Source organism: Streptomyces sp. NPDC049585, assembly GCF_040675615.1.
GTDB classification, from domain to species: domain Bacteria; phylum Actinomycetota; class Actinomycetes; order Streptomycetales; family Streptomycetaceae; genus Streptomyces; species Streptomyces luteosporeus.
In genome coordinates, this window is the sequence record NZ_JBFAPE010000038.1 from 1 (window position 1) to 49751 (window position 49751).

The 49751-nt window shown below is 73.4% G+C and carries 41 protein-coding genes; 14 read left to right on the forward strand and 27 right to left on the reverse strand.

Features of this window, described 5'->3' with window-relative positions:
- From AB0K17_RS26985 to ahcY, 3 genes are all read right to left on the reverse strand, one after another.
- Positions 1-181 (reverse strand): hypothetical protein (locus tag AB0K17_RS26985; protein ID WP_365984572.1); only part of this gene is annotated, 181 nt, incomplete at its 3' end.
- A gap of 125 nt (positions 182-306) precedes the next feature.
- Entirely contained in the window at positions 307-936 is a 630-nt protein-coding gene (locus AB0K17_RS26990; protein WP_365984573.1) for a hypothetical protein, read from the reverse strand.
- A 102-nt stretch (positions 937-1038) separates the two neighbouring features.
- Positions 1039-2493 carry an adenosylhomocysteinase gene (ahcY, locus tag AB0K17_RS26995; RefSeq protein ID WP_365984574.1) on the reverse strand — a complete coding sequence of 485 codons (1455 nt, stop codon included), beginning with the start codon at positions 2491-2493 and terminating at the stop codon, positions 1039-1041.
- A gap of 334 nt (positions 2494-2827) precedes the next feature.
- Between ahcY and AB0K17_RS27000 the strand changes: the two genes are divergently transcribed.
- Positions 2828-4780, forward strand: coding sequence for a fructose-specific PTS transporter subunit EIIC (locus AB0K17_RS27000; RefSeq protein WP_365984575.1), 1953 nt, complete (start codon positions 2828-2830; stop codon positions 4778-4780).
- A 229-nt stretch (positions 4781-5009) separates the two neighbouring features.
- Here AB0K17_RS27000 and AB0K17_RS27005 read toward each other — a convergent pair whose 3' ends face one another.
- The 6 genes from AB0K17_RS27005 to AB0K17_RS27030 form a co-directional block, all read right to left on the reverse strand.
- Entirely contained in the window at positions 5010-5981 is a 972-nt protein-coding gene (locus AB0K17_RS27005) for a cation diffusion facilitator family transporter (RefSeq protein WP_365984576.1), read from the reverse strand.
- A gap of 79 nt (positions 5982-6060) precedes the next feature.
- On the reverse strand, positions 6061-7269 hold the full coding sequence (gene manA / locus AB0K17_RS27010) for a mannose-6-phosphate isomerase, class I (RefSeq protein WP_365984577.1): 1209 nt from the start codon (positions 7267-7269) through the stop codon (positions 6061-6063).
- 148 nt (positions 7270-7417) lie between these two features.
- Positions 7418-8572, reverse strand: coding sequence for an SIS domain-containing protein (locus AB0K17_RS27015; RefSeq protein WP_365965926.1), 1155 nt, complete (start codon positions 8570-8572; stop codon positions 7418-7420).
- A gap of 73 nt (positions 8573-8645) precedes the next feature.
- Positions 8646-8831 carry a Trm112 family protein gene (locus AB0K17_RS27020; RefSeq protein WP_344437863.1) on the reverse strand — a complete coding sequence of 62 codons (186 nt, stop codon included), beginning with the start codon at positions 8829-8831 and terminating at the stop codon, positions 8646-8648.
- A gap of 120 nt (positions 8832-8951) precedes the next feature.
- The gene (locus AB0K17_RS27025; RefSeq protein ID WP_365965927.1) at positions 8952-10310 is read right to left on the reverse strand and encodes a phosphomannomutase/phosphoglucomutase; all 1359 of its coding nucleotides are present in this window, start codon (positions 10308-10310) and stop codon (positions 8952-8954) included.
- A gap of 98 nt (positions 10311-10408) precedes the next feature.
- Entirely contained in the window at positions 10409-10855 is a 447-nt protein-coding gene (locus AB0K17_RS27030) for a DUF3499 domain-containing protein (RefSeq protein WP_365965928.1), read from the reverse strand.
- Between the two features lie 279 nt (positions 10856-11134).
- Here AB0K17_RS27030 and AB0K17_RS27035 point away from each other — a divergent pair, with 279 nt between their 5' ends.
- Positions 11135-11626 (forward strand): metallopeptidase family protein, encoded by a 492-nt coding sequence (locus AB0K17_RS27035; RefSeq protein WP_365965929.1) that lies wholly within the window; start codon positions 11135-11137, stop codon positions 11624-11626.
- Between the two features lie 23 nt (positions 11627-11649).
- Here AB0K17_RS27035 and AB0K17_RS27040 read toward each other — a convergent pair whose 3' ends face one another.
- The 3 genes from AB0K17_RS27040 to AB0K17_RS27050 form a co-directional block, all read right to left on the reverse strand.
- Entirely contained in the window at positions 11650-13233 is a 1584-nt protein-coding gene (locus tag AB0K17_RS27040; protein WP_365984578.1) for a DUF5719 family protein, read from the reverse strand.
- Positions 13230-16835 carry a glycosyltransferase family 2 protein gene (locus tag AB0K17_RS27045; RefSeq protein ID WP_365984579.1) on the reverse strand — a complete coding sequence of 1202 codons (3606 nt, stop codon included), beginning with the start codon at positions 16833-16835 and terminating at the stop codon, positions 13230-13232. The genes AB0K17_RS27040 and AB0K17_RS27045 overlap by 4 nt, the downstream gene beginning before the upstream one ends.
- A 317-nt stretch (positions 16836-17152) precedes the next feature.
- Entirely contained in the window at positions 17153-17416 is a 264-nt protein-coding gene (locus AB0K17_RS27050) for a WhiB family transcriptional regulator (RefSeq protein ID WP_004952403.1), read from the reverse strand.
- A gap of 699 nt (positions 17417-18115) precedes the next feature.
- On the opposite strand from AB0K17_RS27050, the gene AB0K17_RS27055 reads away from it, so the two are divergent.
- The 3 genes from AB0K17_RS27055 to AB0K17_RS27065 are packed head-to-tail and all read left to right on the forward strand — an operon-like array spanning position 18116 to position 20977.
- Positions 18116-18634 carry a cysteine dioxygenase family protein gene (locus tag AB0K17_RS27055; RefSeq protein WP_365965933.1) on the forward strand — a complete coding sequence of 173 codons (519 nt, stop codon included), beginning with the start codon at positions 18116-18118 and terminating at the stop codon, positions 18632-18634.
- Positions 18635-18680: 46 nt separating this feature from the next.
- Complete coding sequence (gene cofD, locus AB0K17_RS27060; RefSeq protein WP_365965934.1) at positions 18681-19652, forward strand: 2-phospho-L-lactate transferase; 972 nt, start codon at positions 18681-18683, stop codon at positions 19650-19652.
- The gene (locus tag AB0K17_RS27065; protein ID WP_365984580.1) at positions 19649-20977 is read left to right on the forward strand and encodes a coenzyme F420-0:L-glutamate ligase; all 1329 of its coding nucleotides are present in this window, start codon (positions 19649-19651) and stop codon (positions 20975-20977) included. The genes cofD and AB0K17_RS27065 overlap by 4 nt, the downstream gene beginning before the upstream one ends.
- Positions 20978-21178: 201 nt before the next feature.
- Here the strand turns inward: AB0K17_RS27065 and AB0K17_RS27070 are convergent, their stop codons facing one another.
- A complete protein-coding gene (locus AB0K17_RS27070) occupies positions 21179-22519 on the reverse strand; it encodes a UDP-glucose/GDP-mannose dehydrogenase family protein (protein ID WP_365965936.1) in 1341 nt (446 codons plus the stop codon).
- A gap of 185 nt (positions 22520-22704) precedes the next feature.
- On the opposite strand from AB0K17_RS27070, the gene AB0K17_RS27075 reads away from it, so the two are divergent.
- Positions 22705-23877 (forward strand): acyl-CoA dehydrogenase, encoded by a 1173-nt coding sequence (locus AB0K17_RS27075; RefSeq protein ID WP_365965937.1) that lies wholly within the window; start codon positions 22705-22707, stop codon positions 23875-23877.
- A gap of 100 nt (positions 23878-23977) precedes the next feature.
- Positions 23978-24772 (forward strand): VOC family protein, encoded by a 795-nt coding sequence (locus tag AB0K17_RS27080; protein WP_365984581.1) that lies wholly within the window; start codon positions 23978-23980, stop codon positions 24770-24772.
- 3 nt (positions 24773-24775) lie between these two features.
- Here AB0K17_RS27080 and AB0K17_RS27085 read toward each other — a convergent pair whose 3' ends face one another.
- A complete protein-coding gene (locus AB0K17_RS27085) occupies positions 24776-25978 on the reverse strand; it encodes an LCP family protein (RefSeq protein WP_365984582.1) in 1203 nt (400 codons plus the stop codon).
- 121 nt (positions 25979-26099) lie between these two features.
- Between AB0K17_RS27085 and AB0K17_RS27090 the strand changes: the two genes are divergently transcribed.
- Positions 26100-26648: an acyl-CoA thioesterase gene (locus AB0K17_RS27090; protein WP_365965953.1), complete on the forward strand. Its 549-nt coding sequence runs from the start codon at positions 26100-26102 to the stop codon at positions 26646-26648.
- A gap of 12 nt (positions 26649-26660) precedes the next feature.
- Here the strand turns inward: AB0K17_RS27090 and AB0K17_RS27095 are convergent, their stop codons facing one another.
- Entirely contained in the window at positions 26661-28157 is a 1497-nt protein-coding gene (locus tag AB0K17_RS27095; protein ID WP_365984583.1) for an LCP family protein, read from the reverse strand.
- 194 nt (positions 28158-28351) lie between these two features.
- Between AB0K17_RS27095 and AB0K17_RS27100 the strand changes: the two genes are divergently transcribed.
- A complete protein-coding gene (locus AB0K17_RS27100) occupies positions 28352-29362 on the forward strand; it encodes a glycosyltransferase family 2 protein (RefSeq protein ID WP_344437833.1) in 1011 nt (336 codons plus the stop codon).
- A 36-nt stretch (positions 29363-29398) separates the two neighbouring features.
- Here AB0K17_RS27100 and AB0K17_RS27105 read toward each other — a convergent pair whose 3' ends face one another.
- The 4 genes from AB0K17_RS27105 to AB0K17_RS27120 all read right to left on the reverse strand — a co-directional run bounded on the left by AB0K17_RS27105 (position 29399) and on the right by AB0K17_RS27120 (position 35417).
- Complete coding sequence (locus AB0K17_RS27105) at positions 29399-31165, reverse strand: LCP family protein (RefSeq protein ID WP_365984584.1); 1767 nt, start codon at positions 31163-31165, stop codon at positions 29399-29401.
- 100 nt (positions 31166-31265) lie between these two features.
- Complete coding sequence (locus tag AB0K17_RS27110) at positions 31266-33011, reverse strand: LCP family protein (RefSeq protein WP_365965956.1); 1746 nt, start codon at positions 33009-33011, stop codon at positions 31266-31268.
- Between the two features lie 276 nt (positions 33012-33287).
- Positions 33288-34562, reverse strand: a complete 1275-nt coding sequence (locus AB0K17_RS27115) for an LCP family protein (RefSeq protein ID WP_365965958.1) — start codon at positions 34560-34562, stop codon at positions 33288-33290.
- A gap of 102 nt (positions 34563-34664) precedes the next feature.
- The gene (locus tag AB0K17_RS27120; protein WP_365984585.1) at positions 34665-35417 is read right to left on the reverse strand and encodes a TIGR03089 family protein; all 753 of its coding nucleotides are present in this window, start codon (positions 35415-35417) and stop codon (positions 34665-34667) included.
- Positions 35418-35545: 128 nt separating this feature from the next.
- Between AB0K17_RS27120 and AB0K17_RS27125 the strand changes: the two genes are divergently transcribed.
- The 3 genes from AB0K17_RS27125 (at position 35546) to AB0K17_RS27135 (ending at position 39286) form a co-directional block, all read left to right on the forward strand.
- On the forward strand, positions 35546-37123 hold the full coding sequence (locus tag AB0K17_RS27125) for an N-acetylmuramoyl-L-alanine amidase (protein WP_365984586.1): 1578 nt from the start codon (positions 35546-35548) through the stop codon (positions 37121-37123).
- Between the two features lie 125 nt (positions 37124-37248).
- Positions 37249-38340, forward strand: coding sequence for an NDP-sugar synthase (locus AB0K17_RS27130; protein ID WP_365966074.1), 1092 nt, complete (start codon positions 37249-37251; stop codon positions 38338-38340).
- 43 nt (positions 38341-38383) lie between these two features.
- Positions 38384-39286: a DNA-3-methyladenine glycosylase 2 family protein gene (locus AB0K17_RS27135; protein ID WP_365965961.1), complete on the forward strand. Its 903-nt coding sequence runs from the start codon at positions 38384-38386 to the stop codon at positions 39284-39286.
- Here AB0K17_RS27135 and AB0K17_RS27140 read toward each other — a convergent pair.
- From AB0K17_RS27140 to AB0K17_RS27150, 3 genes are read right to left on the reverse strand one after another with little or no spacing between them, the layout of a single operon-like run.
- Positions 39283-40473 carry a dipeptidase gene (locus AB0K17_RS27140; RefSeq protein WP_365984587.1) on the reverse strand — a complete coding sequence of 397 codons (1191 nt, stop codon included), beginning with the start codon at positions 40471-40473 and terminating at the stop codon, positions 39283-39285. The genes AB0K17_RS27135 and AB0K17_RS27140 overlap by 4 nt on opposite strands.
- Before the next feature lie 5 nt (positions 40474-40478).
- Positions 40479-41009, reverse strand: coding sequence for a 5-(carboxyamino)imidazole ribonucleotide mutase (gene purE / locus AB0K17_RS27145; RefSeq protein ID WP_365965963.1), 531 nt, complete (start codon positions 41007-41009; stop codon positions 40479-40481).
- A complete protein-coding gene (locus AB0K17_RS27150) occupies positions 41006-42145 on the reverse strand; it encodes a 5-(carboxyamino)imidazole ribonucleotide synthase (protein WP_365965964.1) in 1140 nt (379 codons plus the stop codon). Before AB0K17_RS27150 ends, purE begins: the two co-directional genes overlap by 4 nt.
- Positions 42146-42283: 138 nt before the next feature.
- On the opposite strand from AB0K17_RS27150, the gene AB0K17_RS27155 reads away from it, so the two are divergent.
- Positions 42284-42790: a GtrA family protein gene (locus tag AB0K17_RS27155; RefSeq protein ID WP_365984588.1), complete on the forward strand. Its 507-nt coding sequence runs from the start codon at positions 42284-42286 to the stop codon at positions 42788-42790.
- A 35-nt stretch (positions 42791-42825) separates the two neighbouring features.
- Here the strand turns inward: AB0K17_RS27155 and AB0K17_RS27160 are convergent, their stop codons facing one another.
- Together AB0K17_RS27160 and AB0K17_RS27165 are read right to left on the reverse strand one after the other, a co-directional pair.
- Positions 42826-44070 carry an ATP-binding protein gene (locus tag AB0K17_RS27160; RefSeq protein WP_365984589.1) on the reverse strand — a complete coding sequence of 415 codons (1245 nt, stop codon included), beginning with the start codon at positions 44068-44070 and terminating at the stop codon, positions 42826-42828.
- 19 nt (positions 44071-44089) lie between these two features.
- The gene (locus AB0K17_RS27165) at positions 44090-44770 is read right to left on the reverse strand and encodes a response regulator transcription factor (RefSeq protein ID WP_365965967.1); all 681 of its coding nucleotides are present in this window, start codon (positions 44768-44770) and stop codon (positions 44090-44092) included.
- Positions 44771-45239: 469 nt separating this feature from the next.
- On the opposite strand from AB0K17_RS27165, the gene AB0K17_RS27170 reads away from it, so the two are divergent.
- Positions 45240-46775: an oligopeptide:H+ symporter gene (locus AB0K17_RS27170; RefSeq protein ID WP_365965969.1), complete on the forward strand. Its 1536-nt coding sequence runs from the start codon at positions 45240-45242 to the stop codon at positions 46773-46775.
- A gap of 83 nt (positions 46776-46858) precedes the next feature.
- Here AB0K17_RS27170 and AB0K17_RS27175 read toward each other — a convergent pair whose 3' ends face one another.
- From AB0K17_RS27175 to AB0K17_RS27185, 3 genes are read right to left on the reverse strand one after another with little or no spacing between them, the layout of a single operon-like run.
- Positions 46859-47809, reverse strand: coding sequence for a hypothetical protein (locus AB0K17_RS27175; RefSeq protein WP_365984590.1), 951 nt, complete (start codon positions 47807-47809; stop codon positions 46859-46861).
- Positions 47806-48645 (reverse strand): hypothetical protein, encoded by an 840-nt coding sequence (locus tag AB0K17_RS27180; RefSeq protein WP_365984592.1) that lies wholly within the window; start codon positions 48643-48645, stop codon positions 47806-47808. Before AB0K17_RS27180 ends, AB0K17_RS27175 begins: the two co-directional genes overlap by 4 nt.
- A gap of 28 nt (positions 48646-48673) precedes the next feature.
- Positions 48674-49501, reverse strand: coding sequence for a peptidase (locus AB0K17_RS27185; protein WP_365984593.1), 828 nt, complete (start codon positions 49499-49501; stop codon positions 48674-48676).
- Between the last annotated feature and the right edge of the window lie 250 nt (positions 49502-49751).

Genomic DNA, 49751 nt, shown 5'->3' on the forward strand with positions numbered 1-49751 from the left:
CGGTGTTTCCAACCTTACCAGATCCGTTTTCCGTTCCGTTTCCGGTTCGGAATTCGTTTCCGGCCCCCTGTTGGAGCGGGGTTCCGACTTTATCAGAAGTTTTCGGCGCGACATTCGTCGGCTTCTTCTTTCCGAAAGAGTCGGGGTGCTTCGCTATGAACCGATATTCATCGATGTTCACTGGCCGAAGCTGGTCAGATACTAACCGTTGCGGAGCCCCTGGTCCAAACCAGGTTCCCCTCGCAACCGTTCGAATCTACCTCCCCCCACGGCCCGTGTCAACGGGTTTGCGGGGAGAAGAGAAGACTACCAGGTCTCGCGGGTGTCGAAGACCGACGGCGGGTTCTCCAGCTCCTCCAGTTCCACGCCCGGGGCCGACAGGACGACGTCGCCGGCGAGGTGGACGGTGTGCCGCTCCCCCGTGTCGAGGGCGCTGACCTGGTACTCGTCCACGTCCAGGGTCCCGTTGTCGGTGGGGTGTGCTGTCCTGGCGACCAGGGCCCACGACTGGTCGACGGTGAGGGGGGCGAGCACGGGGGGTGTGAAGCCGACGAGCCGGACGCGTACGGGGGTGTCGCCGGGTGCCAGGCGCAGGAGGCGGGCGACGGCGACGTAGAAGGCGGGGGACGCGCCGGTGAAGGCGTGGGCGCGGACGTTGCCCTCGGTGGCGTGTTCGCCGGTCGGGTCGGTGCGGACCCAGGTCACGCCGTCGAGGGCGGCACCGCGCACCTGCCAGTCCCCGGCCTTGAGCTGCAGGCGGATGGGGCGGCCGAGATCGTCGATGGCGAGGTCCACGGCGCCGGCGGGAGCGCCGGAGGGGGTGGTCAGCTGCGAGACGTAGCGCCAGCCGGTGGGGCCGGTCGCGCACTGGAAGTGCTCGTCACCGAGGGGGGAGTGATCGTGGGTGTCGTACAGGGAGTAGCGGCCGCGGGGCATAGGGGGGTCCTTGGGGCGAACGGCGCAGGCCCCCGCCGGGAGGACGGGGGCCTGGCCTTCGGATCATTCGTTGTCTACCGGCTGCTGCTCCTGCTGTGGAGCTCAGTAGCGGTAGTGGTCCGGCTTGTACGGGCCCTCGACCTTGACGCCGATGTACGCCGCCTGCTCCGGGCGGAGCGTCGTGAGCTTGACGCCGAGGGCGTCGAGGTGGAGGCGGGCGACCTTCTCGTCCAGGTGCTTGGGCAGGACGTAGACGTCGGTCGGGTAGGACTCGGGCTTGGTGAAGAGCTCGATCTGGGCCAGGGTCTGGTCCGCGAAGGAGTTGGACATCACGAAGGACGGGTGGCCGGTGGCGTTGCCCAGGTTCAGTAGGCGGCCCTCGGACAGGACGATGAGGGTCTTGCCGTCGGGGAAGGTCCAGGTGTGGACCTGGGGCTTGACCTCGTCCTTGACGATGCCGGGGATCTTGGCGAGGCCGGCCATGTCGATCTCGTTGTCGAAGTGGCCGATGTTGCCGACGATGGCCTGGTGCTTCATCTTGGCCATGTCCGAGGCCATGATGATGTCCTTGTTGCCGGTCGTGGTGATGAAGATGTCGGCGGTCTCGACGACCTCGTCCAGGGTCGTGACCTGGTAGCCGTCCATGGCGGCCTGCAGGGCGCAGATCGGGTCGATCTCGGTGACGACGACGCGGGCGCCCTGGCCGCGCAGGGACTCGGCGCAGCCCTTGCCGACGTCGCCGTAGCCGCAGACGACCGCGACCTTGCCGCCGATCAGGACGTCGGTGGCGCGGTTGATGCCGTCGACGAGGGAGTGGCGGCAGCCGTACTTGTTGTCGAACTTCGACTTGGTGACCGCGTCGTTGACGTTGATCGCGGGGAAGAGCAGGGTGCCGGCCTGGTGCATCTCGTACAGGCGGTGGACACCCGTCGTGGTCTCCTCGGTGACGCCGCGGATCTCGGACGCCAGCTGCGTCCACTTCTGCGGGTTCTCGGAGAGGGTGCGGCGCAGCAGCGTGAGGATCTGGGCGTACTCCTCGCTGTCGGCGGAGGCCGGGTCCGGCACGGCGCCGCCCTTTTCGAACTCGACGCCCTTGTGGACGAGCAGGGTGGCGTCACCGCCGTCGTCGAGGATCATGTTGGGGCCGCCGGTGGCGGCGTCCGGCCAGGTCAGCGCCTGCTCGGTGCACCACCAGTACTCCTCCAGCGTCTCGCCCTTCCAGGCGAAGACGGGCACGCCCTGCGGGTCCTCGGGGGTGCCGTTCGGGCCGACGGCGACGGCGGCGGCCGCGTGGTCCTGGGTGGAGAAGATGTTGCAGGACGCCCAGCGCACGCGGGCGCCGAGGGCGACGAGGGTCTCGATGAGGACGGCCGTCTGCACGGTCATGTGCAGCGAACCGGTGATGCGGGCGCCCCTGAGGGGCTGCGCCGCCGCGTACTCCTTGCGGATCGCCATCAGGCCGGGCATCTCGTGCTCGGCGAGGGTGATCTCCTTGCGACCGAAAGCCGCCAGCGACAGGTCGGCGACCTTGAAGTCCTGGCCGGTGGTCGTAGTCATACGGCTGCTCCTCCTGAGGGGCGAGCGGAGTGGGTACGTACGGCTGTGCATGCGGTCGCTCAGCACGGTAACGACACCCGTGCTGTCACCCGGCCGCAGCCCAGTCCGTCGGAGGCCCTCTCTCCCTCGGCCGGTCCGGCGTACGGACCGCCCGACCGCCATCAGCAGCGACGTCTGGCTCTGGCACGAATCTACACCGGGACCCCTGCCGGGCCCCAGCCCCTTCGGGGCGGCTTCCGGACGCGCGCGACGACTGCCTCCCTTGATGCGGCCGGGTGTTGCAGGATGCGGGGAGCGAGGAGCGGAGTGAGGAGATCCAGGTGAGGAGATCCACGTGACGTCACCGGGGCGGCGGCTGCGGCTGATCGCCGTGACCGCGTGTCCGACGGGCATCGCCCACACGTACATGGCGGCCGAGAAGCTGGTCCAGGCGGCGGAGGCGCTCGGCCACGAGATGAAGGTGGAGACGCAGGGCTCGATCGGGGCCGAGAACGTCCTGTCGGACAACGATGTCAGGCGCGCGGACGGCGTCATCATCGCGGCCGACAAGGACGTGGACCCCGCCCGGTTCGCCGGCAAGCGGGTGCTGACGGTCGGGGTGGCGGAGGGCATCCACCACCCCGAGCAGCTGATCGAGCGTGTCCTGGACGCCCCGGTGTACGCGCCCGCGGGCGGGGGCGGGGCGGTCCGGGGGGCCGAGCAGGCGCCGGGCCGGGGCGGGCGGGCTCGGGCGGTGGTCTACCGGGCGCTGATGAACGGCGTCTCGTACATGATCCCGTTCGTCGTCGTCGGCGGTCTGCTGATCGCGGTGTCGCTGGCGCTGGGCGGGCAGCCGCGGCCCGACGGCGGACTGGTGATCCCCGCCGATTCCTTCTGGAAGCACGTCAACGACATCGGGGCCATCGGTTTCACCCTGATGGTGCCGGTGCTCTCCGGCTACATCGCGTACGCCATCGCCGACCGCCCGGCCCTGGCGCCCGGCATGGTCGGCGGCTGGATCGCCAACACCGGCGCCCTGTACGGGTCGAAGTCGGGGGCCGGTTTCATCGGGGCGATCGTGACGGGCTTCCTCGCCGGCTACCTGGTCCTGTGGATCAAGAAGATCAGGGTGCCGAGGTTCGTCCGTCCCATCATGCCGATCATCGTGATCCCGGTGGTGGCGACGTCCGCCCTCGGACTGTTCTTCGTCTATGTGCTCGGCCGTCCCATCGCCTGGCTCTTCGAGCACCTGACCGCCTGGCTGGGCGGGCTGACCGGGACGAGCGCCGCCCTGCTCGGCGCCGTGCTGGGCCTGATGATCGCCTTCGACATGGGCGGTCCCGTCAACAAGACGGCCTTCCTCTTCGGCGCCGGGCTGGTCTCCACCAATCCCCACGTCATGGGCATGTGCGCGGCCGCGATCCCGGTGCCGCCGCTGGGGCAGGGGCTCGCGACGCTGCTGCGGCGCGGGTTCTACACCGGGCAGGAGCGGGAGGCGGGGCTCGCCGCGCTGTTCATGGGCTTCTTCGGCATCACCGAGGGCGCGATCCCCTTCGCCGCGGCCCGCCCGGCCCGGGTGATCCCGGCCAACATGGCGGGCGGCGCGGTGGCCGGGGCCGTGGCGGGGCTGGCGTCGGTGGCGGACCGGGTGCCGCACGGCGGCCCGATCGTTGCGCTGCTCGGCGCGGTCGACGCAGTGGCGATGTTCTTCGTGGCGATCGGCGTCGGCGCGGTGGCGACGGCGATCGTCACCGTCATGCTGCTGGGCGTGGGCGGGGCGCGCCCGGTCGGGCGGGGGCCTGCGCGGCCGGCGACAGCACCGGTGACGAGGCGGGGTCCATCCGCGCCGCCCGAGGTCCTCTCCGGCCATCTCACCGAACGCACCGTGCGCCCCGAGCTCGCCGCGGGCAGCAAGGAGGACGCCATCCGCGAACTCGCCGGGCTGCTCGCGGCGAGCGGCGCGGTGCGCGACACCGAGGAGCTGATCCGTGCGGTGCGGGCCCGCGAGGAGGTCGGCACGACGGGCCTGGGCGAGGAGATCGCCGTCCCGCATGCGAAGACCTCGGCGGTGACCGCGCCGGTCGTCGCCTTCGGGCGCTCCCCGCAGGGCATCGAATGGGGCTCGATGGACGGCACCCGGGCCCGCCTCGTCTTCATGATCGCGGTACCCGACGGGGACGCGGCGGACGAGCACCTGCGCATCCTGGCGAAACTCGCACAGCGCCTGCTGGACCCCGACTTCCGCGAGCGGCTGCTGGCGGCTGCGGACGTCGAGGCGATCCTGCGCGTCCTGACCGAGGTCCACTGACGGCCCGGCGGTCGCGGGGGGCCGGTGACCGGCCGGCCGCCGCGGTACGGGCGGCGGCTCCCGTCCCCGTTCCGGCGCGGTACGGCCCGCGGCGGTGCGGCTTCGGCCACGACGGCGCCCCGTAGGGGCGTGGGGAACTGCGCGACAAGCCACGACGCGCCCGCAGGTCCCGGGGGGCGCCCGTCGAAACTGCGGTCCGTCGTGGCCGATCGCGCAGTTCCCCGCGCCCCTACGGGGCGTGGCCCGGGCCTCCCGGGGTTGCTGCCGGGTCCTCGCCTGCCGCTGCCGCGGTCTCGCTGTAGATGTCGGGTTCCAGGTAGATGACCCGGGCGATGGGTACGGCCTCGCGGATGCGGGCCTCGGCCGCGTCGATGGCCCGGGCCACCTGGGCTGCCGTGTCCTCCGCCCGGACGGCGATCTTGGCGGCGACCAGGAGTTCCTCGGGGCCCAGGTGGAGGGTGCGCATGTGGATGACGCGGGTGACGGTCGTGCCGTCGACGGCGGCGGCGCGGATCCGGGCGACCTGGTCGGGGCCTGCGGCCTCGCCCAGCAGCAGGGACTTCGTCTCCGCGGCCAGGACCAGCGCGATCAGGACCAGCAGGGTTCCGATGCACAGGGTGCCGATGCCGTCCCAGACGCTGTCGCCGGTGGCGATCGTCAGGCAGACGCCGCCGAGGGCGAGCACGAGGCCGACGAGGGCGCCGAAGTCCTCCAGGAGGACCACGGGCAGCTCGGGGGCCTTGGCGGTGCGGACGAAGGAGCGCCAGGACTGCTTGCCGCGCAGTGCGTTCGACTCCTTGATCGCCGTGCGGAAGGAGAAGCCCTCGGCGACGACGGCGAAGAGCAGCACGCCCACGGGCCAGTACCAGTGCTCGAGCGGGTGCGGTTCCTTGATCTTCTCGTACCCCTCGTACAGCGCGAAGACGCCGCCGATGGTGAAGAGCACGATGGAGACGAGGAAGCCGTAGATGTAGCGCTCGCGCCCGTAGCCGAAGGGGTGCTCCTCGCTGGCCTTGCGGCGCGCCTTGCGGCCGCCGACCAGCAGCAGTGCCTGGTTGCCGGAGTCGGCGACCGAGTGCACGCCCTCGGCGAGCATCGACGAGGACCCGCTGAAGGCGAAGGCGACGAACTTCGCGACCGCGATGGCCAGGTTCGCGCCCAGCGCAGCCACGATGGCCCTGGTTCCGCCCGATGCGCTCATGGGTGTGCTTCGTACCTTTCGATGGTGAGATCCGTGAGATCCCTGAGATCCGTGAGATCCGTCCGACGTACCGTGCGGCTCAGGCCGCCCGGCCCACCGCGGCGCGGAAGACGATTCCGTCGCCGCCGAGTTCCACGCGCTCACTGGCCCGTACGTAGGCCGACTGGCCGCGGACGAGGGTCAGCTCGCCACCGTCCGGGGCGCGCAGGAAGGCTGTGCCCGCCGTGCAGAGCAGGATCTGCGGGCCGCCGGTGCCGGCCAGGGGGCGCGGGGCGGCGTCCGGGGCCAGGGCGTGGCGGCACAGGGCGAACTCCCCGGCGGGCGTCACGTACTCCTCCGTCCCGTCGGCGTCGGCCTCGGGCCGCAGGATGCCGGGCGCGCCGGCCTCGAACCGGACCACGCGCAGCAGCTCGGGCACGTCCACGTGCTTGGGGGTCAGGCCGCAGCGCAGGACGTTGTCGGAGCTGGCCATGATCTCCACGCCGACGCCCTTGATGTAGGCGTGCGGGACGCCGGCGTCCAGGTAGAGGGCCTCGCCTGGCTGCAGGACGACGTGGTTGAGGAGCATGGCGGCGATCACGCCGGGGTCGCCGGGGAAGTGCCGGGCGACAGAGGCGTAGGCCGCGTAGACGCCGCGGTGCGGGCCGCTGTGCCCGGCGAGCCGCTCGGCGGCGGCCGCCGCCTGGTGCACGGTGTCGGCCATGGCCGCGCGGTCGGCGCGCAGTACCGCCGTGAGGACCTCGCGCAGAGCGGCCTCCTCGGGGTGGGCGTGCAGCAGGTCGACGTACGGCTTGAGGGGGTCGACCTCCAGGGCGGCCAGCAGCTCGGCGGTGGCGTCCGGGGTGCGGAAGCCGCACAGGCCCTCGAAGGGGGTGAGGGCGCAGATGAGCTCGGGCTTGTGGTGGGCGTCCTTGTAGTTGCGGTGCGGGGCGTCGACGGGGATGCCGAGGGCCTCCTCCTCGGCGTGCCCGGCCCGGGCCTGCGCGGGGTTCGGATGCACCTGCAGGGAGAGCGGGTCGGCTGCTGCCAGCACCTTCATCAGGAACGGCAGCCGGGGGCCGAAGCGGCCCACGGTGTCCGGGCCGAGCTCGCCCTCCGGGTCGGCGGCGACGACGTCGCTCAGGGCGACGGGACCCGCGCCGCGGTCGACGTGGGACGGGGCGCCCGGGTGCGCACCCAGCCACAGCTCGGCCTGCGGCTCGCCGGTGGGCGGGACGCCGAGCAGCTCGGGGATCGCGGTGGTCGAGCCCCAGGCGTAGGGGCGCACGGTATTGACGAGGCGGTCCATGAGGCGGTTCCTGCTCCAGGCTCGGGGCTGGGGGGCTTCCTGTTCTCGGGCGACTGGCGGGCTACGACTTCGGCCACGGCTTCGGCCACGGCCACGACTACGACTACGACTACGACTTCACCAACGGCTTGCGACGGCTTGCGACGGCCTACGGCGTCGAGGCGAGCGCCAGGTAGACGGCGGCGAAATCGGTGATGGCCAGCAGCTCGGCGACGGTCTCCAGCGGGCTGCCCTCCCCGGCCTCCAGCTCGCTGACGGGCGTGTCGCGGTGCAGGGCGAGCTCGCGGGCGGCGGGTGCGGGCGAGGTGACGGCGGGGGTGCGCTCCCGGACCAGGAAGACGCGGGCGTGCAGTGCCTCCGGCTCCTCGACGCGGTCGCGGAAGAAGTCCTCCGGATCGGCCCCGGCGGCGAAGTCGCCGGACAGCAGGGTGCTGTGGGCCGTCAGCGCCTCGGGCAGCTCGGCGGCCAGTGCGGGGCGGCCGGCGAGGGCGGCGAGGACGGTCGCGAAACGGCGGCCGGCCGCGGCGGCGAGCGCGCCCTCGGTCCAGATCAGCGGCAGCGTGTCGGCGAGCTCGGCGGCGAGCGTCTTGGCCGGGTTGGTGTACGTGGCGATGGCCGGCCCACAGCGCTCGGCGATGTTGTCGAGTCGGTCGGCGAGCGCGTCGAGAGCGGCGGGCGGGGCCTCCGCCAGGCCGATGCGGTCGGCGAGCGCGAGCAGCGGGGTGAGCAGCGACCACAGGGTGCCGGGCCCGCTGGGCAGGACGGGCGGGGCCTCGTCGGCCGAGCCGCCGGCCATGGTGGTCTCGTACGGGGTGGTGGTCAGCGGCACCGCCAGGCCGCGGACCTGGGCGGTGGCGTCGGCGAGCGGGGAGCCGGCCGGGGAGACGCTGACGACGGTGCAGCCGCGGCGGTAGGCCTGCTCCAGAAGGACGGCCAGGCCCGGCTCGGTGCCGTCGGGGCTGGCGACGAGCAGCAGGTCGAGCGGGCCCGTCCAGCCGGGGAGGTTCCAGCGCAGCGCGCCGGGGGCCGGGGCGACGCCGGAGGGGCGGATCAGGGTGACCGGGCAGGTGTCGCCGGCGAGGGCGCCGAAGAGGTCCGCGGTGGACTCGGCGGCCGGGCAGGGTCCGGCGACCAGGACGGCGCGCGGGCGGCCGTCCGGGCGCAGGTCCGCGAGGCCGGCCTCGGCGGCGTTGCGCACGGCGGTGCGCACGCGGGCGCCGGATTCGGCGGCGCCGCGCAGGAGGCCGTGCAGATCCGCACGGGAGAGGCCGTCGGGGTCATCGAGGAGGGACTCGTCGAACACCGTGTGATCAGCCTCCGGTGGCCGTGGGGGTGGGATGCCTGCGCCTGACGGCGGCGGGACTCGAGGCCGGTACTCAGGCGGGGCGGCGCGCCTCGTCCACGAGGAGGACGGGGATGCCGTCGCGGACGGGGTAGGCGAGACCGCAGCCCTGGCCCTCGCACACCAGCTCGGGGGTCTCCTCGGAGGCGGTCTCGTCGCGGAGGGGGGCGTGGCACGCCGGGCAGGCGAGGATCTCCAGGAGGCCGGCTTCGAGCGGCATGGGGCGGTTCCCTTCGGGGCGAGCGGTGTGCGGTGTGCGGTTCTGTGAGGTCAGCGTAGTCCTTGGGGGGCGGGTGGGTGTTCTTTCCCCCACCCCGCCCCTTCCCGAAACCGGCTCGTCTCAGGCGCGGACGATCGCCAGGACCTCGTCGCGCAGGCGGGCGACCGTCTCGGCGTCGCGGGCCTCCACGTTCAGGCGCAGCAGCGGCTCGGTGTTGGACGGGCGCAGGTTGAACCACCAGTCGGCGGCGGCGACGGTCAGGCCGTCGAGCTCGTCGATGTCGATGCCCTCGCGGCCCTCGTACGCGGCCCGCACGGCGGCGGTGCGCCCGGTCTGGTCGTCGACGGTGCTGTTGATCTCGCCGGAGCCGGCGTAGCGGTCGTACTGGTGCACGAGGTCGGAGAGGGTGCCGCCCTGGCCGCCGAGGGCGGCCAGTACGTGGAGGGCGGCCAGCATGCCGGTGTCGGCGTTCCAGAAGTCGCGGAAGTAGTAGTGGGCGGAGTGCTCGCCGCCGAAGATGGCGCCGGTGCGGGCCATCTCCTGCTTGATGAAGGAGTGGCCCACGCGGGTGCGGACGGGGGTGCCGCCGTGCTCCTTCACGACCTCCGGCACGGACCGGGAGGTGATCAGGTTGTGGATGACCGTGCCGCCGGGGTGCTTGGCCAGCTCGCGGGCGGCGACCAGGGCGGTGATGGCGGAGGGGGAGACGGGCTCGCCGCGCTCGTCGACGACGAAGCAGCGGTCGGCGTCGCCGTCGAAGGCGAGGCCGATGTCGGCGCCGGTCTCGCGGACCTTGGCCTGCAGGTCGACGATGTTCTTGGGGTCGAGGGGGTTGGCCTCGTGGTGGGGGAAGGTGCCGTCGAGCTCGAAGTACATCGGGACGAGGTCGAGCGGCAGGCCCTCGAAGACGGTGGGCACGGTGTGGCCGCCCATGCCGTTGCCGGCGTCGACGACGACCTTCAGCGGGCGGATGCGCTCCAGGCCGACGAGGGAGCGCAGGTGCGCGGCGTAGTCGGCGAGGACGTCACGGGTGGTGACGGTGCCGGGGGTGGCGGCGGGTGCGGGGGCGCCCTCCTCGGACCAGCGCTCGGCCAGCGCGCGGATCTCGGTCAGGCCGGTGTCCTGGCCGACGGGGGCGGCGCCGGCGCGGCACATCTTGATGCCGTTGTACTGGGCCGGGTTGTGGCTGGCGGTGAACATGGCGCCGGGCAGGCCGAGTTGGCCGCTGGCGAAGTAGAGCTGGTCGGTCGAGCAGAGCCCGATCGAGGTGACGTCCACGCCGCGGGCGGCGGCGCCGCGGGCGAAGGCGGCGGCGAGGCCGGGCGAGGAGGGGCGCATGTCATGCCCGACGACGATCGCCCGGGCGTCGGTGACCTGGGCAAAGGCGGCGCCGAAGAGCTCGGCCAGGGGCTCGTCCCACTGGTCGGGAACGACGCCGCGCACGTCGTACGCCTTCACGATCTGCGACAGATCAGCCACAGCCAACCCCTCCTGCTTCCGGTTCGGGACAACAAACCTACCCGCCGTCACCGGTCGTGCATGACCGTGCGCCGTGGGCGCCGGCTCGTCACCGGTCGTCAGGAGTCCGGTGAGCGCAGCACCCTGAGGTGGCCGCGGCGGGCGACCTCCATCGGGTCCGGGCCCCGGCCGCCGGGTGCAACGGCGCCCGGAGCGGCGCCCGCACCTCCCGCGCGCTCCTGCGGCCGGGCGGCCTCGCGCACGGCGTTGGCGAGGGCTTCGAGGTCGTCGCTGCTGGGGCGGGCGGGCCCGGTGTCCACGGCGAGGCGCACGACTTCCCAGCCACGCGGCGCGGTCAGCCGCTCGGAGTGCTCGGCGCACAGGTCGTAGCAGTGGGGTTCGGCGTAGGTGGCGAGCGGGCCGAGAACGGCGGTCGAATCGGCGTAGACGTACGTCAGCGTCGCGACGGCCGGGCGGCCGCACGCGGTGCGCGAACAGCGACGTACAGGGCTCACGACGATGGACGGTACCGCACTCTTGAACGGGCCGCGACGACTCACCCCCACCTCACTCCTCCGTGTCGTCCCGGTTCGTCCTGTGGACGCCCTTGGCGAAGGCCCTGGTTGATCCCCTCGGGAGGCGGGGAACACATGTCCGGCGGCAAAGAAATCGCCCAAGGAAAGCGTCATCACTAGGTACACATAGTGTCATTCGGGATGCGAGCCCCGATCCCGCGGCTGGCTGTATTTGATCGCAGACATGACCGGATCGCTCATCGGGCGACATGACGGGAGATGGGCGGCTGCTGCATACGGACGGTCGGCCGGCGGATACCCTCGGGGGTGATGGACAGCCCCGTACCTCCTCCGGCCGCCGCCGGGGGTACCCCCGGCCCGACAGGACCGCGACCGCGCCACCGCGACCGCCACGGACGCGGCATGCGCGGCCCCATCGCGCCCCCGCAGGTGCCGCTGTCGGCGACCAGGGCGGAGGCCTTCGTCGACCTCGTGCAGGACTCGGCCGAGCGGCTGGAGCGGCGCTGGCCGCAGCTGGCGTCCGTGGAGTTCCTGGTGCGCGAGGTGCCGACCGGCGAGGACGCCGGGGCCGGCGACCCGCTGGAGGCGCTGCTGGACGGCGACTCGGTGCCGCTGGGCCGGTACGTGCCGGCGCGCGGCGGGGAGCCCGACCGCATCGTCGTCTACCGCCGTCCGGTGGAGATCCGCACCAAGACGCGGGACGAGCGCGCGCTGCTGGTCCACGAGATCGTGGTCGAGCAGGTCGCCGAACTCCTCGGGCTCGCCCCGGAGTCCGTCGACCCGCGCTACGGCCAGGACTGACCGGCGACCACCGTCGCCGGTGCTCACCCGGTGAGCACCGACAGGTCCTGCCCGGTCTCCGGCACCGCCACCGTCGAGCGGTCGTCGCGCACCGGCTGCACCGTGAACATCGGGACGCCGTCCTTCGGCAGCGCGAGCATCCGCGAGGCGTGCACCGGGCCGCCGGAGACCTTCTCGACGGTCACCGCGTAGACGCCCTTGCCGCCGGTGGGCCGCGGCGGCTCGACGGCGAGGGTCGTGCCGGCCTTCACCGTGTACGTCTTCGACACCGCGGTGCCGCCCTCGCTGCCTGCCGAGGACGTCACCTTCACCTGGGCGTCCCGGCCGGGTGCGGTCAGGGCCAGGGTGGCGGCCCCGGGGCGGTTGTCGGCCACCGTGCCGCGTACCTCGACGGGCGGTGTGGCGGGGATGAAGGCCGTCTCCTGCTTGTCGTCCTTGCCGCGCGTCACCCGCAGGGCGGCGACGATCGGGGCGCTGCCCCTGGCGCCCGTCAGCACCAGCGAGCCGGCCTCGCCACGCGTGACGTCACCCAGCTCGACCGCCGTCGTCATCCCGGCCTTGACGTGCAGCGCCTCGTGCCCGGCCGGGCTGATCGAGCCGCTCGGCCCGGCGAGGCGCACGCTCAGGTCGGCGTCGTCGTTGCCGGGCGCGAAGGCGACGAGGCGCACCGAGGTGGCGTCGGCGGGCACGCCGGGCAGCACCGCCGCGGGCGCGGCGTCGGCGGACGGCGGCAGCCAGTCGCCGCCCAGCTTGTCGTCGGCGACCTGCACCGCCGCCCCGACCCGGCCCGACCGCGCGGCCACGTGCAGGGTCAGCTGGTCGGTCGGGGTGTCGGTCAGCGTGGAGAGCAGGACGGGCACGGTGGCGTGGGGCGGGACGGTGACGCCCTCCCCCGACGCGGCCCCCGTCCTGCCCTCCGGCCCGAACAGTTCGAGGTCGACGACCGCCGCCGAGGCGTCGGGGTTGGTCAGGTGCACATAGTCCTGACGGCCCTTGGCGGTGCTCACGCCCGGGAACCAGAAGGAGGTGTCGGGCGGCGTGCAGGCGGTGCCGTGCAGTCCGCGGCCGGAGCCGGCGGCGACGACGGTGGTCTGCTGCGCGGTCCAGCCGGGGGCGAGGGCGCCGTCGGCGGTGCCCAGCAGGGCGGGGGTGTCGGAGCGCTCCGTCGTGGTGCTCACCGGCTTGCCGGCCTCCTTGAGGGAGAGCACGGGCTTGCCCGGGTCGTCCTTGGCGGCCTCCTTCGACTCCTTCGACTCCTTCGTCTCCTTGGACCCCTTCGGCTCCTTGGCCTTCGCGTCCTTGCTGTCCTTGCTGTCCTTGCCGTCGCTCTTCCCGGCGTCCGTGCGGGCCGGGCCGGCCGCGGGCAGCAGCTCGGCCGGGCTGCCGGCGGTGCCCTTCCCGGGCGGGGTGAAGGCGGTGTACGTCGTCTGCCCCACGTCCGAGGAGGTCGGCGCCGGGCACAGCAGCGTCGAGCGCTGCACCGGCAGCCGGCCGACCGACTTCGTGACGGTGCGCCCGCCGTCGGAGGGCGGGTTCAGGGCGGCGATGCCGGTGATGACGGCGAGCCCGGCCGTGGCGGCGAACAGGGAAAGGGTCGTGCGGTTCACTGCTGCTCGCTCCCGTCACGGTGGGCTCGCTCGCCCCCGCCGTACGTCGTGTCGTAGGGCTGCCGACCGTACCCGTACGGGTCGTACGCACCGGCCTGGTACGGGTCGGTGTACTGCCCCTGCTGCTGGTGGCCGTACTCCTGCTGCTGCGGCACCGCCGCGTACGGGTCGGGAGCGGCGTCCGCGTGGCCGTAGCCGCCGTAGGAGTCGTAGGCGCCGTCATGGGGGGCGTACGCGTCGTACGGCTCCGCGGCGGGCGGCCCCGCCTGCTCGGGCACCGCCGGCCCGGCCCCCTCGGCGGCGGCCCGCAGCCGGCGGGCGCGGCGGCCCTCCCCCGAAGCGGACTGCGCCGGCACGGCGGCCGCCGGGGCGCCGTCCTCCGGCAGGTCGTCGTCGACGGTGCGGCGGCGGCCCGGCAGCGCGAGCACCACGAGGACGACGGCGAGCAGGCCCTGCGCCCATACCCATACGGAACGGGTCGGCGGGGTCCGGTAGGTCAGGTCGAGCCGGCCGCCGGTGGCGGGCAGCGCGAAGCCCTGGGCCCAGCCGTCGACGGTGACGGGCTTGAGCAGCCGGCCGTCGAGCGTGGCGATCCAGCCGGGGGCGGCCTTGTCGGCGACGCGCAGGACGCGTCCCTCGCCGCCGGCCGGCACGGTGGTGTGGGCCTCGACGGGACCGGCGGCGACCGGTGCGGGCGGGGTGGCGGGGGTGCCGTCGGGCTTCTTGGCGCCGGTGACGACGGTGACGCGGGCGACCTGCCGGTCGACGCGCCACAGGGAGCTGCGGTTCTCCTGCCCCATGCGGGTCAGGCCGGGGGTGGCGTCCAGGACGCGGGCGGTGCTGCGCGGGGCGCTGTCGCGCACCAGGACGTAGCCGACGGCGTAGTCGCCGAGGCGCCCGGCCTGGTCGGCGCCGGAGCCGGCGACCAGGCCGGCGACGACGGCGTCCAGCTGCCGGTCACGGCCGGCCGCCGCGGTCTCGGCGTCGCCCATGCGCAGCCCGGCGCCGCGCACGAGCGCGTACGTCACGCGGCCGGAGCCGCCGCCGAGGACCAGGGTGCGGGCCTGGTCGCGGGTGCTCGCCTCCTCGGCGACGAACGCGGGCACCTGCACGGGGTCGCGGCGCTGCAGCGGCCCGTCGGCGCCGCCGGCCGTCCAGACGACGGCCGCCACGAGCGGTGCGGCGCCGGCGGTCAGCGCGATCAGGCCGGCTACCGGCTGCCGCCAGCCGAAGCTGCGGGCGGCGACGCGCTCGCGGGCCCCTTCGGCGCCCACGACGGCCGCGGCGACGAGGCCGAGGCCGTACAGGAGGGTGCCGGGCCCGGCCCAGGCGCCGGCGCCGGCGACGGCCGCGCACAGCAGGCCGGCCAGAGCCGCGGCCCACGCGGTGCGCACGGCGAACTGCCGGTCCTGGCGCAGCAGGGCGGCCAGTGCGGCCAGGACGACGCCGGCCAGCAGCAGGGCGCCGGAGGTCCTGGGGCCGCCGGGGTTGCCGGCCAGCAGCTGCAGCGCGGAGGCCGATCCGTGGCCGTAGGACGCGCCCGCCTCGGCGAGGAACCGGCTCGGGTGGACGAGCAGCCCGAAGGACCAGGGGGCGAGGGCCAGGACGGGGGTCGCGGCGACCACCAGCAGGCGCGGGCCGTGCACCGCGAGCCGGGCGGCACCGCCGCGCGCGCAGTGCAGCACCAGCACGCCGGCGCCCAGCAGTACGGCCACCGGCCACACCACCGGCGTGAAGGCGGTGGTGACGGTGAGCAGGAGGGCGTACGCCCAGGACGCGCGCCACGACGGGGTCGCCTCCGGGGCGCGCAGGCCCCCTGCCGCGACGGCCGCCCGGGCCATGAGCGGCAGCAGGACGGCCAGGACGGCGGTGCCGAGCCTGCCGGTGGCCAGGGCCCCGGTGGTGGCGGGCAGGAAGGCGTAGACGGTGGCGGCCCAGGCGCGCAGCAGCCGCGAGTCGGTCAGCGGCCGGGAGGCGACGTAGGCGGTGAGTCCGGCGAGCGGGACGGAGCACAGGAGCAGCAGGCCGAGCGCCAGACCTGTGGAACCGAACAGGACGGAGGCCAGCGCGGCGAGGACGGCCAGGTAGGGCGGTGCGCTCTCGGTGCTGCCGGTGCCGACGGGGTGCCAGCCGTCGGCGTAGGCGGCCCACAGGCCGTCGGGGCCCAGGAGGCGGTCGGGTACGGGCAGCAGGGCGCCGCCGGTCAGGGAGCCGCTGCCGAACAGGCCGCGGCAGGCGACGGCGGAGACGAGGAGCAGCAGGGCGAAGAGCACGGGGGCGGGGCGGCGCGCGAGGCGCCGCAGCCGGGCGAACTGCTCGATCTCCAGGTAGTCGGCGTCGTCGCCGCCGGGCCCGGACTCGGTGGAGCCGCCGTGCCGGCCGGCGGCGGCGTGGGCGTCCTGGGTGCCGAGGCCGAAGTCGGCGGCGAGCTGCTCGACGGTGGCCCGGACGGTCGCGCCGGGGGGCGGGAAGAGCGGGCGCAGCTCGGCGGGGTCCGCCCGGGGCGCGCCGCGGCGTCTGCGCGCCGCCCGGATGCGCCCGGGGCGCAGCAGGACGCGGGCGAAGCCGGCGAGCTCGTCGAGGGCCTGTCCGGGCGCCTTGCCGACGAGGTAGCCGAGGGTGCGCAGCACGGTGCCGAGCACGAGGCGGACCATGACGTAGGGCAGCAGGGGGCCGCGGGTGTTGGCCAGCAGGGTGTGGACGGCGCCGGCCTTGTCGACGCGGTGGGCGGTGGTGGGCCTGCGGCCGGCGCAGTCGACGGGGCGGCGCTCGCGGGAGGCGGCCTCGGCGTGGCGCAGTACGGCGTCGGGGGCGACAAGGACCCGGTGGCCGGCGGCGTGGGCGCGCCAGCACAGGTCGACGTCGTCGCGCATGAGGGGCAGGCGGGCGTCGAAGCCGCCGAGCTCCTGCCAGACGTCGCGGCGGACGAGCATGCCGGCGGTGGAGACGGCGAGCACGGTGCGGATCTGGTCGTGCTGGCCCTGGTCCTGCTCGCGGCGTTCGAGGCCGGTCCAGCGGCGGCCGCTGCGGGCGATGGAGACGCCGGTCTCCAGCAGCTGCCGGCGGTCGTACCAGCTGCGCAGTTTGGGGCCGATCACGGCGGTGGGGTGGCCGGCGGCGAGCTCGGCGTCGGCGACGCGCAGCAGTTCGTGCAGGGCGCCGGGTTCGGGGGCGCAGTCGTCGTGCAGGAGCCACAGCCACTGGACGGGGTCGAGGTCGGACCGGTCGGTGCGGGTGGGGCCGCCGCCGTACTCGTCCTCGCTCCAGGTGCGGCCGACGGGGTCCCAGCCGCTGGAGCGCCTGAGGTAGGGCAGGTCGTCGGCGCCGAGGACGGGGGCGCTGCGCACGGCCTCCTCGACGGCGGCGCCGAAGCCGGTGCGGCGGGCGAGGTGCAGGACGTGGTCGGCGCCCAGGGCGTCGGCGAGCAGCCGGCGGGAGTCGTCGGTGCTGCCGGTGTCGGCGGCGACGACGTGCTGGACGGGCCGCTCCTGGCCGAGCAGGCCGGCGAGGGCGTCGGGCAGCCAGCGGGCGCCGTCGTGGGCGACGAGCACCGCGGTGACGACGTGCCGGGGGAAGGCCGGGGAGATGGTGGGGTCGAACATGGCAGGTGCGGGCCCCGGTTCGATGGAGACTGCGGTGGACGTACCGGGCCGCGGGCGGTCCCGGCTCACGGGAGGGCGCCGCCCGGGCGGGCGGCGTCTCGGACGGGCCCACCTTAGTGGTACGGGCGGGCGCCCCGACGGCCGTGCGGACAGCGATCCGCCCCTCGCTTGCGGGCTGCGAGGGGCGGACCGTGCGGTATGAATCCTGCTGTGGGGCCGGGTGGGGCCGAGGGTCCTTCGTTCCCGTGGACCGACGCTGCGTCAGTCCTCGTCGACTGGCTCGTACAAGACATCTGGTCAGATCATGACGCCGGTCTTCAGACCGCTGCCTTCTTGAGGCGGCGGCGTTCGCGTTCCGACAAACCGCCCCAGATTCCGAAGCGTTCGTCGTTGGCCAGAGCGTATTCAAGGCACTCGGAACGGACTTCACAGGCCAGGCATACTTTTTTGGCCTCGCGCGTGGAGCCGCCCTTTTCGGGAAAGAAGGACTCGGGGTCGGTCTGAGCGCACAGTGCGCGCTCCTGCCAGCCGAGCTCCTCGTCCGCCTCCTCGACCAGCAGTTGCTGGAACAGCTCGGTCATGTGCGCCCCTCGTCTGTCAATGCGTCCCCGTGTGCTGCCGCACATCAGGTGCGGCAGAACGACACGAGTGAAATTACAAGTGCGCCGATCCGGGCCAGTCAAGCCGGGATCTGCTATCGGGCCCCTTATTCACTCTGCGGAACCAAGGGCGAGCGGAAAGTTGCCAAAACACCACACAAGTGGACAGTTCTCCCACTCGTCACAAGTGCCTCGTCAGCGCCTCTTCCTTCCCGCCTCACGGAAGAGGACGCGACCCGCACGGGGACCGTTGCACCCGATATTTACGGGTCCGTCGCTCCGCGGGTGTCCGTACACCCCGGATCCCAAACCATTGCCCCCTCTTTCTCACCGGACGAGTGAAAGAAGCGGGCCAAAACGGACGCGCGGTTGACAGCGGAGCCGGGGAGCCGGTCTCCTTGAGGGCATGCCAGCGACCCTGCTCCTTCGGGCCACCGCCCCGGGGAACCTCAGCCTGACCCGCGCGTACGGGTCCCGCTGTGCTGTCCAGGCGCGCTGTCGCTGTTCCAGCTGTCGCAGCTGTTGAGGTGACCGTCCGTGCGCGTGCCGCGCACGCCCGTCCCGGTCCCAGCTGATCGTTCTTCCCTCCCTTCGCGTGCGCGCACGCCCGTTTGCGCGCTTGCGCCCGCGACCGCCATCGCTCTGCCCCCGCGCAGTCGTACCGCCGAGGAACCACTCCCCATGAACAGCGACGTCCAGATCGCCGGCGACCCGCTCGCCCTCCCCCACCTGATGCCCGCGCCCGCCGCCCACCCCGCCACCGTCGCCGAGTTCGCCGGGCTGGCCCGCCGCATCGCCGCCGACACCGCCTCCTGGGCGCCGCTCGTGCGCTACGACGCCGCCAGCCGCTGGTACCACCGGCTGCACACCGGCCCCGGCTACGAGGTGTGGCTGCTGAGCTGGGTGCCCGGACAGGGCAGCGGACTGCACGACCACGGCCCCTCCTCCGGCGTGCTCACCGTGCTGCAGGGCGCGCTGTCGGAGCACACCGCGCAGGGCGCGCGGCGCACCCTGACCGCCGGCGCGCAGCGCGTCTTCGCGCCGGGGTACGCGCACGAGGTCGTCAACGACTCCCTGGACCCCGCGGTCAGCCTGCACGTCTACTTCCCCGGCCTCACCGAGATGCCCATGCACGGCGCCGGCACCGCCGCCGCCGCGGCGCCGTCCGTGCACTGCGCCGCCGCCCGCACCACCTCCTGACGCGGGCCGCTGCGGCGGGCGGCCGGGCGGCTGACAGACTGCAGCCATGCAGCGCATTGTGGTTCCGGCCGGCGGGATCGGGGGCGCCCGCTTCCTCCGCGGCCTGAAGTCAGCAGCCCCCGACGCAGACATCACCGTCATCGGCAACACCGGTGACGACATCCACCTCTTCGGACTGAAGGTCTGCCCCGACCTCGACACCGTGATGTACACCCTCGGCGGCGGCATCCACGAGGAACAGGGCTGGGGCCGCGCCGACGAGTCCTTCGCCGTCAAGGAGGAGCTCGCCGCCTACGGCGTCGGCCCCGAATGGTTCGGGCTGGGTGACCGCGACTTCGCCACCCACATCGTCCGCACCCAGATGCTCGCCGCCGGCTACCCGCTCAGCGCGGTCACCGAGGCGCTGTGCGCACGGTGGCAGCCGGGCGTGCGGCTGCTGCCCATGAGCGACGACCGCATCGAGACCCACGTGATGATCGACGACCCGGACGGCGCGCCCGGCGCCCGCAAGGCCGTCCACTTCCAGGAGTACTGGGTACGGCTGCGGGCCTCCCTGACCGCCCACGCCATCGTCCCCGTCGGCGCCGAGCAGGCCAAGCCCGCGCCCGGCGTGCTGGAGGCGATCGCGGCGGCCGACGTCATCGTCCTCCCGCCGTCCAACCCCGTCGTCAGCGTCGGCACCATCCTCGGCGTGCCGGGCATCCGCGAAGCGGTGGCCGGTGCGGACGCCCCCGTCGTCGGCCTCTCCCCCATCGTCGGCGACGCGCCCGTACGGGGCATGGCCGACAAGGTGCTCGCCGCCGTCGGCGTCGAGTCCACCGCGGCCGCCGTCGCCCGGCACTACGGCCCCGACCTGCTCGACGGCTGGCTCGTCGACACCGTCGACACCGCGGCCGTCCCCGACGTCGAGGCCGCCGGCATCCGCTGCCGCGCCGTGCCGCTGATGATGACGGACCTCGAGGCGACGGCCGCCATGGCCCGAGCGGCCCTGGCCCTGGCCGAGGAGGTGCGCGGATGACCGCGCTCCCCTCCTACCGCGTCTGGGCGGTGCCCGGCATCCCCGAGGTACGGCCCGGCGACGACCTGGTCAAGCTCATCGCCACCGCCGCCACGGCCGACGGCCTGCCGGGACTGGCCGACGGCGACGTCCTCGTCGTCACCTCGAAGATCGTCAGCAAGGCGGAGGGGCGCATCGTCGCGGCCGACGACCGCGAGGCCGCCATCGACGCCGAGACCGTACGCCTCGTCGCCCGCCGCGGCACCCTGCGCATCGTCGAGAACCGGCTCGGCCTCGTCATGGCCGCCGCCGGCGTCGACGCCTCCAACACCACCGCCGGAACGGTCCTGCTCCTGCCCGAGGACCCCGACGCCTCCGCCCGCCGCATCCGCGACGGCCTGCGCGACGCACTCGGCGTCGACGTCGGCGTCGTCGTCACCGACACCGCCGGACGGCCCTGGCGCAAGGGCGTGACCGACTTCGCCATCGGCGCGGCCGGCGTGCAGGTCGCCAACGACCTGCGCGGCGACGTCGACGCCCACGGCAACCCGCTCGTCGCCACGGTGGTGGCCACCGTCGACGAACTCGCCGCCGCCGGCGACCTCGTCAAGGGCAAGGCCGGCGCCCTGCCGGTCGCCGTCGTGCGCGGGCTGGCCCACGTGGTCGGCCCCTCCGACGACGGCGCCGGTGCCGGCGCCCGGTGGCTCGTACGCCCCGCCGAGGACGACATGTTCCGCCTCGGCACCTCCGAAGCCGTACGGGAGGCGGTCGCCCTGCGGCGCACCGTGCGCGAGTTCACGGACGACCCCGTCGACCCCGGCGCCGTCCGGCGCGCCGTCGCCGCCGCCGTCACCGCACCGGCCCCGCACCACACCACGCCGTGGCGGTTCGTACTCCTGGAGAGCGAGAGCGCACGGCACGAGCTGCTCGACGCCATGCGGGAGGCGTGGATCGCGGACCTGCGGGCGGACGGGCGCACGGAGGAGTCCGTCGCCCGGCGCGTACGCCGGGGCGACGTCCTGCGCAAGGCGCCGTACTTGGTCGTGCCGTGCCTGGTCATGGACGGCTCCCACGACTACCCGGACGCGCGGCGGGCGACGGCCGAACGCGAGATGTTCGTGGTGGCGGCGGGCGCCGCCGTGCAGAACTTCCTCGTGGCGCTGGCGGGGGAACGGCTGGGGTCGGCGTGGGTGTCGTCGACGATGTTCTGCCGCGACGTGGTGCGGCGGGTCCTCGACCTGCCGGACGACTGGGACCCGATGGGTGCCGTCGCGGTCGGCCGCCCGGCGGCACCGCCGAAGCCCCGCCCGGACCGCCCGGCGGACCCGTTCGTCGTCACCCGCTAGGGGCGCGGGGAACTGCGCAATCAGCCCGCGACGGCCCGCAGCCGACACGCCACCCCGGGCTCCGGGCAATCCGCGGGCACGTCGTGGCTTGTCGCGCCCACGCGGCGGCAGCCGCACATCGACACCGCCCCGCGCCCCTTACGGGGCACTGCAAGCGGGCCTGGGCGACCGGCGCGTCCCGCAAACGGGCTGGGCAGGCCGTCAGGCCTGGGGGCGGCCCATGGCGCGGAAGGTCCAGCCCGCCGCGCGCCATGCCGCCGCGTCCAACGTGTTGCGGCCGTCCAGCACGCGCCGCGCCGCGACGACGTCGCCGACGGCCGCCGGGTCGAGGTCGCGGAACTCGGCCCATTCGGTCAGGTGCAGCACCACGTGCGCTCCCCGGCATGCCTCCAGGGCGGTGGGGGCGTAGGAGAGGGTGGGGAAGACCTGGCGGGCGTTGTTCATGCCCTTGGGGTCGTAGATGGTGACCTGGCCGCCCTGGAGGTGGATCTGTCCGGCGACGTTGAGGGCGGGCGAGTCGCGGACGTCGTCCGAGTCGGGCTTGAAGGTCGCGCCGAGGACGGCGACGCGTCGTCCGAGGAAGCTGCCGCCGACGGTTTCGCGGGCGAGTTCGACCATGTGGCCGCGGCGGCGCATGTTGATGGAGTCGACTTCGCGGAGGAAGGTGAGGGCCTGGTCGGCGCCGAGTTCGCCGGCGCGGGCCATGAAGGCGCGGATGTCCTTGGGGAGGCAGCCGCCGCCGAAGCCGATGCCGGCGCGCAGGAACTTCTTGCCGATGCGGTCGTCGTGGCCGATGGCCTCGGCGAGCTTGACGACGTCGCCGTCGGCGGCCTCGCAGACCTCGGCCATGGCGTTGATGAAGGAGATCTTGGTGGCGAGGAAGGAGTTGGCGGCGGTCTTGACCAGCTCGGCGGTGGGGTAGTCGGTGACGACGAAGGGGGTGCCTTCGCCGACGGGGGTGGCGTAGACCTCGCGCAGCAGTTTCTCGGCCCGTTCGCCGCTCACGCCGACGACGATGCGGTCGGGGTGCAGGGTGTCCTGGACGGCGAAGCCCTCGCGCAGGAATTCGGGGTTCCAGGCGAGTTCGACGTCGTTGCCGGCGGGGGCGAGCTCGGTGAGCGTGCGGGCGAGGCGGGCGGCGCTGCCGACGGGGACGGTGGACTTGCCGACGACGAGGGCGGGGCGGCGCAGGTGGGGGGCGAGGGAGGCGACGGCGCTGTCGACGTAGGACATGTCGCAGGCGTACTCGCCGTGCTTCTGCGGGGTGTTCACGCAGAGGAAGTGGACGTCGCCGAATTCGCCGACCTCTTCCCAGGAGGTGGTGAAGCGCAGGCGTCCGGTGGCGCCCTCGATGCCGGCGACGTGCTTGCGGAGCAGGTCGTCGAGGCCGGGCTCGTACATGGGGACCTCGCCGCGCGAGAGCATGGCGATCTTCTCCGGCACCACGTCCAGCCCGAGGACCTCGAACCCGAGCTCGGCCATGGCCGCGGCGTGGGTGGCGCCGAGGTATCCGGTGCCGATCACGGTGATCTTGAGGGCCATGCGGTGCTCCATGTGCTGACGGGCCGGATTGCGTTGCCCGAGCATAGTCGGGGGGCGGTCGGGAAGGATCGCGGGGCGACCGGGGGGCAGGGCGGGTTGTCGGCAAGCTCACGTATCGGCTGCGGAGGGGCTCGCTCTAGACTTGTTGTTACTAAACGGTAGTTAACTCTTCTGGGGAGTACGCCTTGGCGGGAAACAAGGATTTCGACCTCTACCGGCCGTCGGAGGAGCACGACGAGCTCCGTAAGGTCGTCCGCTCTCTGGCCGAGGCGAAGATCGCGCCGTTCGCCGCCGAGGTGGACGAGGAGGGCCGCTTCCCCAAGGAGGCCCTGGACGCACTCGTGGCCGCCGACCTGCAGGCCGTGCACGTCCCCGAGGAGTACGGCGGGGCGGGCGCCGACGCGCTGGCGACCGTGATCGTCATCGAGGAGGTCGCCCGGGTGTGCGCCTCCTCCTCCCTGATCCCGGCGGTCAACAAGCTCGGCTCGCTGCCGGTGCAGCTCTCCGGCTCGGAGGAGCTGAAGAAGAAGTACCTGGGCCCGCTGGCCAAGGGCGAGGCGATGTTCTCGTACTGCCTGAGCGAGCCGGACGCCGGTTCGGACGCGGCCGGGATGAAGACGCGCGCGGTGCGCGACGGCGACTTCTGGGTCCTCAACGGCGTCAAGCGCTGGATCACCAACGCGGGCGTCTCCGAGTACTACACGGTCATGGCCGTCACCGACCCCGAGAAGCGCTCGAAGGGCATCTCGGCGTTCGTGGTGGAGAAGGGGGACGAGGGCGTCTCCTTCGGCGCCCCGGAGAAGAAGCTCGGCATCAAGGGCTCGCCGACCCGCGAGGTCTACCTCGACAACGTGCGCATCCCCGCCGACCGCATGATCGGTGAGGAGGGCACGGGCTTCGCCACGGCGATGAAGACCCTGGACCACACCCGCATCACCATCGCCGCCCAGGCGCTCGGCATCGCCCAGGGCGCCCTGGACTACGCCAAGGGCTACGTCCAGGAGCGCAAGCAGTTCGGCAAGCCGATCGGCGACTTCCAGGGCGTCCAGTTCATGCTGGCCGACATGGCCATGAAGCTGGAGGCCGCGCGCCAGCTGACGTACGCGGCGGCCGCGAAGTCCGAGCGTGTCTCCGGCGGTGGCGCGAAGGAGGACCTGACCTTCTTCGGCGCTGCGGCCAAGTGCTTCGCCTCGGACGTGGCGATGGAGGTCACCACGGACGCGGTCCAGCTCCTCGGCGGCTACGGCTACACCCGTGACTACCCGGTCGAGCGCATGATGCGCGACGCGAAGATCACGCAGATCTACGAGGGCACCAACCAGGTCCAGCGCATCGTCATGGCGCGCAACCTGCCGTAGCACCCGGAGTACGCGTAGCACCGCCGGGCGTCTTCCGGTGGCGGTGGGGCCAGGGGCGGGCGAAGGTGGTCGGTGAGGAAGGACCACGGGAGGTCGCCCCATGCCCGACGTACGCGGACCCTACGTGCCCGGCACGCCCTGCTGGGTGGACCTCGTGGTCCCCGACCAGCGCGAGGCCCTCGACCTGTACGGGGATCTCTTCGGCTGGCAGGGCGAGCCCGGACCGCCGGAGACCGGCGGGTACGCCGTGTGCACGCTGCGCGGCAGACCGGTCGCCGGGATCATGACCGCGATGACGGCCGAGGGCGGCTCGAAGCCGCCGCCCTCGTGGACCACCTACCTGGCCGTCGAGGACGCCGAGGCCGCAACGCGCACGATCTCCTCCGGCGGCGGCACGGTGCTCTACGACTGCATGGACGTGCTCGACCTGGGCCGGATGGCCGTGGTGGCCGACTCCACGGGCGCCGTCTTCGGGCTGTGGCAGGCCAAGGAGTTCATCGGCTCGCAGGTCGTCAACGAGCCGGGCGCGGTGGTGTGGAACGAGCTCAACACCGCCGACCCGGACACGGCCGCCCGCTTCTACCAGCAGAACCTGGGCCTTTCCGCCGCCCCGATGGAGGAGGTGGAGGGCTACTTCTCGCTGCAGGCCGCCGGCCGGGTGGTCGGCGGGATGCAGGGGCTGCAGAACTCCCCGCCCGGCTCGCCCTCGCACTGGCTGACGTACTTCTCGGTCGACGACACCGACAGCACCACCGACGCCCTGGTGCGGGCCGGCGGCTCGGTGCTCAAGCCGCCGTTCGACATGGCGGCCGGGCGGATGGCCGTCCTGCGGGACCCGCAGGGCGCCGTCTTCGCGGTGATCGACGCGACGGGTCCGCAGCCGCCCACCGCCTGAGGGTCACTGGTCGCCGACGGTGACCTTCTGGTCCTTCTTCAGCTGGTCGAAGAGCTGCTTGGCCTTGGCCGTGTCCCACTTGACGGCCACGCCGTCGCTGCGGGTGGGCAGGTTGGGGTTGGAGATGGGCACGGTCATCTGCTTGCCGTCACCGCCGGTGACACCCTTCATCGCCCAGAACATCGACGTCAGGTCCCACAGCTCCATGTCCTTGTCGACGATGAGCGTCTCCAGGCCCGACCCGATCACCGGGTAGAGCCGGAAGGGGTTGAGGAGCGTCGACGGGGAGGCGGCCTGCTTGGCGAGGGTGTTCAGGAACTTCTGCTGGTTGCGCATCCGGCCCAGGTCCTGGTCGGCCTCCTGGTGCCGCTGGCGGACGAAGGCCAGGGACTGCGCACCGTTGAGCTCCTGGCAGCCGGCCTTGAAGTCCGCGCCCGAGTCGCGGTCCTTCAGCGGCTTGTCCAGGCACATCTGCACGCCGCCGAGCGCGTCGACGAGGTTGCGGAAGCCGCCGAAGCCGATCTCCGCGTAGTGGTCGATGCGCAGGCCGGTGTTGTACTCGATGGTCTGCGCCAGCAGCTCGGGCCCGCCGTCGGAGTAGGCCTGGTTGAGCTTGTGGGTCGAGGCCGGGAAGCGCTTGCCGGACTGCTTGCCCTTGAAGGCCGGGATCGTCACGTACGAGTCGCGCGGCAGGCTCAGCATCGTGGTGCCGTTGGAGCCGGTGTGCAGGATCATCATCGAGTCGGTGCGCTTGCCGTCGGCCGACCCGGTGTGCAGTTCCTTCTTGTCCTCGTCCGACAGGCCCTCGCGGCTGTCGGATCCGACGATCAGGTAGTTCGTGCCCTCGCCCGCCGGCGGCCGGTCGGGCACCGAGGAGAGGTCGACCTCGCGGCGCAGCTTGCCGTCGGCCCAGAAGTAGGTGCCCACGGAGACCACCACCAGGCCGGTGACCAGCGCGATCGCCCCGATCTTCAGCCGCTTGCGCCAGTCGGGGGCGGTGGTCCTCCCGCGCTGCCCGGGGGCTCCCGGGCCGGCCGGGCCCGCGCCGCCGCGCCCGTAGACCTGTCCGGCCGAGTAGCCGTCGGCCTGCGGGGGGCCGCCCTGGGGGCCGGGCCCGTGCGGGGCGTCGTAGCCACGGGGCGGCTGGTACTGAGCGGGCGGGCCCGCACGGCGTGTGTGCGTCCGCCCATCGGGCCAATCACTCATGCTCCCGAGTGTGCCTTCCGTGGCGCCCGGTCTCCCAGGGTGCGGACGGAACCGGGGCAGTGCTGTTGCAGAGCTGATGCAAACGCCGCGGGTGGGCCCGGGCCCGCATACAGTGGTGGACATGACCATTCAGGACCGGAACCCGGAGTCCGACATACCGGGCAAGCCGACCTCGGCGTCCCGCACGACGCTGTCCCACATCATGACCAACAACGACACCAACCTGCTGGGCACCGTCCACGGTGGCGTGATCATGAAACTGGTGGACGACGTCGCCGGTGCGGTCGCCGGCCGGCACTCCGGCGGCCCCGCCGTCACCGCCTCGATGGACGAGATGGCCTTCCTCGAACCGGTACGCGTCGGCGACCTCGTCCATGTGAAGGCCCAGGTGAACTGGACCGGACGCAGCTCCATGGAGATCGGCGTGCGCGTGCTCGCCGAGCGCTGGAACGAGGCCGCGCCGCCCGTCCAGGTCGGCAGCGCCTACCTGGTCTTCGCCGCGGTCGACGGCGACGGCAAGCCGCGCGCCGTGCCCCAGGTGCTCCCCGAGACCGAACGGGACCGCCGCCGCTACCAGGAGGCCCAGATCCGCCGCACCCACCGGCTCGCCCGGCGCCGCGCGATCATGGAGCTCCGCCAGAACCGGGCCGCCGAGGGCATCGAGGACTGAGCGGCTCCCCGCTCACCCCTCCGGGCAGACCGCCTGGTCGCCGGTGACCACCGACAGCCCGCCGGGCTGCTCCGCGGGCTGCTCGGCATGCACGGGGTGCACCCGCGTGAAGTCGGTGCCGAGGACCACCTGCAGCACGGGCCCCTGGCCGGGCATCGGCCGCAGTTCGGCGCCCGGCAGGGCGGCGGCCAGCGAGCGGGCCGAGCGGTCCCAGCGCGGGTCGTAGGTGATCAGGGTGCGCGCCGTGGCCGGGGGCGCCGCGTCGGCGGGCCGCCCGGTGGTGAGGAAGCCGGTGGCCCGCAGCGCGTCGTCGGCGCTCTTGGCCAGGCCCGTGCGGCCGGTGCCGTTGAGGACCTGCACCCGGATGCGCTCCGGCGGCACGTCGACGCGGGCCGGCGGCTGCCCCTGGGGCTTGGCGTCCTGCACCCGGTGCGGCGCGCGCGGGATGGCGCCCGCGGGCCGGTCCTCGCGCAGGGCCTGGAAGAGCTTGCCGGCGGCGGCCTCGTCCCAGCGCACGGTGGAGCCGATGCCGGGGACGGGGAAGTCGGCGACCGCCACCGGTACGGAGGTGAACTCGGCGGAGGCCGGTGTCAGGCCGCGCATGGCCCGGCCCAGGTCGACGAGGTCGGCGGTGCCCAGGCCCCGGTCGGCGCGGACCGAACCGCTGACGGTGGAGGCGACCTGCCGGAACTTCACCGGGTTCAGCAGGATGCCGCCGTCGGTGGCCCGGTGCATGAGCGAGGCGAGGAAGCGCTGCTGGCGCTGCATGCGGCCGAGGTCGGCGGCACCGTCCAGGTGCCGGGAGCGCACGTACTGCAGGGCCTGCCCGCCGTCGAGGGTGCTGGTGCCGGCCGGCAGGTCCAGGCCGGTGTAGGTGTCGTGCAGCGGCCGGGCGCTGCAGACCTGGACGCCGCCGACGGCGTCGACGGTCTTCATGAAGCTGGTGAAGTCGACCTCCAGGTAGTGGTCGACGTGCACACCCGTGAGGCGCTCGACGGAGAGCACGGTCAGGCCGGGGCCGCCCTCGGCGTAGGCGGCGTTGAGTTTCTGCCCGTGGGCCGGGCGGATGCGGCCGGTCTCGTCGGTGCGCTCGGGGATCTCGATGTAGGTGTCGCGGGGCAGTCCGACGACGGTGGCCCGCTCGCGGTCGGCCGACAGGTGCACCAGCATCATCGTGTCGGTGCAGTGGCAGGGCACCCCGCCCAGGTGGTAGCGCTGCCGCTCCTCCTCGGTGATCCTGTCGCGGCCGTCGGTGCCGACGAGCAGGACATTGGTGCCGCGGCTGACCTGGGGCCGGTTCGAGAGCCCGCCGAAGGGGTCCACCCGGCCGATGCCGCCGGCGAAGCCGGTGACCACGGCGTGCCCGATGCCCCCCGTGCCCAGCACGGCCACGGCGGCCCCGGTGGCCAGCCGCATGCCCCAGCGCGGGCGGCGACCGGCGGGCCGGCGGTGGCGGATCGGGCGGCGGCGGGGCGGACAGGTGCGCAAGGAGCGGTCGGGTGCGGTCACTGCGTAACCTCCGCGACGGTCGGGGAGCACGGCGGGGGAAGCTCGCGCACTGCAGCAGCACGGTAGGCCCATACGATGAACTGTCCGCGGCCCCACGCCGTCCGGGGCGGGCCCACCACCCGGCCGGGGCGGAGCCGCTTCGCCCATTGGCGGTAACGTGGCCGGGTCCCCGGCCCCCGTACTCCCGAGGAACCATGCCCGATCAGCAGCTGCCAGCCGTTTCCGTGATCATGCCGGTGCTCAATGAAGAACGGCATCTGCGCACCTCCGTGCGGCACATCCTGGAGCAGGAGTATGCCGGTGAGCTGGAGGTGGTCATCGCCCTCGGTCCGTCCACGGACCGCACCGACGAGATCGCCGCGGAGCTGGTCCGGGAGGATCCCCGGGTCCACACCGTGCCGAATCCCTCGGGTCGCACCCCGGCGGCGCTGAACGCGGCGATCAAGGCCTCGCGTCACCCGATCGTGGTACGGGTCGACGGGCACGGCATGCTCTCCCCGGACTACATCGCCACGGCCGTGCGGCTGCTGGAGGAGACCGGCGCCCAGAACGTGGGCGGCATCATGCACGCCGAGGGCGAGAACGACTGGGAGCGGGCCGTCGCCGCGGCGATGACCTCGCGCATCGGCGTGGGCAACGCCGCCTTCCACACCGGCGGCGCGGCCGGCCCGGCCGAGACCGTCTACCTGGGCGTCTTCCGGCGCGAGGTGCTGGAGCAGCAGGGCGGCTACAACGAGGAGTTCATCCGCGCCCAGGACTGGGAGCTGAACTTCCGCATCCGTGAGGCCGGCGGGCTGATCTGGTTCTCGCCGGAGCTCAAGGTCTCCTACCGTCCCCGCCCCAACGTCAAGGAGCTGGCCAAGCAGTACCGCAACTACGGCCGCTGGCGGCACGTGGTGGCCCGCTACCACCAGGGCTCGATCAACCTGCGCTACCTGGCCGCGCCGGCCGCGGTCTGCGCGATCGCGGCCGGTGCGGTGGTGGGCGCGACCGTCACCCCGTGGGGCTTCGTCGTGCCCGCCGGCTACCTGGCGGCCATCGCCGCCGGCTCCGTGCCGGCGGGCAAGGGCCTGCCGGCCGGTGCCCGGGTGCGGATCCCGCTGGCGCTGGCCACGATGCACATGTCGTGGGGCTACGGCTTCCTCACCAGCCCCCGCTCGCTGGCGAAGAAGGTCATCGCCAGCCGCCGCCCGGCAGTGAAGTGACGTAGTCGCAGGGAAGGCCGACCCGGTCAGTAGCGATCAGTAGCGATTGGCCGGGTTGACCTTCATGCAGGCCGAGGTGTCGGCGCCGTTGAGCGGGTCCGAGCTCTCGGGAGCCTTGTTGTCGCCGTCCTTCCGGCCCTCCCCGGGCTTGGCGGAAGCGGACGCGGACGCGGAGGCCGAGGCCGAGGCGCCCGGCTCGGGCGTGGTGGCGGCGTCGTCGTCCGCCGCGGCCTTGGGGTACGTCGTGCCCGTACGCCAGTCCCCGCCGACCACGAGCGTGATCTGCCGGACCTCGGGCGAGTGGCGCACCGCGCTCTCCGGCAGGCCGAGGGCCTTGGCCACGGCGAGCGCGTCGGCGCGCTGGGTGGCCCGGGGGTAGGTGATCGTGGTGTCGGCCTGGGCGCGCGGGGTGGAGTCGGCGATCGCCTTGGTGAAGCCCTGCTTGACCAGGAGGGCGGCGATGTCGGAGCCGCGGCCGGTGGCGGGCGGCTCGACGGCGGTGCCCGTGCCGTTGAAGACGGTGACGGCGATGTCGGCCTTGCGGGTGGCGGGCACGGTGGGCACGCCGGCCTTGTCGTCCTTCTTCTTGTCCTTGCCGTCGAGGGCGATGTCGTTGCGGACGAGCGAGAAGAGCTTGTCGGCGTCGCCGGGCTTGGGGATGACGTGCGCGTCCGGGTCCTGCGGGTCGGTGGCCCACGGCATGGTGGTCATGGTGATCCGGTTGGAGGGCACGCGCTTGATGTCGTCGGCGAGGCTGTAGAGGGCCTTGACCGAGCCGAGGTCCTTGTCGACGGTCAGGGCCTTGGTGGCGGCCTCGGCGAGGTCGGTGAGCTGGCCGGGGTCGGAGAGCTTGGTGCCGGACTTGAGCTGGCGGACCATCGCGTTCATGTACATGTGCTGCGCGTGGGTGCGGCCGATGTCGCTGCCGTCCTCGAAGCCGTGCCGGGTGCGCAGCCACTGCAGGGCCTGCTTGCCCTTGATGGTGTGGCTGCCCTTGGGCAGCTGCAGCCCGGACTTCTCGTCGCGGACGTTGGCGTCGACGCAGACGGGGACGCCGCCGACGGCGTCGGCCATGTTCACCACGCCCGAGAAGTCGATCATCATGAAGTGGTCGACGGGGATGCCGGTGAGCTCCTCCCAGGTGGCGACCGTGCAGCCGGGGCCGCCGTTGACCAGGCTGGTGTTGATGATCTGGCGGTTGGTCTCCTTGTAGACCTTGCCGGTGTCGGGGTCGGTGCACTTGGGGATCGTCACGCGGGTGTCGCGCGGGACGGATATGACCGACATGTTGCTGCGGTCGGCCGAGACGTGGACGAGCATCTGCACGTCGGCCAGCGGCGGGCGGTCGGCGTCGTCGCGGGCGCCGCCGAGGTCCTGGTTCTCCTTGCTGCCGCGGCTGTCGGAGCCCAGGAGGAGGATGTTCAGCGGGCGCTGGCCGTCGGCGTTGGCGGCGCTGCGGTCGAGCTGCTTGTCGCCGAGGTTGAGCTTGTTCTTCTTGATGTTGTCGTTGAGGTGCTGGTAGTAGAACCAGCCCGCCGCGGCCACGCCGAGGATCAGGACGGCGAGGCCGAGGGCGGTCCAGCGCAGGATCCGGCCGATGCGGCGGCGGGGCCGGCCGCCGCGAGGACGATCGCCCGCCGGGGGTGCGGCGGGGCCGGATATCGCGCCGGATCCGGCCTCCTCGGCGCCGTCCCGGGCGCCGGCCTCGCCGTCGGCGGTCTCCTGCTCCGCGGAACGCTGCTTCGGCGCGGTCGCGGCGGCCTTGCCGGCCGCCTCATTCCGCGCACCACTGCTCTGCCGCATCGGGCCCTCCCCTTGGATGGTGCGTACCGGCCCGATGGGCAGACGTGTGTCCCGCTCGAGTCCTGCTACGTAATGAGATGCGAAAGAACCTCGTCAGGGTTCACTTTGCACAGATGTTCTCATCGTCCGCCTCGACCTTCTGAATCCCCTCCGGGGCCTTTTGCGGCGCGGTGACGGGAGTGCCCGCACCGTGGAAGTCGGCGCCGAGGGTGAGGGTCATCTCCGCGGTGGGCGCGGCGTCGGTCGCGGTCTGCTTGAGGGCGTCGGCGGGCAGGCCCATGTCCTCGGCCAGGCGGCGGGCCTGGTCGGCCTGGTTGGGGGCGAATTCCAGGACGGTCTTGTCCTTCTTGCCGCCCGCGGCGTTGCCACCGTTGCTGGTGTGGCCCATGCCCTTGGTGTTCTGCATCCAGGCGACGGTCTCCTGGGCGGCGCCGACCTTGCCGCTGCCGTTGAGGACCTTGACCCGCACCTGGGCGGGCGCGGCCTTGGGGCCCTGCAGGAGGGCGGCCTGCTTGGCGTCGGCCTCCTCCTTCTGCTTGCGCTCCTTCTCCTTGACCTCGGTCAGCGAGACGTCCTGGCGGACCATGGCGAACAGCGGCTCGGCCTTCGGCTTGTCCAGCACCACCGTCTTGTGGACCTTGCCCTCGGCGGGGTTGTCGACGACGGGCACGGTGGCGAAGGTGATGTTCTTCAGGTTGACCCGGCTGAGCTCCTTGGCCAGGCTCATCAGCTTGCTGATCGAGCCTATGCCGGTGTCGACGGTGAGCGAGTTGGTCGCGGCGTCGCTGAGGTCGTAGAGCTTCTTGGGGTTGGAGAGGGTGTCGCCCGACTTCATCTTCCGGATCATCGAGCTCAGGAACTGCTGCTGGAGCTTGATGCGGTCCAGGTCGCTCTCGAAGCCGACGCTGTGCCGGGTGCGGACGAACGCGAGCGCGTCCTCGCCCTGGATGCTGTGGTGGCCCTTGGAGAGCTTCAGGTGCGACTTGGGGTCGTTGATGTCCTTGGCGAGGCAGACGTCGACGCCGCCCACGGCCGCGGAGAGCTGCTTGACCGCGTTGAAGTCGGCCATCATGAAGTGGGTGACCTTCAGGCCGGTGAGCTGCTCGACCGTGCGCCAGGTGCAGCCCGGGTCGCGGTCCTCCTGGCCGAGGCTCTCGTTGAAGCGCACCCCCTTGGAGCCGGGGATCGTCCGGGACTTGCCGCCCGACTTGGTCGGGCAGTCCGGAATGTCGGTGATCATGTCGCGCGGGATGGACAGCGCCGTCGCGTTCGTCCGGTCCTCGGAGACATGGAAGAGCAGGGTGGTGTCGGCGTGGCCGACGCTGCCGTCGTCGCCGTAGCCGGTGTTGCCCTTGCCGGAGCGCTTGTCCGTGCCGATCACCAGGATGTTGACCGGGCCGTCGATGACGGCGTCGTTGTTGATGCCGACGTCGACCTTGTCGATGTTGTTGTTGAAGTGCTGGTAGAGCAGGTACCCGCCCACCGAGCCGGCGACCAGCACGAAGCCCAGGGTGCCGCCGGTCCACATCAGGACCTTCTTCTTCCTGGCGGCCTGTTTCGGCTTCGGCCGCCGGCGCCCGGTCGCGGCCTTGGCCGCGGCGCGGCGGCCGCCGCCCGTGCCGCGCTGCCCCGGCACGGTGCGGGTGCCCGGCTGCTTGCGGGGCGCGGCAGTGGCTCTGGCGGGGGCGGTGCGGCGGCTGGGTGCCGGGGTGGTGGGTCCGGAAGCGGCCCTGTCGGGGCTTGCGGGTTCATCGATACGCAGCTCGTAGCTGCCGGTGTCGGGGTCGAACACCCACTGGTCGGCGGGATCGATGCCGCCCGCTCGCCCACGGCCTTGCGCGTCCACGGTCGCTTGAGTCCTCCGTCGGTGCCACGCGGCGCCTACCCCCCATGAGGCGCACGAGAGTGTCGTTGGTGCAGTGCGCGGTCGGCCGGCAGTGCGCACCGGGATCGCTCACACTATCCGCCCAGTTCAGCGTCAAGCGACGCCCGTGACAAATTGCACTCCCCTACAACTGGGCAATCTGCCCAATCCCTTCGCGTGGACGGTTGCCCGGGCGAGCACGGGGGCAGGGCGCCGGCCGGGCCGTTCGCCCGTTTTTACCGCGTAGGTGATCGGTTGTCAGCCGCAGCTGCCCCGTGCCGCGGTGGTGCCCTCGTACGTGGGCGGGGCGGTCGGCAGCGGGGAGGGCGCGGTGGTGGTCGCGTAGGCGGACGGGGGCGGCGGCTGCGGTTCGGCGCCGTCGGTGCCCTCGGGTTCCGGTTCGCGGCCGGGGCGGACGGCACCCGGCCTGTCGTCGGCGGGGCGGACGTGGGCGCTCAGCGTCACCCGGCGGTCCCTGCGCAGCTGTTCGAAGAGCTGGTCGGCGTCCGGCTGCACGAGCTCGTCGCGCGCGCTGTTGTACGGGTACGGCCGGCGCGGCACCGTCAGGAACTGCACACGGTCGGCGGGGATGCCGCGCACGGTGCGCACGAGGTTGTACAGCCGCTTCAGCGAGCCGAGGCCGGGGTCGGTGGTCACCGACTTGGTGGCGGCGTCCAGCACGGGGTAGAGCCGGGCGGGGTTGAGCAGGACGCCCTCGCTCTGCACCTCCTGCACCAGGGCCCCGAGGAACTTCTGCTGCCGCCCCATGCGTTCGGTGTCGCTGCCGTCACCGACGCCGTAGCGGGCCCGGACGTAGCCCAGGGCCTGTTCGCCGTTGAGGACCTGGCGCCCGGCGGGCAGCGAGAGGCGGGCCTCGCGGTCCTCCATGGGCCGGTTCAGGCAGACCTCGACGCCGTCGACCGCGTCGACCATGCGCTTGAAGCCGTTGAAGTCCAGGACGACGTGATGGTCGATCCGGATCCGGGTGATGCTCTCGACGGTGCGGATGGTGCAGGCGGTGCCCGCGAGCTCGTACGCCCAGTTGAACTGGGCGAAGCGCTCATTGGTGTACGTACCGTCGGGCTTGCGACAGCTGGGGATGGTCGCCATCAGGTCGCGCGGCAGGCTGACGGCGGTCGCGCTCTTCCGGTCGGCGGCCAGGTGCAGAAGGATCGTGGTGTCCGAGCGCTGGCTGTCGTCGGCGCCGCCGTACTGGCCGTTGCCGGTGCCGCTGCGGGTGTCCGAGCCGATGATCAGGATGTTCTGGGCGCCGGCGACCAGGGCGCTGGGCCGCTCCTTCTCCCAGCGGCGCAGCTCCTCCTCGGTCGCGCTGTCGGTGCGGATGTTGCCGTTGAGGCGCTGGTAGAGGAACCAGCCGAGCGCCGTGAACCCGAGCAGCAGCACCGCGAGGAGCGCTGCGAGGCCGCGCAGCCAGCGGTGCCGGCGGCGGCGCCGGGGCAGGCCCGGCCGGCCGAGCGGCCCCCGGACCCCGGGGCGGTTCGGCCGGCCGGGCGTACCGGGGCCGGGCGTCACGGCTGGCGTGCGTCCCTCCTGCGCGTCGGGCTGCGGTCCGTGCGGCCCGTGGAGAGCCGCACGTACCGTCGATCATCGCGCGGGTGCGGCGCTCCGGCAGCGTCAGAGGGCCGTCACGGTGACGCGCTCGTCCGCACAGCGCTTGTCCAGCGCCTCGGGGGAGAGCCGGTCGAGGTGGCGGCACAGCACGACGGAGCCGCCCGCGGCGAGCGGGGCGTACAGGCCGGCCGACAGGCCCTCCCAGCCGTCGTAGCCCTGGGCGGACAGGAGGCGCGAGCCGGGCCCCAGGCCGTCCCGGGCGGCGTCGGCGCGGGCCCGGGCGACCAGCTGCTCCCCCGTCAGCTCCAGCCCGCCCACGGCGAGCGCCGGGGCGGTGGGGTCCACGGGGGCGTACGGGGCGAACCGGTCGCCCTGGGAGGGGACCTCGACGGCGTAGTCGGCGAAGCCGGCCGGCGGCTGGGGGAAGCGGCCGCCCAGGGGGCGCAGGGCCAGCGCCACGCGCTCCCCGGAGCAGGCCCGCGCCCGTTCCAGGTCGTCGGGGCCGCTGACGACGAGGTCCGCCGCGGCCGGGTCGCCGCCGACGTCGACGGTGACCCCGACGGAGGAGGCGGCGATCAGCCAGACGGCGGTCTGCCAGTGCGCCGGAAGGAGCAGGGCGAGGCGGTCGCCGGGTGCGGCGTTCAGGTCGTCCTGGAGGAGATTGGCGGTCTTCGCCACCCAATTGGCGAAGGTGGCCACGGACAGTTCGACGCGTTCGCCGGTGGCGTCGTCGTAGAAGGTCACCAGGGGGCGCGCGGGATCCGCGGCGAGCGCGGAACGCAGCAGGTCGGCGGGGGTGCGGTCGGTGGCGTTCATCGGCGCCAGGGTACGCGGCGGGCCCGTCTGACGGGTGGTCGGACCGGCCGCGGGCCGGCCCCGGCCGCCCGACTCGCCGTCAGGCGAGGAATGGACAGACAAGTACGGATATGTCAACGATTTCTGGTATGCGCGGAAATCTCGTCTCCCCGGCCGCCGCCGCGTGCGCCGCGGTCCTGGCCCTGCCCTTCCTCGCCACCCCGGCCACGCCGGCCCCGGCGACGCGCACCCGACCCGGCGTCCCCGCCGTCCCGCCCGTCCCCCGCCTCCACGTGGCGCACACCGACGTGCCGCGCCACGGCACCCGGGCGCTGCCGGGCTCGCCCACCGCCGTGCCGGGCAGCACCCACTCGCTGCGCCTGCGGCCGCTGGGCGCCCCCACCGGGGCGCCCGGACGGGGCCGGCCGCGCGGCCCGCAGGGGCTGCCGGCCCGCGCGGTGGAACCCTTCTCCCTGGTCGGCATCGTCTGGGACGACCCCCGCACCGAGCTGCACGGCCGGGCCCAGGTGCGCACCCGGGCACTGGGCAGCAGCACCTGGTCCGAGTGGCAGGACGTGCAGACGCACGACGACGACCGCCCCGACCTCGACTCCCCCGAGGCCCGGCGCGGCAGCCTGCGTGGCGCCACCGCGCCGCTGTGGGTGGGCGCCTCCGACGCCGTACAGGTCAGGGTGCAGCCCGAGACGAAACCCGTCGCGCAGGGCACCCAGGCCTCGGGCCGACCCCAGGCACAGGTCCGGCCGCTGCCCTCCGGGCTGCGCGTCGAGCTCGTCGACCCCGGCCGCGACCCGCGCCGGGCCACCGGCCGGGCGCGGGGCGCGCGCATCACCCCGGCGCCGCCCACGGAGCAGGAGAACGCCGCCTCCGCGGCCAACCTCCCGCTGGCCCCCCTCGGCGCCACGGAGATCCCCGCGCTCGGCCGGCCCGACTCGGCCCGCGACATCGCCGCCACCAAGGTGGAGCCGGCCGGCGTCGCGCAGGACAAGCCGATCTCCGACGGGCACGGCGCCCCCGACCCCGAGGGCGACGACGAGCTGTCCCCGCCGACCGGCCTCGACGACGGCGACGGCACCGCCGACGTCACCGAGCCCTCCGGCCGCTACGTCGGCCCGCGCCCCCGCATCGTCACCCGGGCCGGCTGGGGCGCCGACGAGTCGCTGCGCGAGCGCGGCTTCCCGTACGACAAGAAAGTGCGGGCCGCGTTCGTCCACCACACCGCCTCCGGCAACGGCTACAGCTGCGCGCAGTCCGCCTCCGTCGTCCGCGGTATCTACCGCTACCACGTGGTGAGCAGCGGCTGGCGGGACGTGGGCTACAACTTCCTCGTGGACAAGTGCGGCACCGTCTACGAGGGCCGGGCAGGCGGTGTGGCGAAACCCGTCAGAGGTGCCCATACTCTCGGTTTCAACACCAACAGCATGGGAATCGCCGTGCTCGGCACCTTTGGGAGGAGCAGCCCGACCGCCGCCGCACTCGACGCCGTGGCGACCCTGACCGCTTGGAAGCTCGGCCTCTACGACGTCAACCCCCTCGGCACCGCATCCCTGGTCTCCGCCGGCGGCAACCGGTTCAAGAAGGGCACCACCGCACGGCTCAAGGCGATCTCCGGGCACCGCGACGGCTTCACCACCGAATGCCCCGGCGACCGGCTCTACGCCCGGCTGCCCCAGGTGCGCGCGCAGGCGGCCCGGCTGCAGGGCCGCTGACCGGAACGCGCCCCGCCCGGCCCGCGAGCGGTGACCGGACGCGGGCGGAAGCACACGTTCTGCGTACACTGGCCGCCGATCACGGGCCGGCCCCAGCAGGAAGCAGAGACGATTACGTGACGAAGCTGTCTTCTTCGCCAGAAGCGATCCTCCTGGTCGGCGGCAAGGGAACGCGACTGCGCCCGCTCACGGTGCACACGCCCAAGCCCATGATCCCGGCGGCCGGCGTGCCCTTCCTCACCCACCAGCTGGCCCGCGCCCGGGCCGCGGGCGTCGAGCACATCGTGATGGCCACCTCCTACCTGGCCGAGGTCTTCGAGCCGTACTTCGGCGACGGCTCCGCCCTGGGGCTGCACCTGGAGTACGTCACCGAGGAGGAGCCGCTGGGCACCGGCGGCGCCATCCGCAACGTCGCCTCGCGCCTGCACTCGGGGCCGGACGACCCGGTGCTGATCTTCAACGGCGACATCCTCACCGGCCTGGACATCGAGGCCCTGGTCGACACCCACCGCACCACCGGCGCCGACGTCTCCCTGCACCTGACGCGCGTGGCCGACCCGCGGGCCTTCGGACTGGTGCCCACCGACGCCACCGGGCGCGTCACCGCCTTCCTGGAGAAGCCGCAGACGCCCGAGGAGATCGTCACCGACCAGATCAACGCGGGCGCCTACGTCTTCAACCGCTCCGTGATCGACACCATCCCGGCCGACCGGCCGGTCTCCGTGGAGCGCGAGACCTTCCCCGGGCTGCTGGCCGCCGGCGCCCACCTGCAGGGCATGGTCGACTCCACGTACTGGCTGGACCTCGGCACGCCGCAGGCGTTCGTCCGGGGCTCGGCGGACCTGGTCCTGGGCCGCGCCCCCTCCCCGGCGGTGCCCGGGCGCTGCGGCGACCGGCTGGTCCTCCCGGGGGCCGAGGTGGCCCCCGACGCCAAGATCATGGGCGGTACGGTCGTCGGCGCCGGGGCCCGCATCGAGCCCGGCGCGCGCATCGACGGCAGCACCGTGCTCGACGGCGCGATCGTCGAGGCGGGTGCCGGCGTCCGCGACTCCCTCATCGGCGCGGGCGCACGAATCGGGGCGCGCACGGTGCTCGACGGCGCGGTCGTCGGCGACGGCGCCGTTGTCGGCGCCGACAACGAGCTCGGCGCCGGCGCCCGCGTGTGGTGCGGGGCGACCATCCCCGACGGCGCGATCCGCTTCTCGTCGGACCAGTAGGTGCCGGACCGGTAGCCACGGCCACGCGCGTACCCTGGCCACGATGGCAAGGCGTACGTGGGTCCCCGACGGGGCACTGGACCTCGGGGTGACGCTCGGCGTGCTCGGGCGGGGGCCCGGCGATCCGGCGTTCCGGGTGTGTCCCGACGGGACGCTGTGGCGGGCCAGCCGGACGCCCGAGGGGCCCGGCACCCTGTGCGTGACCGCCCGCGGCGGGGCCGTGGAGGCCGAGGCGTGGGGGCCCGGGGGCGACTGGCTGCTCGACCGCCTGCCCGCGCTGCTCGGCGCGGACGACGACCCCTCCGCCTTCGTCCCCCGGCACCGGCTCCTGCACGAGGCGCACCGGCGTCATCCCGGGCTGCGGCTGGCCCGCACCGGGCTGGTGCTGGAGTCGCTGATCCCCTCGATCCTGGAGCAGAAGGTCACCAGCGACGAGGCGTACCGCGCCTGGCGGCTGCTGCTGCAGCGCTTCGGGGAGCCCGCGCCGGGGCCCTCGCCCCGGATGCGGGTCATGCCCGATCCGCGGGGATGGGCGCTCGTGCCGTCCTGGGAGTGGCACAAGGCCGGGGTCGACGACAAGCGCTCGGCGACGATCGTGCGCGCGGCCCGGGCGGCCGCCCGTCTGGAGGAGGCGGCCGCGATGCCGGACGCGCAGGCCGCCGCCCGGTTGCAGGCCGTGCCCGGCATCGGCCCGTGGACGGCCGCCGAGACGCTGCAGCGCACCAACGGCTCCCCCGACGCGGTGACCACCGGCGACCTGCACCTGCCGCGGATCGTGGGCTACGCCCTCACGGGGTTCCGGGGGGCGGACGATGCGGCGATGCTTCAGCTGCTGGAGCCGTACGCGGGGCAACGGCACCGGGCGTGCCGGCTGATCCTGCTGAGCGGCGTCCGGCTGCCCCGGCGCGAGCCACGCTTCTCGGGCCGGGACTTCCGGGCCATCTAGTCCGTGTCCAGCTCGTCGATCGTGGCGATCGACGAGCCCCGGCGTGCGGAGACCTCGCGGGCGACCGCCTCGGCGTCGCGCAGCACCCGGACGGCGTTGTGCCAGGTGAGCTTGGCCAGGTCGGCCTCGGACCAGCCGCGGCGCAGCAGCTCCGCGACGAGGTTGGGGTAGCCCGAGACGTCGGCCAGGCCCTCGGGGGTGAAGGCCGTGCCGTCGTAGTCGCCGCCGAGGCCGATGTGGTCGATGCCGGCGACCTCGCGCATGTGGTCGAGGTGGTCGGCGACCGTCTCCACGGTGGCCAGGGGGCGCGGGTTGGTCTCCTCGAAGGCGCGGTGCACGGCCATGGCCGCGGGGGTGGTGTCGAGGTGGTGCAGGCCGTGGGCCCGCATGTTCTCGTCCGCCGCCTTCGTCCAGGCGACCGCCGCGGGCAGGACGAACTTCGGGACGAACGTCGCCATCGCCACGCCGCCGTTGGCGGGGAGCGCCGCCAGCACGTCGTCGGGGATGTTGCGCGGGTGGTCGCACACGGCGCGGGCCGAGGAGTGCGAGAAGATCACCGGCGCCTCGCTGACCCGCAGCGCGTCGCGCATGGTGCTCGCGGCGACGTGCGAGAGGTCGACGAGCATGCCGAGGCGGTTCATCTCGCGGACGACCTCCTCGCCGAAGCGGGTGAGCCCGCCGGCGGCCGGTTCGTCGGTCGCGGAGTCCGCCCAGGGGACGTTGTCGTTGTGGGTGAGCGTCAGGTAGCGCACGCCGAGGCGGTGCAGGGCGCGCAGCGTGGCGAGGGAGCAGTTGATGCTGTGCCCGCCCTCGGCGCCCATCAGGCAGGCGATGCGCCCCTCGGCCCGGGCGGCCTCCATGTCGTCGGCGCCGAGCGCCGCGCGCAGCTGGTCCGGGTGGCGGTCGACGAGCCGGCGTACGACGTCGATCTGCTCCAGCGTGGCGCTGACCGCGTCGTCGCCGGACATGCCGGTGCGCACGTACACCGACCAGAACTGCGCCCCGACCCCGCCGGCGCGCAGCCGGGGCAGGTCGGTGTGCAGGTGGGCGCTCTGGTCGGCGGCGATGTCGCGCCGGTCGAGGTCGTAGCGGACCTGCTCGCGCAGGGCCCAGGGCAGGTCGTTGTGGCCGTCCACGACGGGGTGGGCGGCGAGCAGGTCGCGGGCGCGGGCGAGCAGGTCGGTCACGGCGCTCAGTTCCCGAAGCCGAAGCCGGCGGCGCCCTCGACCTTGGCGCGCAGTCGCCGGCCCTTCTCGGTGGCCTGTGCGTTGAGCTCCTGCTGGAAGGCGCGCATGCGCGTTTGCAGCGCATCGTCGTGGGCGGCGAGCATGCGCACCGCGAGCAGGCCGGCGTTGCGGGCGCCGGCGACGGAGACGGTGGCGACGGGCACGCCGGCGGGCATCTGGACGATGGACAGCAGCGAGTCCATGCCGTCGAGGTACTTCAGCGGCACGGGCACGCCGATGACGGGCAGCGGGGTGACGGAGGCGAGCATGCCCGGCAGGTGGGCGGCGCCGCCGGCGCCGGCGATGATCGCCTTCAGGCCGCGGTCGGCGGCCTTCTCCCCGTACTCCACCATCTCGCGCGGCATGCGGTGGGCGGAGACGACGTCCACCTCGTGGGGGATCTCGAACTCGGTCAGGGCCTGGGCGGCGGCTTCCATGACGGGCCAGTCGGAGTCCGAGCCCATGACGATGCCGACGAGAGGGGAGCTGGCTGTCATTCGGTGATCGTTCCTCGCAGGTAGCCGGCGGCGTGGCGGGCGCGCTCGAGCACGTCGGCCAGGTCGTCGCCGTAGGTGTTGACGTGTCCGACCTTGCGGCCGGGCTTCACGTCCTTGCCGTACATGTGGATCTTCAGCCCGGGGTCGCGCGCCATGCAGTGCAGGTACGCGGAGTACATGTCGGGGTAGTCGCCGCCGAGCACGTTGGCCATGACCGTCCACGGCGCGCGCGGGCGCGGGTCGCCCAGCGGCAGGTCGAGCACGGCCCGGACGTGGTTGGCGAACTGCGAGGTGATCGCGCCGTCCTGGGTCCAGTGGCCGGAGTTGTGCGGGCGCATCGCCAGCTCGTTGACCAGGACGCGGCCGTCGCGGGTCTCGAAGAGCTCCACGGCCAGGTGGCCGACGACGCCGAGCTCGGAGGCCACCTTCAGGGCGAGCTGCTGGGCGTGCGCGGACAGCTCGTCGGACAGGCCGGGCGCGGGGGCGATCACCGTGTCGCACACGCCGTCGACCTGGATCGACTCCACGACGGGGTAGGAGACGGCCTGGCCGTGCGGGGAGCGGACGACGTTGGCGGCGAGCTCGCGGACGAAGTCGACCTTCTCCTCGGCGAGGACGGGCACGCCCGCGCGGAACGGCTCCGCGGCCTGCTCGGCGTTGCGCACGACCCACACGCCCTTGCCGTCGTAGCCGCCGCGCACGGTCTTCAGGACGACGGGGAAGCCGTCGCCCTCCGCCGCGAACCGCTCGACATCGGCCGGATCGGAGACGATCCGGTGCCGTGGGCAGGGCACCCCGATCTCGGTGAGCTTCGCCCGCATCACGCCCTTGTCCTGGGCGTGCTGAAGCGCGTCGGGGCCGGGGCGGACGGGGATGCCGTCCGCCTCCAGTGCCCTGAGGTGCTCGGTGGGGACGTGCTCGTGATCGAAGGTGATCACATCGCAGCCTTGTGCGAACACACGAAGGGTCTCCAGGTCGCGATAGTCGCCGACGACGACGTCGCCGACCACTTGGGCCGCGGAGTCCTGGGGGGTGTCGCTGAGCAGCTTGAACCTGATGCCGAGGGGGATGCCCGCCTCGTGGGTCATACGGGCGAGCTGGCCGCCGCCGACCATGCCGACTACCGGGAACGTCACGCCCCCAGGGTATCCGTACGCACGAACCACTCCGGGACGACCCCTGGAGGATCCTCCAAGACAGGTGACTTGGGCGTCGCTCCGCGTTCACCCGGCTCGCGGGGACGCCCGGGGGAGCCGCTGGTTAGCATGAACGGCATGACTCAACGGCGCACAGTGCGTTCCCGGCTGGAGCGGCTGGCCCGCGAAATCGCGAAGTTCGGCGCCGTCGGCGCCATCGGATTCGTGGTCAACTTCGTCGTCTTCAACATCTGTGTGCACGGCTTCGGCCTCGCCGTCGTGCGCTCGGGCGTGATCGCGACAGCCGTGGCCATCGCCACGAACTACGTCGGCAACCGCTACTGGACCTACCGGGACACCGACAAGAACCGGCGCAGCCGGGAGATGGGCCTCTTCCTGCTCTTCAGCGGCGTCGGCCTGGTGATCGAGAACGGGATACTGGCCCTGACGCACTACGGGATGGGCCTGACCTCCCCGCTCGCCGACAACGTCTCCAAGAACGTGATCGGCCTCGGCATCGGCACCGTCTTCCGCTTCTGGTCGTACCGCACCTGGGTCTTCCGCGCCCTGCCCGCGCGCGAGGCCGTGCAGACCGCGGAGTCCTTCCTCGTCTCGGCCCCGCCGCGGGTGCGCGCGGGCAAGTAGCCCCCGCCCGTGCCGGTGCTCAGCCGTGCCGGTGCTCAGCCGTGCAGCTCGGCCTCGCGGCTGAGGAACAGGGCGAACACCGGCGGCTGCTGCTGCAGCAGCTCCAGGCGCCCGCCGTCCGCCTCCGCCAGGTCGCGGGCGACCGCCAGCCCCAGGCCGGTGGAGTTGCGCCCGCTGACCGTCCGCTCGAAGACCCGCGCGCCCAGGTCGGGCGGCACGCCCGGGCCCTCGTCGAGGACCTCCACCACGGCCTGGTTGCCCGTCACGCGGGTGCGCAGGGCGACCGTGCCGTCGCCGTGCATCAGGGAGTTCTCGATCAGCGTCGCCAGCACCTGGGAGACCGCGCCGGGCGTGCCGACGGCCCGCAGGCCCTGCTTGCCGGAGCGCACCAGCGCACGCCCGGCGGCCCGGGCGGCCGGGCGCCACTCCTCGATCTGCTGCTTGATGACCTCGTCGAGGTCGAAGGCCACCGCCGAACCGGTCTTCGGGTCGCGGGAGTTGGTCAGCAGCCGCTGGACGACGTCGGTGAGCCGCTCCACCTGGGTCAGCGCGATCGTCGCCTCCTCCTTGACCGTCTCCGGGTCGTCGGTGAGCGTGATCTCCTCCAGCCGCATGGACAGCGCGGTCAGCGGGGTACGCAGCTGGTGCGAGGCGTCGGCGGCCAGGCGCCGCTCGGCGGTGAGCATGCGGGCGATGCGCTCGGCGCTGGCGTCGAGCACGTCGGCCACCCGGTCCAGCTCGGGCACCCCGTAGCGGCGGTGGCGCGGGCGCGGGTCGCCGGAGCCCAGCCGCTCGGCGGTCTCGGCGAGGTCGGTCAGGGGGGCGGTGAGCCGGTTGGCCTGGCGTACGGCGAGGAACACGGCGGCGACGACGGCGAGCAGGGCGACGGCGAGGATGACCAGCAGGGTGCGGCCGATCTCCCGGCTGACGGTGGCCCGCGACTCCTCGACGCGGACCGTCTCGCCCTGCTCGCCCTTCTGCGTGGCGGTGATGATCCCGCCCTCGGGGCGGTCGCCGATCTCGATGGCCTGCCGCCCGGGGATGTCGATGCGGGCGTAGCGCTCGGGGGTGATCTGCTCCTGCAGCACCCCCGATTCCACGCGTTCGCCGCCGAGCAGCCGGCTGTCGACGATGCTGACCAGGCGCACCGCCTCGGACTGCACGCTCTCCTGGGCACTGTTCTCGATGGTGCGGGTCTCGACGATGACGAGCGAGATGCCGAAGACGGCGATCACGACGAGCACCACGGCGAGCGTCGAGTTGATCAGACGGCGGCGCACTGGCTGGACCGGTCCCCTGTCAGCTCTTCTCGAAACGGAAGCCGACGCCGCGCACCGTGGCGATGTAGCGGGGGTTGGCGGCGTCGTCCCCGAGCTTCTTGCGCAGCCAGGAGATGTGCATGTCGAGGGTCTTGGTGGAGGACCACCAGGTGGTGTCCCACACCTCGCGCATGAGCTGGTCGCGGGTGACGACGCGGCCGGCGTCGCGCACCAGCACCCGCAGCAGGTCGAATTCCTTGGCCGTCAGCTGCAGTTCCTCCTCGCCCATCCAGGCGCGGTGGGACTCCACGTCGATGCGCACCCCATGGGTGGCGGGCGGCTGCTGCTGGTTGTCGACGGTGCCGCGGCGCAGCAGGGCCCGCACGCGGGCCAGCAGCTCGGCCAGGCGGAAGGGCTTGGTGACGTAGTCGTCGGCGCCGGCGTCGAGGCCGACCACCGTGTCCACCTCGTCGGCGCGGGCGGTGAGCACCAGGACGGGGAAGGTGTGGCCCTCCGTGCGCAGTCTGCGGCAGACCTCGAGACCGTCCATGCCGGGCAGCCCGAGGTCGAGGACGAGCAGGTCCACCCCTCCCTGCAGGCCGGCGTCCAGTGCCGTGGGGCCGTCTTCGCGCACCTCCACCTCGTACCCTTCGCGGCGCAGAGCGCGTGCGAGCGGCTCCGAGATGGACGCATCATCCTCGGCGAGCAGTACTCGGGTCATGCAGTGATGGTAGTCCGCTCGGGCGCACGCCAGAGGTGTACCGAGGGCTACCTAGGGCAACACTTCACCGAAAGTGCTATCACCTTCGATTGCGCGCTGACGGTTCCGGATTCGCCTGTGATACGCGTCTCAACGACTTCCGTACCCCGGCGGGGTGTGCCGTATGGTGACGGGACGTCTAGTACTGCGGAGGGCATTCGGAACGTATCCACGCGCCGGAGGCCCCTGGAGTACGCGGGGCCGGTCCGCCGGCCCGGACGGACAGTGATTGACCTGTCGGCCGGGTCCCCGTGCGAAGGTGCGCGAGGGCGTGGATCCCGATGTACGGCTGTCCTGCGGCTTCTCCGACCGAGGAGCCGCGCCCCAGGGGAGTGGGGGGTGGACGGTGTCAGTAGCCGGTGCCGGCCAACCCCCACCCGGGCGCGCGTCCTCCGGACCACCGCGCGTCCCGAGCACCCTAGGAATGACCATGGCGTCCAGCCTGACGAAGGACGCAGCCCAGCAGGAGAAGACCTCTCCTGCGCGCGGCGGCGCGACCTTCTTCGGCCACCCTCGCGGCCTGGCCCCCCTCTTCATGACGGAGATGTGGGAGCGCTTCAGCTATTACGGCATGCGCGCCCTCCTCGTCATCTACCTGATCGCCGGCGGTCCCGACGCGAAGTCGGGCAGCCAGGGCGGCGGCCTGGGCATGTCCGAGGCCAACGCAGTGGCCATCTACTCCGTCTACGTCGCCATGGTGTACCTGCTCGCCATGCCCGGCGGCTGGTTCGGCGACCGCGTCTGGGGCCCCCGCAAGACCGTCGCCATCGCGGGCGGCGTCATCATGACGGGTCACCTGTGCCTGGCCCTGCCCGGGCAGGCGGCCTTCTTCGCCGGCCTCGCGCTGGTCGCGATCGGCTCCGGCCTGCTGAAGTCCAACATCTCCACGATGGTGGGCCACCTGTACGACGGTCCGCAGGACCCGCGCCGTGACGGCGGCTTCACGATCTTCTACATGGGCGTCAACACCGGCGCCTTCGCCGCCCCGCTGGTCATCGGCACGGTCGGCCAGGAGGTCAACTGGCACCTGGGCTTCGCCCTCGCCGCGATCGGCATGGGCATCGGCCTGGCGTTCTTCCTCTTCGGCAGCCGCAACCTGTCGCCGATCAGCAGCACGGTCCCGTCGCCGCTGTCCAAGGACGAGCGCAACGTCGTGCTGCGCAAGGCGGCGATCTGGCTGGGCGTCGCGGTGGTCTTCTACGGCATCGTGGGCGGCACCGGCCACTTCACCCTGAACTGGGCGGTCATCCCGATCACCATCCTGGGTCTGATCATCCCGACCGCCGTGCTGTTCCGCATCAAGCGGGACAAGGAGCTGTCGGACACCGAGCAGTCCAAGGTCAGCGGCTACATCTGGTTCTTCGTCGCCGCCGCCGTGTTCTGGATGATCTTCGACCAGGCGGGTTCGACGATGTCGACCTTCGCCGAGAAGAAGACCACCGACAACGTCTTCGGCCTGAACTTCCCGTCCTCGTGGTTCCAGTCGGTCAACCCGCTGTGGGTCATGGCCCTGGCCCCGGTCTTCGCCTCGCTGTGGCTGGCCCTGGCGCGCCGCAAGAAGGAGCCGACCACCACGGTCAAGTTCTCGCTGGCCATGCTCGCCATCGGCGTCTCCTTCGTCGTCTTCGCCTCGGCCATGGGCCTGGCGTCGGACGGCGCGAAGGTCAGCCCGGCGTGGCTGCTCGGCATCTACATGGTCCAGACGATGGGCGAGCTGTGCCTCTCCCCCGTGGGACTGTCGCTGACCACGAAGATGGCGCCGCAGAAGTACGCCAGCCAGATGCTCGGCGTCTGGTTCCTCGCCGTCACCGCCGGTGACTGCGTCACGGGTCTGCTCTCCGCCGCGGGCGTCGACCTCAACGGCGTCGGCGTGATCCTCGGCGAGGCGGTCATCGCGGTGCTCGCGAGCGCGGCGGTGTGGACGTCCCGCAAGAAGGTCGAGGGCCTCATGGGCGACGTCCGCTGACGTTCCCCTCACCCCGCACACGACGAAGGCCCCCGGCGCGCGAGCGCCGGGGGCCTTCGCGTCGTCCGGGCCCCTCGTCCCCCTCACCCCGGCCCCGCGGCCGGCGGCCCCGAGCCGGGGGCGAACCAGGGCAGCGCGGGCACCTCGTCGGGCGCCCGCGCGGGCGCGGCGGGACGCCGGGGGCGCAGGCGGTCGACGAGCGCCATGCCGGCGCGGAAGAGCGCCAGCGGCACGACGGTGCCCAGCAGCACCCAGAACAGCGTCACGCCCCAGGGCCGGGGCACGTCCCAGGGCTGCTCGACCAGGAGCCGGCCGCCGTACTCCAGCGAGACCGCGTACGGCCCGTACGCGCCCGCCGCCAGCTCCACGTCCAGGGCGATCCGCTGCCGGACGCCCGGGGCCAGCGTGCCGCGCCAGGGCCGCTCCTCCCAGGTCGGGGCGAGGACGCCCCGGGCCGTGCCGAGGCGGAAGCGCGGGTCCTTCACCGGCGCCGCACCGAGATCGGCGACGGTGACCACGAGGCGGCGCTTCGGCGGGGCGCCGAACCACGTCAGCAGCCCGCCGGAGCCCTCCAGGCGGGCCTCCAGCACGCTCAGCCGCTCCTGCCCGCTCCCCTGCGGCAGCGGCGCCACCGGGTGGCCGGTGACGGCCAGCGGCGCGTCGGCGGCGGCCGCGGGGGCGGTGACGGTCGCCACGTGGACGACGCACGGGCAGGGCACGGGCGGGGCCACCACCGGCAGGCCGGCGCGGAAGGTGCCGTCGGAGGCCGTGGTCACGGCCCGGCCGTCGGCGTTGGCGCAGGCGTTGGTGCCGCCGGTCATGTTCTGCCCGCACAGCAGGAGCGTGAGCAGGGCGCTCGGCGGCCAGCCGGCGCCGGTGACCGCGACGGAGGCGCCCTTGGGCGCCGCGGCGCGGTCCAGGGCCGCCCGGGGGCCGTCGGCGGCCCGCCCGGCCGCCGGATGCGCGAGGGTGAGCACGAGCGCGAGCAGCAGCGCGAGCGCCGGCCCCCGCATCCGTACGCCGGGGCCGCTCATGGACGCGCCCGTCGCCGGCCGGCCCGGCGCACGGCCCCCAGGACGGCCGCGGCGACCGCCACCGCGCCCGCGGCCGCCAGGGAGGGCCACAGCCACGGCAGGGGCACGTACGCGGCCGAGGCGGCGGCGTACGCGCCGTCGGCGGCCGTCGCCGTGACGCTCACCCGCAACCGGTCCAGCCGGGGCGCGCCGGGCCACTCCTGCGACAGCCGCGCCCTCGCGCCCGGCGCCAGGGACGCGGGCACCCGGGCGGCCGGCCGCCGCAGCACCTCGCCGAACAGGCCCTCGGCCCGGAGGGTCACCGTCGGGGCGAGGACGGTGCTGCCGCGGTTGACCACCTCGTACGCGATCACCGCGCCCCGGCCCGTACCGCCGACCCGGACGTGCTCGACCGACAGCGCCGAGAGGGCCGGCCCCCGCACCCGTACGGTCACCGGCACCCGGACCACGCGGCCCTCGCCGCCGGCGACCACCGTGCCGGCGTGGTCGCCGGGCGGGGTGCCGGCGGGCACCGTCACCGTGAGCGGGACCTCGGCGCGGGTGCGGGGCGGGACCCCCACCCGGGCCGTGGCCAGGGCGATCCACCCGCCGGTGGCGTGCAGCTCGATGGTGCGGGGCCGGTCGCCGGGATTGACGACGGAGAGCCGGTCGGCGAGGACGGCGCCCGCGGCGCCCTCCAGGTAGAAGGCGCCTCGGCCCTGCGCCGCCGCCGGCCGGTCCCCCGCCGCGGGCGCGGCCGTCCACGGGGGCCCGGCGTCGGCGCGGGCCGCGGCGGGCACGAGCAGGACGGGCAGCACGACGGGCAGCAGCAGGGCGGCGGCGGTGCGGTACGGCATGGGCGGCTCCCTGGGCCGGGCGGGGGCGTCAGCCGGCGGGGCGGCGCCGGCGGGTGAGCCAGAGGGTGCCGGCGATGCCGGTGAGCAGGACGGTGCCGCCGAGGGTGCCCAGGGCGAGCGCGGAGTCGTCGGGCCCGGTCTGCGGGAGCTGGCCGCCGCCGGTGGACCCGCCGGTCGTCCCGCCGGTGGAGCCGCCGGTGGAGCCGCCGGTGCTGCCGCCGCCCGTGGACCCGCCGGTGGAGCCGCCGGTCGACCCACCCGTCGATCCACCGGTGGAGCCGCCGGTCGACCCGCCCGTGGAGCCGCCGGTCGAGCCGCCGGTGCTGCCGCCCGGGGCCTTGACGTCCAGGCTCAGGGAGGGCTTCGGGTTGTTGGTGGGGGTGCAGGTGGTCGTGGTGCCCAGGGCCAGGATCGTGAGCGTGCCGGCCGTGAAGGTGACCTGACCGCTCTTCTTCGGCGTGTACGTCCCCGACAGGTCACTGATCTTGATGGGGGTGTTGGGCGGGATCGGCTGGTCGTTGGGCGGTCCGGAGACGTCCAGGGTGCCGCTGTCCGCGCCGCCCAGCTTGATCACGGCGCTCGGCTTCATGGCGCCCTTGCCCAGCTCGACGGGGCTGGAGGAGACGCCCTTCTGGAAGGTCATCGTGACCTTGTAGGCGTCCCCGCTCGGGACCGCCTTGATGTCGATGGGGGACACCGCGCTGCGGTCCCCGATGGGGGTCTTGCACTGGTAGTTGACGTCGACCGTGTCGGCGTGGGCGGCGGGGGCGGTCAGCAGGGCCGTACCGCCGGCCAGTGCCGCCGCGAGCGCGAGCGCGCCCGCGCGGCGCACGGGATGACGTAATGCGTGGGACACCTGGGGTTCCCCTCTCGTCGGTGCCGGCAGCCGGGGCGACCCGGCGGAGCTGACGGCACATCAGATCGGAGGCCGAAGGTACGCCCGTGACCGTGGAGAGGGAAGACGCACAACGCGAAACCGGCACCACATTGCCCCGTCAGGGGCGCGGGGCGCCTAGGTGTGTTGTTCGGCGAGGTTGGTTCCGCGGCTGGCGGGTGTGTGGCCGCCGATGCCGGTGTGGGGTCGGTGGTAGTTGTACCAGTGCAGC

Coding starts and splice junctions, on each gene's coding strand:
- AB0K17_RS26990 (WP_365984573.1), bottom strand. CDS start 936: ATGCCCCGCGGCCGCTACTCCCTGTACGACACCCACGATCACTCCCCC.
- ahcY (WP_365984574.1), bottom strand. CDS start 2,493: ATGACTACGACCACCGGCCAGGACTTCAAGGTCGCCGACCTGTCGCTG.
- AB0K17_RS27005 (WP_365984576.1), bottom strand. CDS start 5,981: ATGAGCGCATCGGGCGGAACCAGGGCCATCGTGGCTGCGCTGGGCGCG.
- manA (WP_365984577.1), bottom strand. CDS start 7,269: ATGGACCGCCTCGTCAATACCGTGCGCCCCTACGCCTGGGGCTCGACC.
- AB0K17_RS27020 (WP_344437863.1), bottom strand. CDS start 8,831: ATGCCGCTCGAAGCCGGCCTCCTGGAGATCCTCGCCTGCCCGGCGTGC.
- AB0K17_RS27035 (WP_365965929.1), top strand. CDS start 11,135: ATGGACAGCCCCGTACCTCCTCCGGCCGCCGCCGGGGGTACCCCCGGC.
- AB0K17_RS27045 (WP_365984579.1), bottom strand. CDS start 16,835: ATGTTCGACCCCACCATCTCCCCGGCCTTCCCCCGGCACGTCGTCACC.
- AB0K17_RS27050 (WP_004952403.1), bottom strand. CDS start 17,416: ATGACCGAGCTGTTCCAGCAACTGCTGGTCGAGGAGGCGGACGAGGAG.
- AB0K17_RS27055 (WP_365965933.1), top strand. CDS start 18,116: ATGAACAGCGACGTCCAGATCGCCGGCGACCCGCTCGCCCTCCCCCAC.
- cofD (WP_365965934.1), top strand. CDS start 18,681: ATGCAGCGCATTGTGGTTCCGGCCGGCGGGATCGGGGGCGCCCGCTTC.
- AB0K17_RS27065 (WP_365984580.1), top strand. CDS start 19,649: ATGACCGCGCTCCCCTCCTACCGCGTCTGGGCGGTGCCCGGCATCCCC.
- AB0K17_RS27070 (WP_365965936.1), bottom strand. CDS start 22,519: ATGGCCCTCAAGATCACCGTGATCGGCACCGGATACCTCGGCGCCACC.
- AB0K17_RS27080 (WP_365984581.1), top strand. CDS start 23,978: ATGCCCGACGTACGCGGACCCTACGTGCCCGGCACGCCCTGCTGGGTG.
- AB0K17_RS27085 (WP_365984582.1), bottom strand. CDS start 25,978: ATGAGTGATTGGCCCGATGGGCGGACGCACACACGCCGTGCGGGCCCG.
- AB0K17_RS27090 (WP_365965953.1), top strand. CDS start 26,100: ATGACCATTCAGGACCGGAACCCGGAGTCCGACATACCGGGCAAGCCG.
- AB0K17_RS27100 (WP_344437833.1), top strand. CDS start 28,352: ATGCCCGATCAGCAGCTGCCAGCCGTTTCCGTGATCATGCCGGTGCTC.
- AB0K17_RS27105 (WP_365984584.1), bottom strand. CDS start 31,165: ATGCGGCAGAGCAGTGGTGCGCGGAATGAGGCGGCCGGCAAGGCCGCC.
- AB0K17_RS27120 (WP_365984585.1), bottom strand. CDS start 35,417: ATGAACGCCACCGACCGCACCCCCGCCGACCTGCTGCGTTCCGCGCTC.
- AB0K17_RS27125 (WP_365984586.1), top strand. CDS start 35,546: ATGCGCGGAAATCTCGTCTCCCCGGCCGCCGCCGCGTGCGCCGCGGTC.
- AB0K17_RS27135 (WP_365965961.1), top strand. CDS start 38,384: ATGGCAAGGCGTACGTGGGTCCCCGACGGGGCACTGGACCTCGGGGTG.
- purE (WP_365965963.1), bottom strand. CDS start 41,009: ATGACAGCCAGCTCCCCTCTCGTCGGCATCGTCATGGGCTCGGACTCC.
- AB0K17_RS27155 (WP_365984588.1), top strand. CDS start 42,284: ATGACTCAACGGCGCACAGTGCGTTCCCGGCTGGAGCGGCTGGCCCGC.
- AB0K17_RS27165 (WP_365965967.1), bottom strand. CDS start 44,770: ATGACCCGAGTACTGCTCGCCGAGGATGATGCGTCCATCTCGGAGCCG.
- AB0K17_RS27170 (WP_365965969.1), top strand. CDS start 45,240: ATGGCGTCCAGCCTGACGAAGGACGCAGCCCAGCAGGAGAAGACCTCT.
- AB0K17_RS27175 (WP_365984590.1), bottom strand. CDS start 47,809: ATGAGCGGCCCCGGCGTACGGATGCGGGGGCCGGCGCTCGCGCTGCTG.
- AB0K17_RS27180 (WP_365984592.1), bottom strand. CDS start 48,645: ATGCCGTACCGCACCGCCGCCGCCCTGCTGCTGCCCGTCGTGCTGCCC.